Origin of the sequence: Citrobacter sp. MGH110 (genome assembly GCF_001037515.1) — a bacterium.
Taxonomy (GTDB): domain Bacteria; phylum Pseudomonadota; class Gammaproteobacteria; order Enterobacterales; family Enterobacteriaceae; genus Citrobacter; species Citrobacter portucalensis.
In genome coordinates, this window is the sequence record NZ_KQ089833.1 from 1 (window position 1) to 57,671 (window position 57,671).

Below are 57,671 nucleotides of genomic sequence, written 5' to 3' on the forward strand. Positions count from 1 at the left end.
GGTTCTTTAAGGTAAGGAGGTGATCCAACCGCAGGTTCCCCTACGGTTACCTTGTTACGACTTCACCCCAGTCATGAATCACAAAGTGGTAAGCGCCCTCCCGAAGGTTAAGCTACCTACTTCTTTTGCAACCCACTCCCATGGTGTGACGGGCGGTGTGTACAAGGCCCGGGAACGTATTCACCGTGGCATTCTGATCCACGATTACTAGCGATTCCGACTTCATGGAGTCGAGTTGCAGACTCCAATCCGGACTACGACATACTTTATGAGGTCCGCTTGCTCTCGCGAGGTCGCTTCTCTTTGTATATGCCATTGTAGCACGTGTGTAGCCCTACTCGTAAGGGCCATGATGACTTGACGTCATCCCCACCTTCCTCCAGTTTATCACTGGCAGTCTCCTTTGAGTTCCCGACCGAATCGCTGGCAACAAAGGATAAGGGTTGCGCTCGTTGCGGGACTTAACCCAACATTTCACAACACGAGCTGACGACAGCCATGCAGCACCTGTCTCAGAGTTCCCGAAGGCACCAAAGCATCTCTGCTAAGTTCTCTGGATGTCAAGAGTAGGTAAGGTTCTTCGCGTTGCATCGAATTAAACCACATGCTCCACCGCTTGTGCGGGCCCCCGTCAATTCATTTGAGTTTTAACCTTGCGGCCGTACTCCCCAGGCGGTCGACTTAACGCGTTAGCTCCGGAAGCCACGCCTCAAGGGCACAACCTCCAAGTCGACATCGTTTACGGCGTGGACTACCAGGGTATCTAATCCTGTTTGCTCCCCACGCTTTCGCACCTGAGCGTCAGTCTTTGTCCAGGGGGCCGCCTTCGCCACCGGTATTCCTCCAGATCTCTACGCATTTCACCGCTACACCTGGAATTCTACCCCCCTCTACAAGACTCTAGCCTGCCAGTTTCGGATGCAGTTCCCAGGTTGAGCCCGGGGATTTCACATCCGACTTGACAGACCGCCTGCGTGCGCTTTACGCCCAGTAATTCCGATTAACGCTTGCACCCTCCGTATTACCGCGGCTGCTGGCACGGAGTTAGCCGGTGCTTCTTCTGCGAGTAACGTCAATTGCTGCGGTTATTAACCACAACACCTTCCTCCTCGCTGAAAGTACTTTACAACCCGAAGGCCTTCTTCATACACGCGGCATGGCTGCATCAGGCTTGCGCCCATTGTGCAATATTCCCCACTGCTGCCTCCCGTAGGAGTCTGGACCGTGTCTCAGTTCCAGTGTGGCTGGTCATCCTCTCAGACCAGCTAGGGATCGTCGCCTAGGTGAGCCGTTACCCCACCTACTAGCTAATCCCATCTGGGCACATCCGATGGCAAGAGGCCCGAAGGTCCCCCTCTTTGGTCTTGCGACGTTATGCGGTATTAGCTACCGTTTCCAGTAGTTATCCCCCTCCATCGGGCAGTTTCCCAGACATTACTCACCCGTCCGCCACTCGTCACCCAAGGAGCAAGCTCCTCTGTGCTACCGTTCGACTTGCATGTGTTAGGCCTGCCGCCAGCGTTCAATCTGAGCCATGATCAAACTCTTCAATTTAAAAGTTTGATGCTCAATGAATTAAACTTCGTAATGAATTACGTGTTCACTCGTTGAGACTTGGTATTCATTTTTCGTCTTGCGACGTTAAGAATCCGTATCTTCGAGTGCCCACACAGATTGTCTGATAAATTGTTAAAGAGCAGTTGCGACGCGCTTTAGCGCTCTGTCGCGAGGTCCCGTATATTACGTTTTCCTCATTCAGAGTCAAGCATTTATTTTTGCTTTTCTCTACGAGATTCTCAGTGGAACCCCGCTGACCCGGCGGCTTGTAATCCGTTGTTCCGTGTCAGTGGAGGCGCATTATAGGGAGTTATTTCAGGCTGACAAGGGGAAATTTAAAATAATCTTCCGAGTGCGTATTTTTTCATCAAAACCACCTAAACTGACAGTTTTTCGAGCGTTTTAAAGCCATAGCGCTGTAGCACAGGCAATAATTGTTCAGCTTCTGTCGTCATTGCCATACAAAATGCAACGTTCTCATCGGTTGATTTCGCATCTGGTGCTTCATGCTCTAACAACCAGGCCGTGCGGCGCGCTATCGCGGCACCAGAATCCACCAGTCTCGTCCCCTCGGGAAGGACCTGTAAAAGCTCTTCCTGTAATAGAGGGAAATGAGTGCAACCGAGCACTACTGTGTCAGGTGGTTCAGACATCCGCAGCCACGGACGCAGAATACGCCGCAGCTCTTCCAGAGAAACTGTTTCACCGTGCAGCTTCGCTTCCGCAAGTTCCACCAGCTCAGCAGAACCCAACATTGCAATTTGGCATTCGTTAGCGAATCGCGCAATCAGCTCATGGGTATACGACCGCTTCACTGTTGCACGTGTAGCCAGTAGCCCCACAACACCGTTCGCCGTGAGTCGCGCTGCCGGTTTAATCGCAGGCACCACGCCCACAACCGGGAAAGCAAATTTCTCACGTAACGCAGGGAGCGACACCGTGCTTGCTGTATTACACGCGATGACCGCAAGAGAGAGGGGATAGCGCTGCTGGACCGCAGTCACTATCTCAACAACACGCTCGACGATAAACTCCTCGCTCTTCTCTCCATAAGGAAAGGCGACGTTGTCGAAAGCGTAGATATAGTGGAGATCCGGCAGAAGGCGCCGGATCTCGTCATAGACCGACAACCCACCGACGCCGGAATCAAATACCAGCACGGTGGGACGGGGATCAGAAGGTGTAGCTGCCAGACAAGGTGTATTCCCGTCCTGCAGTTGCGTAGCCATAAACTGTCTCGTAATCTTTATCGAACAGGTTGGCGATTTTACCACGAACTGTCAGCTGTGAGGTGATTGGATATGACACTCCGATATCCCACAAGCTGACGCCGCCTAATTTAACATCACGATTATTGTCGTAATCATTATCGTAACGTTCACCTATATATTGATAAGCAACGTTCCACCCCAAGTCCTGAACCTGCCCAGTTAACTCATACTTAACCTGCTGTTTTGCTCGGCGATAGAGTACCTTATTCGTATCATCATCCCGCGGGTCAACATACTGTAGCGTCAGGTGATGATCTACCGGGCCAGTCGTAACATTCCCAGTCCATTCCAGCCCTTTAATCGTGGCTGACTTAACGTTGACGTACTGGTTATTCTTGTAATCGATCAGGTTTTGAATTTCATAATGATATGCAGAAAGACGCCAATCAAGCGGCCCTGTCAATCCATCAATCCCTGCTTCCCACTGTTTAGATTCTTCCGGTTTCAAATTCGGGTTGGCTGCAATACCCGGCCCATAGGAAGAGGCAAAACGCGTAGCCCCGTATTGCTGACCAAGTGAAGGAGCCAGGAAACCTGTGCCATAAGAGAGCGTTGCACGGTAGCCATCAACAAACTCCCAGCCTGCAGCAGTCTGCCAGGTGCCATGCCAGCCGAATTGTTCATCATGATCTTCACGGCCTGAGGCTTCCAGCGTGACGCTATCAATTTGTTGTTGCCCAGTTAGATAAAGTCCGGTCGTATCACGTTTATAAGCGTCCGATTTCGTGGTACTACTGGAAGTCAGCTTTTCTTGTTTCCAGTCGACACCACCGCTAATCGCTCCATGCCCAACCTCAACGTTATTTCCCCACTGAATATAGCGCTGTTCCATATTATCCAGCGTAGCATCCCCCGCATAACGACCGAGTTGATTGCTATAGTTGTAATCTTTGAGATGCTGGTAGTTAGCAATCAGTTGGGCGGAATAGATACCTGAGCTGTAACGAAGGCCGGAATCCCAGGACTGAGTGTAATTCTGAGCTTCGTCATTACCGCCAGCATAGCCATAAGAGCCCTGATCGTAATCGCTATTCGCCGTGTAGCCGTAACCACGGAAGAAACCGGAGAAGTTATCGTTAAACTTGTGCTGCAAGCCGCCCCAGAACAGTTTGTTGCGATAACCATCGCGATCGCTGTCACCGCTGTAAGGGGAATCAGGTTGAATGTTAAAACCTTTGGTCGTCTGGTAAGCGCCAGCCGCCGTCACCATCGTGTCACCAAATCGTTTATTTATCGTGCCGTCGTAGGTCTGATAACCATCAGTCCCCATACCTGCGTTGATCTGTGATTTCTCTTCATTACTCATCGTAATGATGTTCATCACACCACCGATCGCACCAGATCCGTACACAGCTGAACGCGGCCCGCGAATATATTCAACACGTTGCACCAACGATACCGGAATCTGACCAATATCAATCGCATTACCGATGCCTGCACGCGCCATCGGCACGCCATCAATCAATACCAGGACATGCCGGGACTCAGTACCGCGAACATACAGCGAGGAGCTTTTCCCCATACCGCCGCTTTGCGAAATATCTACGCCCGGCAATCGGCGCATGACATCATTGAGATCTTTTGACTGCCAGCGCTGAATATCTTCACGCGTCACCACATCAGTGGGGGCAAGGACAGTATTAACAGGCTGCTGAAAACGGTTGGCAGTAACGACGAGAGTATCTGGGCTAGTATCCTGTGCCCAACCAGAAAATGCCGTGACGGAAAGTGCCGTGCACAGCAACGATTTTTTAATCATTGTAAAGCATCCACAATATAAGAAGGATGCCGCAGGTCCCACCGATAGTACGCGATGATGAAAGCCAGATGCGACGTTAGCCGGCAGGTCTTCGGGCTTGGAGGCAACTTAAAGAGACGATAACTTCCCACGGCATGCCGCAGTGTCTGCACCAGGTGCGCTCATCCCCTACCTTCCTTACCGCTGCGCGTCAGCTCCAGATTCACACTGGATTCCCTTTTAACTCACAGGACCGGAAAACGGATGCTACAGTTTGTTACAACCCACTGTCCAGACTGCGTATCACAATATCGGAAATCATCAATGACTGGACATCTGATGAGCAATCCCTACAATCCCCGCGTACTTTTATTTTTCAGGACGCATCATGACCCCCGAACACCTTCCGACAGAACAGTACGACGCACAGTTAACTGAAAAAGTGGTGCGTCTGCAGAGCTTAATGACGCCATTTTATGCACAGGCTCCGGAAGTGTTTCGCTCACCGGTCAGCCACTACCGTATGCGCGCGGAATTCCGTTTGTGGCATGACGGTGATGATCTGTACCACATCATGTTCGACAGCCAGACCAAAAACCGTATCCGTGTCGACAGCTTCCCGGCAGCCAGTGAGCTTATCAACACGCTAATGACGGCAATGATCGAAGGCGTTCGCAACAACCACGTACTGCGTCACAAACTGTTTCAGATTGATTACCTCACAACCCTGAGCGGTCAGGCGGTGGTATCGATGCTGTACCATAAAAAGCTGGATGATGAATGGCGTCAGGAAGCTGAAGCGCTGCGGGATGCGCTACGGGCGAAAAACCTGAATGTGCATCTGATTGGCCGGGCAACCAAAACCAAAATCGAGCTGGATCAGGACTACATTGACGAACGCCTACCGGTTGCGGGTAAAGAGATTATCTATCGCCAGGTTGAGAACAGCTTCACCCAGCCGAACGCCGCCATGAATATTCAGATGCTGGAGTGGGCGATTGATGTTACCAGGGGCTCAAAAGGCGATCTGCTGGAGCTGTATTGCGGCAATGGCAATTTCTCGTTAGCCCTGGCACAAAACTTCAACCGCGTACTGGCAACGGAAATCGCCAAGCCGTCCGTTACTGCTGCACAGTACAACATTGCGGCTAACCAGATTGAAAACGTACAAATAATCCGCATGGCGGCCGAAGAGTTTACTCAGGCGATGAACGGCGTTCGCGAGTTCAACCGTTTGCAGGGAATCGATCTGAAGAGTTACCAGTGTGAAACTATCTTCGTTGATCCACCGCGCAGCGGTCTGGACAGCGAAACGGAGAAAATGGTGCAGGCGTATCCGCGCATTCTGTACATCTCCTGCAATCCGGAGACGCTGTGTAAAAACCTGGAAACGTTAAGCCAGACGCACAATGTTTCACGTCTGGCGCTATTCGATCAGTTCCCGTATACGCACCATATGGAGTGCGGCGTACTGTTAACCAAGAAGTAAGACAGAACGTAGGCTGGATAAGCACTACCTGTTCAGATTGCCGGATAGCGGCTTTGCCTTATCCGGCCTACCGCTACAACTGTTACTCCGCAATTTCCTGTTTACGGTTACGGACTTTAAAGCCGATCCAGAACACCAGAATCACAGACAGTACCGCCGGGAAGAAGTTAGAGCCGATATCCGGATATTCAGCGCGTACCACGGTGCTGTACAACAGAACGCCGAGGATAAAGCAGGCGGCAGCCAGGCCCGGCAATCCCACAGGCATGGTGCGGTTCTGATAGCGTTGATGCAGACAATACACCGTCAGCACCAGCGAAATGATCGGGAATACTGAAAATGGCACAATGGAGCTAAACAGCGCCGCAAATGTACCATTGATCGATAAGCCAGCAACCAGCGCCAGCAGCAGCGTACCTTTATCTTGACCTGACTGTTTCATTGCTTGTCCTTCTCGTTACTCGGAGTGGTGCGTCATCTTCTCTTGTTCACGGCGGTACCAATAAAATGCGCCTTTCGCGATCATGCGTAGTTGCAATACCAGCCGCTCTTCCAGCTGTCGGCGCTGTTCAGCGCCAACATCCAGTGCTTCTGCCCCGGCGCTGAACACAATGGTTACCATGGCTTCGGCTTGCGCTTCAGTAAACGCACGAGGCATATGGTTTTCGAGTTCCAGATAGTCCGCAAGTTCCGCAATGAAGTGCTGAATTTCACGAGCGACCGCTGCACGAAACGCTGCGGATGTCCCCGAACGCTCGCGCAATAATAAACGGAAGGCGTTGGGATTGTTGCCGATGAACTCCATAAATGTTGAGACCGAGGTGCGGATCACACTCCCGCCCTTCGCGATACGCTGGCGCGCCTGGCGCATCAACTGACGCAGCATCAGACCGCTCTCGTCCACCATCGTCAGGCCGAGTTCATCCACATCGCGGAAATGGCGATAAAACGAGGTTGGCGCAATGCCCGCTTCACGAGCGACTTCGCGTAAACTGAGGCTGGCAAAACTACGCTCAGCGCTGAGTTGACTAAATGCGGCTTCTACCAGCGAACGCCGGGTTTTCTCTTTTTGTTGCGCTCTAACGCCCATCACGATGTCTGAATCCTTCCACATACCTTGCTGGCACTATACCAGAGATTAGGCGGTTGGCATGGCTTTGTGAATGATTGTTTACGCGCAGTTTGTGCTTCGACTTCGCAAAAAAGCACAACGATAATTGGGTTATCTCAACAACGATGTTACTATTCTGTTGCTTTTATGTATAAGAACAGGTAAGCCTGACCATGTCACATTCTTACGATTACGATGCAATAGTAATAGGTTCCGGTCCCGGCGGCGAAGGCGCGGCAATGGGTCTGGTTAAGCAAGGAGCGCGCGTCGCGGTAATTGAGCGCTATCATAACGTCGGCGGAGGTTGTACCCACTGGGGCACCATCCCGTCGAAAGCTCTCCGCCACGCCGTCAGCCGCATTATTGAATTCAATCAGAACCCACTGTACAGCGACCACTCCCGACTCCTTCGTTCTTCTTTCGCCGATATTCTCAACCACGCTGATAACGTTATTAATCAGCAAACGCGTATGCGGCAAGGATTTTACGAGCGCAACCACTGCGAAATTTTGCAGGGAAATGCTCGTTTTGTTGATGAACACACGATCGCCCTGGAATGTCACGACGGTACGGTGGAAACGCTGACTGCGGATAAGTTTGTTATTGCCTGCGGTTCGCGTCCTTATCGCCCTGTTGATGTCGACTTTTCGCATCCCCGGGTTTACGACAGTGACTCTATCCTGAGCCTGCACCACGAACCCCGTCATGTGCTGATTTATGGCGCAGGGGTCATTGGCTGTGAATATGCGTCGATCTTCCGTGGAATGGACGTCAAAGTTGATTTAATCAACACCCGCGATCGTCTGCTGGCATTCCTCGATCAGGAGATGTCCGACTCGCTCTCTTACCACTTCTGGAACAACGGTGTGGTCATTCGCCACAACGAAGAGTATGAGAAGATTGAAGGTTGCGATGACGGGGTCATCATGCACCTGAAGTCCGGTAAGAAACTGAAGGCCGACTGCCTGCTGTACGCCAATGGCCGTACCGGTAATACCGATTCGCTGGCGCTGGAAAACATTGGTCTGAAAACCGACAGCCGCGGGCAGCTCAAAGTGAATAGTATGTACCAGACGGCGCTGCCGCATGTGTACGCCGTAGGGGATGTGATTGGTTATCCGAGCCTGGCATCGGCGGCCTACGACCAGGGACGCATTGCCGCCCAGGCATTAGTAAAAGGCGAAGCCACTGCGCATCTGATCGAAGATATCCCAACCGGGATTTATACCATTCCGGAAATCAGCTCCGTTGGTAAAACAGAACAGCAGCTCACGGCAATGAAAGTTCCCTACGAAGTTGGCCGCGCCCAGTTTAAGCATCTGGCACGTGCGCAAATCGTGGGTATGAGTGTCGGAACGCTGAAGATCCTGTTCCATCGCGAAACCAAAGAGATTTTGGGGATCCACTGCTTTGGGGAGCGCGCGGCCGAAATTATTCACATCGGACAAGCGATAATGGAGCAAAAAGGTGGTGGTAACACTATCGAGTACTTCGTTAACACCACCTTTAACTACCCAACCATGGCAGAAGCCTATCGGGTAGCGGCGCTAAATGGCTTAAACCGCCTGTTTTAACGCACTGTCGAAATGGCCATCCATTGATCCACGGATGGCCTCTGCCAGCTGTTCATAACGGCTGCGCAGCGGCGAACCAGGACGGTACACCAGACCAATCGTACGACGCGGTTCGGGTTTAATGCATGGCAGATAAACGACACCATCACGCTTACGCTCCGGTGGAACGGCCAGCGCAGGCAGTAAGGTAATACCACTGCCTGCCGCCACCATGTTACGCAGCGTTTCCAGACTGGTTGCCCGAAAATGGGTATCTTCATCAGCACCCGCTTCAAAGCAGAAACCCATCGCCTGATCGCGCAGACAGTGGCCATCTTCCAGCATCAGCAGTTTTTCACCCGCCAGATCGGACATCGGTACACAGTCACGGTTTGCCCATGGGTGATCTTCATAGATCGCCAGCATCATAGGCTCATCAAATAACGGTACTTCGATGAACGCCTCACTCTCTTTGACCAGCGCCAGAATGACGCAGTCGAGCTTGCCGCTATCCAGTTGCGCCAACAGCTGATGTGTCTGCGCTTCATGGAGATACATCTCCAGTTTTGGGAAGGTCTGGTGCAACATCGGAATAATATGCGGCAGCAGGTATGGCCCCACCGTTGGGATCAAACCAATATGCAGCGGGCCAGACATTGTCTCGCCTTGTTGGCTTGCCATCTCCTTGAGCACTTTGACCTCGCGCAGCACGGTGCGCGCCTGATCCACCAGCAGCAAACCGGCCTGGGTGAACAGCACCTTGCGACTCGTACGCTCCAGCAACATGACGCCAAGCTCATCTTCCAGCTTGCGGATCTGCCCGCTCAGCGTGGGTTGGCTAACGTGACAGGAGTCTGCCGCTCGTCGGAAGTGACGATGTTCGGCTAGCGCCACCAGGTATTCAAGATCACGAATATTCATTATTCATCCTCCATCGCCACGATAGTTCGTAGCGATAGGTAGCATAGCAACGAACGATTATCCCTATCAAGCTTTCTGTTTAATAATGCACCACAGAAACGGAACGGTACCCCTTTAACCCTTGAAGCTACTGTCCGTTTGAGAGTTTCTCTCATACTCGAAATAACTAAAGCCAACGTGAACTTTTGCGGACCTTGAGTCCGCATTTTTTTGCATAAAAAAAGCCCGGCGTCGCAAAGCTCGGCCGGGTTATGGTTTGGTAGGCCTGATAAGCGTAGCGCCATCAGGCAGAACGGCGCACAGTGCCGGATGGCGGCTTCGCCTTATCCGACCTACAGGCGTGCCTTCGCGTAGTCGATCGCCTGCGCAACCTGCTGCGGCGACACGCCACCTTTCGCTGCACGTTTATCCAGACACGATTGCAACGAGAGGATCGGGTAAACGTCATCGCCAATCACCTGGCTGAACTTTTGTAAGTCGGCAAGCGACAGCGCTTCCAGCGGTTTGCCCTGACGAATCGCCTCGACCACCGTTTCCCCCACAATATGGTGCGCTTCGCGGAACGGGACGCCTTTCGCCACCAGATAATCCGCCAGCTCAGTGGCGTTAGCATAACCCTGCTGCGCCGCTTCCTGGCAACGCGGACGTTTCACCTGGATTCCATCCAGCACCAGCGCGGCCATATGCAGACAGTCCAGCCAGGTGTCGAGCGCGTCGAACAGCCCTTCTTTGTCTTCCTGCATATCTTTGTTGTATGCCAGTGGAAGGCCTTTTAAAGTCATCATCATGCCGGTCAGCGCACCCTGCACGCGACCGCATTTGCCACGGATCAGCTCCAGCGCATCCGGGTTTTTCTTCTGCGGCATCAGAGATGAACCGGAAGTCACACGGTCGGAGAGTTCAACAAAGCCCGCTTCGCCGGTGTTAAAGAAAATCAGATCTTCAGCAAAACGCGACAGGTGTACCATGCCGATAGAGGCGTCGGAGAGTAACTCCAGCACGTGGTCACGGTCAGAAACGCTGTCCAGGCTGTTGCGCGTTGCCGAGGCAAAGCCCAACCAAGCCGCCAACTGCTCGCGATCGATTTCATACGCCGTACCCGCCAGCGCGCCGCAGCCTAACGGACTGACGTCCAGGCGTTTGAGCGCATCCTGCAAACGGCTCTCGTCACGCGCCAACATTTCAACATAGGCCAGACACCAGTGAGCAAACGTCACCGGCTGCGCACGTTGCAGGTGGGTGTAACCCGGCATGACGGCGTCCTGGTTATTCTCCGCCGTCACCACCAGCGCAGTTTGCAACTGACGATTGGCCGACAGTAATTCGATAACCGTATCTTTGCACCACAGCTTGAGATCGGTCGCGACCTGGTCATTACGGCTACGCCCGGTATGCAGTTTTTTACCAAGCTGGCCGACTTTATCAATCAGCTTACCTTCCACCCAACTGTGAATATCTTCGGCATCGCTTTGCAAAATCTGCTGAGGATTCGCGCGAACCTCTTCCAGCAGGTTATTCAGCGCCTCTTCCAACTGCAGCTGTTCATCGGCAGTCAGTACACCTACCGTTACCAACGCTTTGGACCAGGCCACAGAGCCAACAATATCCTGTTCTGCCAGGCGGTAGTCAAAACGCAACGAGTCGTTGAACTGTTTGAACCGCTGATCTGCTGCCTGTGTAAAACGCCCACCCCAAAGTGCCATAACGAATTTCCTTAATATGATATTTTTGCCCGGTGGCGCTGCGCTTACCGAGCCTACAAAACCCACGTAGACCGGATAAGGCGAAGCCGCCATCCGGCACATTAATAGTTAAGCCAGAATACGCGTACCAATTGGCGTGCCGTTAAACAGCGCCGGAAGTTGCTCTGCATGACGCCAGGAGGCGATATCCACCGGACGGCCCAGCGTACGCGCGGCATCCAGCGCTGCATTCACCTTCACGATCATGCCATCGGTAATAATGCCCTGTTCAATCAGCTGTTCCGCTTTCGCCGCGGTCATTTCGGCAATGCGCTGGCCTTTGCCATCCAGAATACCGCTCACATCAGAGAGCAGGATCAGATCCGCACCCAGTGTTGCCGCCAGCGCCGTTGCAGCCTGATCGGCATTCACGTTCATCAGCAGACCATCATCAGTGACACCAATAGAGCTCACTACCGGCAGAAAACCGCTTTCCAGCAGCGTGTTAATCAGCTTAGGCGAACCCGGCTGCGCCAGTCCAACATGACCCAGTTCTTTATCGAGCGGCGTCACTTTTACGCTGTCGCCATCGCCAAGATACAGACCAACAGACGCGATGTGATGCTTTTTCGCCCAGGCCAGCAAGGTTTTATTCGCCGTTCCCGCCAGGGCACCGGTAATAATTTCAATTTGATCGGCAGGCGTGACGCGCAGACCATTTTTCTTTTTCACCGGCAGATTCAGCTGCTTCATCAGCTCGTCGACCACGCAGCCGCCACCGTGCACAATGACCAGCGGACGCTGGTGCGACTCACGATAATTCACCAGTGCGGTAAACAAGCGCTCCAGCGCCTCTTCACTATCCAGTAAAACGCCGCCCAGCTTGATAATTAATGGATTCATTGTTGCACCCTTAAATAAGAGACTGCGTTTGGGCAAAGCCAAAACGAATATTTGCGCACTGCATCGCCTGTGACGCCGCGCCTTTCAATAAGTTGTCTTCCGTCGCCACAACGATCAAATGCTCACCCTGCACAGCAAACCCGATATCACAGAATGGTAATCCAACCACATTCTTCAACGCTGGAACCCCTTTGTCATACAGACGCACCAACGGTTTATCGCCATACGCCTGTTGCAGCGTCTGAGCCACCTGAGCATGAGTTACGCCCGCTTTAAGGCGGCAAGTGATAGTTTCCAGAATTCCGCGCGGGAAGTTGCCCAGATGTGGGGTGAAAATCACTTCAGCCCCCAAATGAGTGGCGATTTCCGGCTGGTGACGATGGGTAAACACGCCATACGGTTGCAGGCTTACTTCGCAAAAACTATTAGAGATAGCCGCTTTACGGCCCGCGCCGCTCACGCCGCTGGTCGCATTAATTACCGGCCACTGGCTGAGATCCAACAGCCCGGCATCAATCAGTGGTTTCAGCGAAAGCTGCGCCGCCGTCGGGTAACAACCCGGCACAGCAATCAGATTCGCTTCTTTCAGCTGGTCTTCGTTCCATTCCGCCAGCCCGTAAACTGCCTGCTCCAGCAGATCGGGATGCTGATGGGTAAAACCATAATATTTTTCATAGAACGCGCCGTCATTTACGCGAAACGCGCCAGAGAGGTCAAACACCACGCAACCGGCCTGCAAAAACTGCGGAGCCAGGTCATGACTTACCTCATGAGCCGTTGCGAGGAACACAACATCCACCCCTGCGCTAAACTCGCTGATATCTGACATTGGCTGCAACGGTAAATCGACAATGCCTTTCAACTGCGGATGCAAATCGGAGATTAATTTTCCTGCATCATTGCTTTGCGCTGAGACGGTCAAAGCGGTTATGGTCATATCAGGATGGCGATTTACATAGGTCACAAGCTCTGCGCCGGCATAGCCACTGGCGCCCACAATCAGCGTATTCAACATCGGGGCTGCTCACCTTCTTAGATTCTGTTGCCAGGTATAAGCCTTTATCACCTCACCTTACACTTGGTGGGTTTTATTACGCTCAACGTTAATGTATTTTTATTCACAAATACTGCATGAATATTGATACTATCATGACCCGAGGTGTGTCAACAATGAAAAACAATTTACCGCCATTTATCGAGATTTACCGCGCTCTGATTGCCACGCCATCGATTAGCGCTACCGAAGAAGCGCTCGATCAAAGCAATGCAGGTTTAATCACTCTGTTGGCGGGCTGGTTTAAAGATTTAGGCTTCAATGTGGAGGTCCAGCCGGTTCCCGATACGCGAAATAAATTCAATATGCTGGCGAGCATTGGACAGGGCGCTGGTGGTCTGTTGTTGGCGGGCCATACCGATACCGTACCCTTTGACGACGGACGCTGGACGCGCGATCCGTTCACCCTGACCGAGCATGACAATAAGCTCTATGGTTTGGGTACGGCGGACATGAAAGGCTTCTTCGCCTTTATCCTCGACGCGTTGCGTGATGTCGACGTCACGAAGCTGAAAAAGCCCCTCTACATTCTGGCCACTGCTGACGAAGAGACCAGCATGGCGGGAGCTCGCTACTTTTCTGAAACCACTGCTCTGCGCCCAGACTGCGCGATTATTGGCGAACCCACTTCACTGCAACCGGTTCGCGCACACAAAGGTCATATCTCTAATGCGATACGCATTCTGGGACAATCGGGTCATTCAAGCGATCCGGCACGTGGCGTTAATGCGATTGAACTGATGCATGATGCCATCGGCCATATCATGCATCTGCGCGATGACCTGAAAGCGCGCTATCACCATGATGCCTTTACCGTTCCGTATCCAACGTTAAATTTGGGCCACATCCACGGCGGCGACGCCGCCAACCGAATCTGCGCCTGCTGCGAACTGCATATGGATATTCGCCCGCTACCGGGTATGACGCTAAACGATCTCAATGGGTTACTTAACGAAGCGCTGGCCCCTGTCAGCGAACGCTGGCCGGGTCGCCTGACCATATCGGAACTGCATCCACCGATTCCAGGCTATGAGTGTCCACCTGACCATCAACTGGTAGAGGTGGTTGAGAAACTGCTGGGCGCACAGACTGAAGTGGTGAACTACTGCACCGAAGCGCCATTTATCCAGACGCTTTGCCCGACGCTGGTATTGGGTCCAGGTTCTATTAATCAGGCGCATCAGCCGGATGAATATCTGGAAACACGCTTTATTAAGCCAACTCGCGAATTAATCACCCAGGTTGTGCATCATTTCTGCTGGCATTAACTGCTTATCACCCCGCTAATCCTTTAGTGGTAAGCGGGGTGATTTTTTAACATTTCCATAAGCAACGCTTATTTGATTGGATGTGAATTAAATAACGTAAATTCACGGCATTTATTCGTTTGCTGAACCGATTTCGCAGCAATTGACGTCACGTGTTTTACGTGGCTTTATAAAAGACGGCTAAAAAGTTAAGTCCGCAAGATTTCGCGTGATAGTCAGGCGTGAAAGATACAGGACATATTCAAAATAGATGGGGTGTCTGGGTTAATATGAACGAACAATATTCCGCGTTGCGTAGTAATGTCAGTATGCTCGGCAAAGTGCTGGGAGAGACCATCAAGGATGCGCTGGGAGAGAACATTCTTGATCGCGTAGAAACAATTCGTAAGCTGTCCAAATCATCTCGCGCTGGCAATGAAGTTAATCGCCAGGAATTGCTCACCACACTGCAAAATCTGTCTAACGACGAGCTGCTGCCGGTTGCCCGCGCATTTAGCCAGTTCCTGAACCTGGCCAACACCGCCGAGCAATACCACAGCATTTCGCCAAAAGGCGAAGCAGCCAGCAACCCGGAAGTGATTGCTCGCACTCTGCGTAAACTGAAAGAGCAGCCCAACCTCAATGACGCCACCATCAAGAAAGCCGTAGAATCACTCTCTCTGGAGCTGGTACTCACCGCCCACCCGACCGAGATCACTCGTCGTACGCTGATCCATAAAATGGGTGAAGTGAATGCCTGCCTCAAGCAGCTTGATAACAAAGACCTCGTCGATTATGAACGCAACCAACTGATGCGCCGTCTGCGTCAGCTCATTGCCCAGTCCTGGCATACGGATGAGATCCGCAAGCTGCGCCCAAGCCCGGTTGATGAAGCCAAATGGGGTTTCGCGGTAGTTGAAAACAGCCTGTGGGAAGGTGTACCGAACTACCTGCGCGAGCTGAATGAACAACTGGAAGAGCATCTGGGTTATAAGCTGCCGGTTGATTTTGTCCCGGTTCGATTTACTTCCTGGATGGGCGGTGACCGTGATGGTAACCCGAACGTAACGGCAGATATCACCCGTCACGTGCTGCTGCTCAGCCGCTGGAAAGCAACAGATCTGTTCCTGAAAGACATCCAGTTTCTGATTTCTGAGCTTTCAATGGTGGATGCCACGCCGGAGCTGATGGCGCTGGTAGGCGAAGAAGGCGCAGCTGAACCTTATCGCTATCTGATGAAAACCTTGCGTTCTCGTCTGATGGCAACTCAGGCCTGGCTTGAAGCCCGTCTGAAAGGCGAGAAATTGCCGAAACCTGCGGGACTGCTCACCCAAAACGAACAGCTTTGGGACCCGCTATACGCGTGCTACCAGTCTCTGCAGGCCTGTGGCATGGGTATTATCGCCAATGGCGAATTGCTCGACACCCTTAGGCGCGTGAAGTGTTTCGGTGTGCCGCTGGTGCGTATTGATATTCGTCAGGAAAGCACCCGTCATACTGAAGCCCTGGGCGAACTGACCCGTTATCTGGGCATTGGCGACTACGAAAACTGGTCGGAAGCGGATAAACAGGCTTTCCTGATCCGCGAACTGAATTCCAAGCGTCCGCTCCTGCCGCGTAACTGGGAACCGAGCAACGACACCCGTGAAGTGCTCGACACCTGTCGGGTCATTGCCGAAGCCCCATATGGCTCCATTGCCGCCTATGTTATCTCGATGGCGAAAACTCCGTCGGATGTGCTGGCCGTGCATCTGCTGCTGAAAGAAGCCGGAATTGGTTTTGCTATGCCGGTCGCTCCGCTATTTGAAACGCTGGACGACCTCAACAATGCCGATGACGTCATGTCTCAACTTTTAAATATCGACTGGTACCGCGGCTTTATTCAGGGCAAACAGATGGTCATGATTGGCTATTCTGATTCCGCAAAAGACGCGGGCGTGATGGCGGCCTCCTGGGCGCAATACCAGGCTCAGGACGCGCTAATCAAAACCTGCGAAAAAGCCGGTATCGAACTGACGCTGTTCCACGGTCGCGGTGGTTCCATTGGTCGCGGCGGCGCGCCTGCACATGCGGCGCTACTCTCTCAACCGCCGGGCAGCCTGAAAGGCGGTCTGCGCGTGACAGAACAAGGGGAGATGATCCGCTTTAAGTACGGCCTGCCGGAAGTGACCATCAGCAGCCTGTCGCTGTATACCGGAGCAATTCTGGAGGCCAACCTGTTACCACCGCCAGAACCGAAAGATAGCTGGCGTCATATCATGGATGAGCTTTCCGATATTTCCTGCGAGCTCTATCGTGGATATGTGCGTGAAAACAAAGACTTCGTCCCTTATTTCCGCTCAGCGACACCGGAGCAGGAACTGGGTAAACTCCCGCTCGGTTCACGTCCGGCAAAACGCCGTCCGACCGGCGGGGTAGAGTCTCTGCGCGCCATTCCGTGGATCTTCGCCTGGACGCAGAACCGCCTGATGCTCCCGGCCTGGTTGGGTGCAGGTACCGCGCTGCAAAAAGTGGTTGAAGACGGCAAGCAAAGCGAACTGGAAGCCATGTGCCGCGACTGGCCATTCTTCTCCACACGCCTTGGCATGCTGGAAATGGTTTTCGCGAAAGCAGACCTGTGGCTGGCAGAGTATTACGATCAGCGCCTGGTCAAAAAAGATCTGTGGCCGCTGGGTGCAGAGCTACGCCAACGCCTGGCAGCAGATATCGATGTCGTACTGGCGATTGCCAACGACTCGCATTTGATGGCCGACCTGCCGTGGATTGCCGAGTCCATTCAGTTAAGGAATGTTTATACTGACCCACTGAACGTCTTACAGGCAGAGCTGTTACACCGCTCACGCCAGGCAGAAGAACAGGGCAATGCACCGGACCCACGCGTGGAACAAGCATTGATGGTCACAATCGCTGGTGTCGCCGCTGGTATGCGTAATACTGGCTAACGTCCCTCCCCCCGTCGCCTTCGTGCTATTGTACGAAGGCGACAGCAAAAACCACTGTTACAACCACTTCATTTTCAATATATTTCCCCTCGAACATATTCACCACGTGAATATAACAACGGCAAAACACGATCCTAAGATCGTGATGCTTCAGTTCCTCTTAATGTTTAGGTGCTAATCTTGGCGCTACAATTAAAGACAGGCTCATACTATGCAATCCTTACAACTCCAGTCTAAACCCGTATTTAGCTGGAAAGCCCTGGGTTGGGCGCTCCTCTATTTTTGGTTCTTTTCTTCGTTACTGCAGGCCGTTATCTATTTTAGCGGCTACAGCGGATCTACCGGTTTACGCGACTCCTTGCTGTTTAGCTCGCTGTGGTTGATTCCGGTATTCTTATTTCCAAACCGTATCCGCATTATTGCTGCCGTGATAGGCGTGGTGTTATGGGCGGCCTCGCTGGCTGCTCTGAGCTATTACGTCATCTACGGGCAAGAGTTCTCGCAAAGCGTTCTGTACGTAATGTTTGAAACCAATGCGAACGAAGCCAGCGAATATCTGAGCCAATATTTCAGCCTGAAGATTGTCTTAATTGCGCTGGCCTATACAGCTGTGGCAATTCTGCTATGGACACGTCTGCGTCCTGTGCATATTCCATCACCCTGGCGCTATCTGGTGTCGTTTGCACTGTTATACGGATTGATTCTGCATCCGATGACAGTGAACACGTTTATCAAACATAAGCCGTTTGAAAAAACGTTGGATGGTCTCGCCTCACGCATGGAGCCTGCCGCACCGTGGCAGTTCATCTCCGGGTATTATCAGTATCGTCAGCAGTTAACCGCGCTGAACAGCCTGCTGAATGAGAACAATGCCCTGCCGCCATTGGCCAACTTTAAAGACAGCTCAGGTGACGCGCCGCGTACGCTGGTACTGGTGATTGGCGAGTCAACGCAACGTGGCCGCATGAGCCTGTACGGTTACCCACGCGAAACAACGCCTGAACTGGATGCGCTGCATAAATCCGATCCTAACTTCACCGTGTTCAATAATGTCGTGACCTCACGTCCGTACACCATTGAAATCCTGCAGCAGGCGCTGACCTTTGCCAACGAGAAGAACCCAGATCTGTATCTGACTCAGCCGTCCCTGATGAACATGATGAAACAGGCAGGTTATAAAACCTTCTGGATCACCAATCAGCAGACGATGACCGCCCGCAACACCATGCTGACGGTGTTCTCTAAGCAGACGGATAAACAGTTCTATATGAACCAGCAGCGTACCCAAAGTGCGCGCGAATATGACAGCAACGTGCTGGCGCCATTTAAAGAAGTACTGGCTGACCCTGCACCGAAAAAGTTCATCATCGTTCACCTGCTGGGTACGCATATTAAGTACAAATTCCGATACCCGGATGGTCAGGGTAAGTTCGACAATAATATCGACAATGTGCCCGCTGGCCTGAGTAACGATGAGCTGGAAGCTTACAACGATTACGACAGCGCGAATGTCTACAATGACCATATCATTGCCAGTCTGATCAAAGACTATAAAGCGACCGATCCGAACGGCTTCCTGCTGTACTTCTCCGATCATGGGGAAGAGGTATACGATACGCCGCCGCATAAAACGCAGGGTCGTAATGAAGACAACCCAACGCGTCATATGTATACGGTGCCGTTCCTGCTGTGGACCTCGGAAAAATGGCAGGCTGCACACCCGCGTGACTTCTCACAGGATGTGAATCGTAAATACAGCAGCTCAGAGCTTATCCACACCTGGTCTGATTTAGCGGGCTTCACCTATGATGGTTTCGATCCAACTCGTGCCATTACCAGCCCGCAGTTCAAAGAGACGACCCGCTGGATTGGCAACCCGTACAAAAAGAATGCCCTGATTGATTACGATACCCTTCCTTACGGCGATCAAATCGGTAATCAGTAACAGTCTGCCGGATGCGCTACGCTTATCCGGCCTACAGCTCGCAAAGACTTGTAGGCCGGATAAGGCATTAGCCGCCATCCGGCAATAATCACTTGAGGGCGATTGTTTTCAACGTTACTGTTTCCCTGTCTGCTGCCTGCAAGGGATTAACATGTATCACGACATCAGCCACCTGCTCTCTCGCCTGATCAACGGCCCCACACCGCTGCGGCAGATTTACTTTGCCAGCACCAGTAGCTCAACGCCGGAACTGGCGTATCAGGTCGATTTTCCCCGACTGGAGATTGTACTGGAAGGTGAATTCACCGATAACGGTGTTGCTGGTGCATCCGCGACGTTACAGCCTTGCGATGCCTTGTTCGTTCCGGCTGGTGGCTGGAACTTTCCACAGTGGCTCACACCGGTGACCACACTCAGTATCTTATTTGGCAAACAGCAACTGGGTTTTAGCATCGTTCAGTGGGACGGTAAGCAATATCAAAACCTTACCCGCCAGCACGTCGCGCGGCGTGGACCGCGTATTGGCTCATTCCTGCTGCAAACGCTCAATGAAATGCAGATGCAGCCGCAGGAGCAGCAAACCGCCAGGCTAATCGTTGCAAGCTTACTGAGCCACTGCCGCGATCTGCTCGGCAGCCAGATCCAAACCGCATCACGCAGCCAGGCGCTTTTCGAAGCCATTCGCAACTATATTGACGAACGCTACGCTTCACCGCTCACCCGAGAATCCGTCGCGCAGGCGTTCTACATCTCACCCAATTATCTTTCCCACCTTTTTCAAAAAACGGGCGCTATCGGTTTTAACGAATACCTGAACCACACGCGACTAGAACACGCAAAAACGCTGTTGAAGGGTTACGAATTGAAGATTAAAGAGGTGGCGCACATTTGTGGGTTTGTTGACAGCAACTACTTCTGCCGCCTGTTTCGCAAAAATACCGAACGTTCACCATCAGAATACCGTCGGCAGTACCACAGCCAATTGACGGAGAAAGAAGCTAATCCAGAGTAAGATGTGTGTGCTGTGGTGCTGAAAGCAGCTTTCGCACGGCGCTCATCACCCGCTGCGGCTCACGCAGAAATGCGCTAATGCCCGACTGAACGTATCGGCTCTGCGTAAAACGCTCCGCTCCTGCCAGTTCAATATCAGTAATGAGCAACACCACATCAGCGCGGTTAATATCCTCTTCCGTCAGGCGATTTTCAGTTCCCAATGCCCCTTGAGTTTCGATCTTGATGCTCCATTTTTCCTGCTGGCAGAGTTTCTCCAGCCGCTCAGCTGCCATATAGGTATGGGCTACGCCGCTTACGCACGCGGTGACAGCAACCAGATATCGTACAGGTGCGATGGTCATACTATCCTCCTACTGTTACCTGAAATCCGGCGCATTCTGCCATCTTACGTATAATATCCACCTCTTGCGCTGTCGGTACGGGCACTTCTTTCATCAACCAGGGCAAACCGAGCAGGCTGTATTTGGGCTCGCCATATTGATGAAACGGTAGCAGGTGTACCTGTTTTATGCCTAGTGATGACAACATCGTCAACACATGCTGCGTGTTATCTGAATTCATCGTAAAGCCCGGAATCAGCGGCAGGCGAGGTATGACATTAACCCCTTCCTTCACCAATAGCCGTAAATTCGCCAGTACACGCGGTAGGTTCATGTTGATAACCTCACGAGCCAGATCTCCATCCATTATTTTGAGGTCGAACAACACCTCATCACACTCTTTTGCCAGCGATAACAAGCGACCGGCCGGCGCATCGCCAGCCGTTTCAATTGCACAGCGCACATCCCAGCGCCGCAGACGTTGCAGGAACCGTGTGGCAAAGGGCGCTTGCATCAGCACTTCACCGCCGGAAAGCGTTACCCCCCCACCAGAAGAGCGAAAGAAAATATCATCTTTCATCACTTCACGTTCCAGATCGTCCAGCGTGATATCACGACCAATACGTTCAAATGCCCCAGAGGGACACTCGTCGGCATCACGCAGACAGGGTGTACAGTGCAGACATTTACTCTCCCGCCGTACCGTTTCAATACGTGGTGAGAGTGATTCCGGGTTAGCACACCAAGGGCAGGTATGCGGACAGCCTTTAAAAAAGACGACCGTACGAATACCCTGCCCATCATTCAGTGAGTAACGCTGAATGTTGAATATACGCGCGACGTCCTCGCCTCGTGGGTCAATTACCTCACAGTTGATGCGCGGTGCGGCGAATGATGTCATCCTGGATCTCCTTCGACAACTCGACAAAGAAGGCGCTGTAACCCGCCACACGCACCACCAGCCCGGTGAAATCCTGCGGGCGCTGCTGCGCTTCGCGCAATGTGTCGGCATTCACCACGTTAAACTGGATATGCTGGAGTTTGAGCTGGGTAAATGCCCGCAGAAAATCCGCCAGCTTGCGTAAACCGGCCTCACCTTCCAGTGTGGCTGGCGTAAACTTCACGTTCAGCAACGTCCCATTGGAAAGCAGTGTGTTATCCAGCTTGCTGACCGACTTCAATACCGCCGTCGGTCCTTGCATATCCTGTCCCAGCATCGGCGACAGCCCCCCATCTGCCAGTTGCTCCCCGGCGAAGCGGCCATCCGGTGTTGCCCCAACGACCGAACCCAGCGGCACGTGCGCAGAGACGGTATACGAACCCGGCGTAAATTGCCCGCCGCGCGGATTCTGGTATTTTTCTACCTCTTTGCAGTAATGACGTAGCAGTTCGGCGCTGATGTTATCTACATCATCGATATCGTTGCCGTATTTTTCGAAGCGATTGATCAGCCTGGCGCGAACTTTCTCGCCTTCCGGGGTAGCAAAGTTATCTTTTAGCACCGACAAAAGTTCATCAAAAGATAAGCGCTGTTGTTCGAATACCAGCCCATTGAGTGCATGCAGCGAATCGCTCAGGTTTGCAATACCGATCCCCTGTACGCCGGAGAAGTTATAACGCGCGCCGCCGTCGGTAATATCGCACCCTTTATCCAGACAGTCGCTAATAAACGAGGAGAGCAGCGGCACCGGTGCCCAGTCGCGGTGACCGATATCGCAGATATTACTGCCCTCCACCATCAACGTGATGTAGTGGCTGATTTTGGCACGAATATGCGCCAGGAGATCGTCGTACGTCAGAGTGCGGTTGCCTTCGTTCTCATGCAGACAAATTTCCATCACTTTCAGCAGATTAAACATAGCGATATCGTGCAAACCGTATGTTCTGCCTGGAATAGACAGCTCGACACAGCCTACTACCGCGTAATCCCGCGCATCTTCCAGCGAAACACCGCGATTCAGAAACGCGGGCACCACCACTTCATCGTTAAAGATTTGCGGGATGCCGGTACCAAGACGGATAGTCTGTGCTGTTTTCATCAGGAACGGTGTATCGATCAACGCATTCGTGCGCACACCGAGGTTTGGTTGTGGTAGCTGTACGTTCTGATACGCATCAAGACAGAGGAAAGACAATACATTTACCGCACTACGACCATTCTCCGTCAATCCCCCCAGTAGCGCGGTGTAGCCTGTTGGGAAGCCAGCGAAATAGCGCGCGCTGCTGGTGGATCGCAGCAGTACGATGTCATTACATTTCACCCACAGGGATTCGAGGATCTCTTGTAAGAATGCCGGGTCTTCCCCCTGCGTCAGCGAGGCCTGATAAAACGGCAGCATATACTGGTCGAAGCGTCCGAGTGAAAGAGAACTGGCGTTGGATTCATATTGCAAAATAATGTTCATGTACCAGAACAGCTGACATGCCTGCCAGAAAGTTTGCGGCTTGCTTTGGGCGTTATGCCGAGAGTTTTCAGCAATCGTCAGTAATTCCTGGCGTCGCTGCGCATCCGGGCAGCTTTCCGCCATCTTCTCTGCCAACATAGCGTAACGCAGAATATGTTTTTGCGAAGCCTCAAGCAGTAGCAGCGCAGCCTGATAAAAGTGATTCTCCGGCTGCTGCAGACAATGCGCTCGCATCTGCGCTACCAGTTCGCCAAGCCCATGATTCAACAGGCGTGGATAATCAATAATGATATGTCCCTGACCTTTGTCAGTCTGGTTAATGCTAAAAATCTGGGTGCTGACGGCGGCTTTAACCTCATCGGTCATCTGACCGTTGATGAAATCTTTCATCGACCGCTTTTCCCAGTACGGATACAGCACATCGCGATAGAGATGTTTATCCTCTTCGCTGATGTCAAAACGGTCCTGCGGACGGGTTGGAAACTGCTCCAGCTCTTTAAGCAGCCAGTAAGGATCCATTTCCGGTGACATAATGCCCGCACGCGGTTTAACAGTACGGTTTCCGGCAATCAGTTCCTCATCACGAATCGAAATCTCAACGTGCTCAAGAATATATGCGGTGGCTTTCGCCCGACGCAGAATAACCGGCTCTCCCTCCGTCTGCTGGTGGCTGGCGGTATATAACAGTGCACGTTCAAGCGAAATTTCACGGTTGTTCTGAAACAGAGCGGTTTTTAAACGTTGGATACGGTTCGTCATGAGGAACTCCTGCGGGAATAGTTGCCTGATGGCGCTACGCTTATCAGGCCTACGCATCTGTAGGCCGGATAAGGCGAAGCCGCCATCCGGCAAACAAACGGTTAAGCGGTTTGCGCAAGGTGCGCGCCAATCTTGTTCATGATGGCGTCGGCACGTTTCACTGCATCGCTGATGTTGACGCGAACGATAGTTTTGCCCGCAAAACGTTCTTCAAATTTAATACCAATGTCCTTGGTCAGAATGACCATGTCGGCTTCCGCCACATCCGCCGCGGTCAGTTCGTTTTCCAGACCGATCGAACCCTGAGTCTCAACCTTTACTTGCCAACCTTTAGCTTTAGCGGCGCTTTCCAGCGCTTCGGCTGCCATATAGGTGTGGGCAACGCCAGAAGGACATGCGGTTACTGCGATAATCTTGGTCATGACTCATTCCTCACTTAATTCATTTCAAAATCTAAATCCAGGTCATCTTCTTTCGGATCGACCTGAGACACTTTTTTCCGCGCCAGACTTTTCAGTACGTTAACGCACACGGCGGTCACTACAGCACCAATGGCAACCGCCGCGATATAACCCAGTTTTCCTTCCACTACAGGCAGAACAATCAGCCCGCCCCAGCCGGCATAACACTGCGCACCAAACAGGGCGGCGGTTACCGTGCCACAGGCGGAACCCACCATAATCGATGGAATGACACGCAGCGGATCGGCTGCTGCAAACGGAATCGCGCCTTCAGTTACGCCAACGCAGCCCATTACCAGCGCAGCTTTACCGGCTTCGCGTTCTTCAGAAGAGAAATTCTTACGACCAATCAGCGTCGCTAAACCTAAACCCAGCGGCGGTACGCAGATCCCTACTGCGGCGATTGCCACGACGGTATAAACCCCCTGCGCCACGCAAATCAGCATGAAGGCGTAGGCAACTTTGTTAATTGGCCCTCCCATATCGAAGGCCAACATCAGTCCCATAATTACCGCCAGCAGCACAATGCTGCCCTGCTGCATACCCTGCAGCCACTCGGTCAGGCTAGTAGTTAACGCGCCAACAGGCTCCCCCAGCCCCCACATCATGATACCTGCGGTGATAAAAGTGCCGACGATGGGAATAACGAAGATAGGCATTACCGAACGCAACACCTTATGTACGGGGATCTTCTTCAGATAATGGACAACGATACCGCCAATAATCCCAGCAATTAATGCGCCAAAGAAACCTGCACCGAAGCTGTTTCCCACCCATGCGCCAATCGCACAAGGGGCCAGAGCAGAACGTTCAGCGATGGAATAGCCGATATAAGCAGCAAGAAATGGCACCATCAAAGTCAACCCGGCGACGCCAATATCAAACAGCTTTTTAAGATTAGGATCGGTCGCAGCATCCGGTACCGCGCCTTTGCCATACAGCATGACGGAGACAGCCAGCAAAATACCGCCCGCTACTACGAAGGGGATCATATGCGAAACACCGGTCATCAGGTGCTGACGAGTATTTTTCAGGATTTGTACCAACTCTTTCATAAGTCGCTCCCGGGCTGCCTAAAGCCCATATCCATAAACTTGTTGCGGAAAACAATAGGCAATCTGACGCGACGCAAACAGTGGATAAAAAGGCCATTTGCTGGACTTTTGTAATATCAGTACAAAAATGCGATCCGCCTCATAACTTGCAGTTTCTCGGAATTTATAGTGGATACGCTGACTTGTGAGGGATGTCTCACTTTGATAGTTACATTACATTTATCCAGTTTTTGGCAGATTTGTCACATGGCAGGCTCAGGCGTTGCCCTTTTATCCTGTAGCGAGAAATCGTTATGGGAGATGAGGCTATGGCCCTGATTGTGGAATTTACCTGTGAGCTACCCAATGGCGTACATGCACGCCCGGCAAGCCACATAGAAACGCAGTGCAACACCTTTACCTCACACATTGAGTGGCACAACCTGCGTACCGAACGTAAGGGCAACGCTAAGAGCGCACTATCGTTGATTGGCACCGATACTCTGGCGGGTGATAGCTGCCAGTTGCTGATTTCCGGTACAGATGAACAGGCAGCCCACCAGCATCTGAGCCAATGGTTACGAAATGAATTTCCGCACTGCGATGCACCGCTAGCGGAAGCCAAAAACAACGAGCTGGAGCCACTTCCGGCATCGCTCACCCATTTAAATCCACAGCTTTTTCGCGCTCGCACCGTCTGCAGCGGCAGCGCAGGGGGCGTTCTGAGTCTGCTTTCTTCGCTGGATCTTAACGCGCTCAGTAACCTTCCATCCGCTCAAGATATTGAAACCGAGCAAGCGGCACTGGATAACGGTTTAACGCTGTTGATGAAAAATATTGAGTTTCGATTACTCGACAGCGACGGCGCTACCAGTGCGATTCTGGAAGCACACCGCTCGCTGGCAAGCGACCTCTCACTGCGCCAGCACCTGCTCGCTGGCGTATCACGCGGGTTAAGCTGCGCCCAGGCGGTTGTCGAAAGTGCCGGACATTTTTGTGATGAATTCGCCCGTTCAAGCAGCAGTTATTTACAGGAGCGAGCACTGGATGTACGCGATGTTTGCTTCCAGCTTCTGCAGCAAATTTATGGGGAACAGCGCTTCCCAGCGCCGGGAAAACTGACCCAGCCGACGGTTTGCATGGCGGATGAGCTAACACCGAGCCAGTTCCTCGAACTGGACAAAACATTGCTGAAAGGCTTGCTGTTAAAAAGCGGTGGTACTACGTCACACACGGTGATTCTCGCCCGGTCATTCAACATCCCTACGCTGGTTGGCGTAGATATTGAATCTTTGATGCCATGGCTACAGCAAACGGTTTATATCGATGGTAACGCAGGAGCAGTCGTCGTTGCCCCTGATGAATCCATCGTACGTTATTATCAGCAAGAAGCCCGTATCCAGGATGCCATTCGGGAACAGCAACGTATCTGGCTGACCCAGGAGGCACGCACGGCTGATGGCATCCGTATGGAAGTCGCCGCCAACATCGCCCACTCCGTGGAAGCACAAGCAGCCTTTAGTAACGGTGCGGAAGCGGTTGGCCTGTTCCGTACGGAAATGCTGTATATGGACCGTACCTGCGCCCCGGATGAGAACGAGCTATACAACATTTTCTGCCAGGCGCTGGAACCCGCAAAGGGACGCAGCATTATTGTACGCACCATGGATATCGGCGGTGATAAACCCGTTGATTATCTGAATATTCCTGCTGAGACCAACCCATTTCTCGGTTATCGCGCGGTGCGTATTTATGAAGAATATGCCACGTTGTTTACTACGCAACTGCGATCGATCCTGCGCGCCTCAGCGCACGGTAGCCTGAAAATCATGATCCCAATGATCTCCTCGATGGAAGAGATCCTGTGGGTCAAAGAGAAACTGGCTGAAGCCAAGCAGCAACTGCGAAGTGAACACATTCCGTTTGATGAGAAGATCCAGCTCGGTATTATGCTGGAGGTTCCGTCTGTGATGTTCATCATTGACCAATGCTGTGAAGAGATTGATTTCTTTAGTATTGGCAGCAATGACCTGACGCAATACCTGCTGGCGGTCGACCGTGACAACGCCAAAGTTACCCGCCACTACAACAGCCTGAATCCGGCCTTCCTGCGCGCGCTGGATTACGCCGTGCAGGCAGTACATCGGCAGGGGAAATGGATTGGCCTGTGCGGCGAACTGGGTGCCAAAGGCTCGGTGCTGCCATTGCTGGTGGGACTGGGTCTGGACGAGATCAGTATGAGCGCTCCCTCCATTCCCGCCGCCAAAGCGCGGATGGCGCAACTCGACAGCCGTGCCTGCCGTCAATTGCTGAATCAAGCGATGGCTTGTCGAACCTCGCTGGAGGTCGAACATCTGCTGGCCCAGTTCCGCATGACCCAACAGGATACGCCTCTGGTTACCGCCGAATGCATCACACTGGACAGCGACTGGCGCAGTAAAGAAGAGGTCATCAAAGGGATGACCGACAACCTCCTGCTGGCAGGCCGTTGTCGCTATCCACGTAAACTGGAAGCAGACCTGTGGGCACGCGAAGCCGTCTTCTCTACCGGATTAGGTTTTAGCTTCGCCATTCCACACAGCAAATCCGAACATATTGAGCAGTCCACCATCAGCGTAGCTCGCCTGCAAGCGCCGGTACGTTGGGGTGATGATGATGCACAGTTCATTATTATGCTGACGCTCAACAAACATGCCGCTGGCGATCAGCATATGCGTATTTTCTCGCGTCTGGCGCGCCGCATTATGCATGAAGAATTCCGTAACGCGCTGGTTAGCGCCGCCTCAGCCGACGCTATCGCCAGCCTGTTGCAACATGAACTTGAACTTTAAAGAGGATGTTTTTGTATGGAACTTTACCTTGATACCGCCAACGTCGCGGAAGTTGAACGTCTGGCACGCATCTTCCCTATCGCGGGTGTTACCACCAACCCAAGCATTGTGGCGGCAAGCAAAGAATCCATCTGGGATGTACTGCCACGCCTGCAAAACGCCATCGGCGAAGAGGGTATTTTATTTGCCCAAACCATGAGCCGCGAGGCGCAGGGCATGGTGGAAGAAGCCAAACGCCTGAGCAATGCAGTGCCCGGTCTGGTAGTGAAAATTCCGGTGACATCCGAAGGTCTGGCCGCGATTAAGATGCTGAAAAAAGAGGGTATCACCACGCTGGGAACCGCCGTTTACAGTGCTTCTCAGGGGCTACTGGCTGCGCTGGCAGGAGCCAAATATATCGCGCCTTACGTTAACCGTATCGACGCACAGGGCGGCGATGGGATTCGCACAGTACAAGAACTGCAAACGTTACTGGAGCTGCATGCGCCAAACAGCATGGTACTGGCAGCCAGCTTTAAAACCCCGCGTCAGGCGCTGGATTGCTTACTGGCAGGATGTGAAGCTATCACCCTGCCATTAGACGTAGCGCAACAAATGCTCAATACCCCTGCGGTAGAGTCAGCAATAGAGAAGTTTGAGCAGGACTGGAACAACGCATTTGGTCACATCAACCTGTGAGGGAAATAAAGTATGGATCGCATTATTCAATCACCTGGTAAGTACATCCAGGGTGCCGATGTTATTACCCGTCTTGGCAGCTACCTCAAACCACTGGCAGAACGCTGGCTGGTCGTTGGGGACAAGTTTGTCTTAGGCTTTGCCCAGGGCGCACTGGAAAAAAGCTTCCAGGATGCCGGACTGGCGCTGGAAATTGCACCGTTTGGCGGCGAATGTTCACAAAACGAAATCGACCGTCTGCGCGGCGTAGCGGAAAAAGCGCAGTGTGGCGCAGTACTTGGTATTGGCGGCGGTAAAACGCTGGATACCGCCAAAGCGCTGGCGCACTTTATGGGCGTGCCTGTCGCCATTGCCCCAACCATCGCCTCTACCGATGCGCCGTGCAGCGCGCTGTCCGTCATTTACACCGATGCCGGTGAATTCGATCGCTATCTGCTGCTGCCCAACAACCCGGACAGGGTCATTGTGGATACCAAAATTGTCGCGGGCGCACCGGCGCGTCTGTTAGCTGCGGGTATTGGCGATGCGCTGGCAACCTGGTTCGAAGCGCGTGCCTGTTCACGCAGCGGCGCAACCACCATGGCGGGCGGTCAGTGTACTCAGGCGGCGCTGGCGCTGGCAGAGCTGTGCTTTAATACACTGATCGAAGAAGGCGAAAAAGCGATGCTGGCAGCCGAGCAGCACGTGGTGACACCAGCACTGGAACGTGTTATTGAAGCCAACACCTATCTGAGTGGCGTCGGTTTTGAAAGCGGTGGTCTGGCAGCGGCTCACGCCATTCATAACGGTCTGACCGCAATCCCGGATGCGCATCACTACTATCACGGCGAGAAAGTGGCGTTTGGTACGCTGACGCAGCTGGTGCTGGAAAACGCACCGGTCGATGAAATTGAAACCGTTGCCGCGTTGTGCCATTCCGTTGGCCTGCCGATTACCCTGGCGCAACTGGACATCAAACAGGATATCCCGGCGAAAATGCGCATTGTGGCTGAGGCCGCCTGTGCCGAAGGCGAAACCATTCACAACATGCCTGGCGGCGCAACGCCGGACCAGGTGTATGCCGCCCTGCTGGTGGCTGATCAGTACGGTCAACGTTACCTGCAAGAGTGGGAATAACCTGCAAACAGAAAATCCCCGCAATCGCGGGGATTTTTTTATTCATACTATGCCGGATACACACAAGCGACATCCGGCATTAGCTGTTACAGCAGATCGAAACGATCCAGGTTCATCACTTTCACCCATGCGGCAACGAAATCTCTCACGAACTTCTCGTGAGCATCGCTGCAGGCATAAACTTCAGCCACTGCGCGCAGTACGGAGTTAGAACCGAACACCAGATCGGCGCGGGTTGCCGTGTATTTTACTTCGCCGCTCAGACGGTCACGACCTTCAAACAGCTCTTTTGACTCATCAACCGCCTTCCACTCATGGCGCATATCCAGCAGATTGACGAAGAAGTCAGTGCTGAGCACGCCAGGACGATCGGTAAAGACACCGTGCTGGCTGCCGTCGAAGTTGGTGCCCAGTACGCGCATACCGCCCACCAGCACGGTCATTTCCGGTGCGGTCAGCGTCAGCTGCTGTGCTTTATCAATCAGCAGCGACTCGGTGGTCGATACGTCAGGACGGGAGCGGTAGTTACGGAAACCATCGGCAATCGGCTCAAGCAGTTCAAACATCTCAATATCCGTTTGGTCCTGACGCGCATCCACGCGGCCCGGCGCAAAAGGTACTTTAATGCTGACACCCGCAGCGCTAGCCGCCTGCTCTATACCGACAACACCGGCCAGCACGATAATATCGGCTAACGAAGCGGTATGGGCTGACTTATAAATGCCTTCCAGCACAGGCAGTACGCGTGCCGCGGTAGCATTCACATCCCAGCCACGCTGTGGGTCCAGCGCCAGACGCGCACCGTTAGCGCCGCCACGTTTATCCCCACCGCGGAACGTTGATGCCGAAGCCCACGCTACCGATACCAGTTCGCCCACGGACAACCCGGAAGCGGCAATGGTCGCCTTCAGTTTCAGGATATCTTCTTCGCTTGGGTTAAAGAACGCATGCGGCAGCGGGTCTTGCCAAATCAGATCTTCTTTTGGCACTTCCGGTCCGATGTAACGTGCTTTTGGCCCCATATCACGGTGCGTCAGCTTAAACCATGCGCGGGCAAATGCTTCGTTGAAGGCCTGCGGATCGTTCAGGAAACGACGGGAGATCTTCTCGAACTCCGGATCGAAACGCAGCGTCAGGTCGGTAACCAACATTGTTGGCTTACGTTTTTTCGACGGATCGAACGGATCGGGGATAATTTCCGGTGCGTCAACCGCTTCAAATTGAATCGCACCTGCCGGACTGCGGGTTTGTACCCATTCATATTTGAACAGGTTCTCGAAGAAATAGTTGCTCCATTGGGTCGGCGTCTGCGTCCAGACCACTTCCAGACCGGAAGTAATTGCGTCTGCACCCGCGCCGCTGCCGTAGCTGCTGGCCCAGCCCAGGCCCTGCGCTTCAATTGGTGCGGATTCTGGATCGGCGCCTACGTGCGAAGCCGGTGCAGCACCGTGAGTTTTGCCCAACGTATGACCGCCGCCAATCAGCGCTACGGTTTCTTCGTCGTTCATGCCCATGTTACCGAAGGTCGCGCGAATAGCCGCTGCCGCAGAGAGCGGTTCGCCGCTATGGTCCGGCCCTTCCGGGTTCACATAGATAAGGCCCATTTCGGTTGCGCCCAGCGGCGCTTTTGCCAGTTCTTCCGGATGACGGTGGGTCAGCCAGGCTTTTTCATCACCCCAGTTTACGTCGAGATCCGGTTCCCAGACGTCTTCACGACCGGCACCGAAGCCGAAGGTACGGAAGCCTGAGTTTTCCAGCGCCACGTTACCCGCAAGGATAAACAGGTCGGCCCAGGAAATTTTCTGGCCATATTTCTGCTTGATTGGCCAAAGCAGACGACGCGCTTTATCCAGGCTGACGTTGTCCGGCCAGGAGTTCAGTGGTGCAAAACGCTGCTGTCCGCGACCCGCGCCACCGCGTCCATCGATGGAGCGATAGGTCCCTGCACCGTGCCATGCCATGCGGATAAATAATCCGGCATAGGTTCCCCAGTCAGCGGGCCACCACGGTTGAGATTCGGACAGAAGGGCTCTGAGATCCCCTTTCAGGGCAGAATAGTCGAGTTTGCTAAACTCTTTTCGGTAGTCGAAGTCCTCACCCAGCGGGTTAGAACGGTTGGAATGTTGGTTTAAAAGATCTACACGGAGTTGATTGGGCCACCAGTCGCGGTTGTTCGTTCCTGCTCCCGCACTCTGATCGTGACCGCCCTGATGAAAAGGACACTTACCGGCAGTTGATGCGTTTTGGCTATCGTCGGACATGCTCATCTATATGCTCCCTTTACAGTGTTCTGACTACGATATACACCACCAGAGATAAGATATAGTCGAAAAAACCCACAGATTCGATAGCTAATTCCTTTTATATTTAAAGTTACAGAGATGTAGATCAAAATGATCAATAAAAAGCCCTCCGTAGAGGGCTGGGGCATCTGTTTAATTCGGTCTTACACCCAGTGTGTGACAAATAGCGTAGCTCATCTCGGCACGGTTAAGGGTATAGAAGTGAAAATCTTTCACCCCTTCGCGACTGAGGATTTTCACCATGTCCATAGCGATGTTTGCACCTACCAGCTTGCGGGTTTCCGCATCATCATCCAGACCATCAAACATGGTCGACATCCAGGAAGGGATACGAACATTGGTCATATCGGCAAATTTTTTCGCCTGTTTAAAGTTGGAGACTGGCAGGATACCCGGAATAATTTCCACATCGATTCCCGCAGACACACAGCGATCGCGAAAGCGTAGATAGCTTTCTACATCGAAGAAGAACTGAGTGATCGCACGGTTCGCACCGGCATCAACCTTACGCTTCAGGTTCAGCAAATCGGCCTGAGCGCTCTTCGCTTCTGGGTGTACTTCCGGATAAGCCGCAACGGAGATATCAAAGTCCGCAACGTCTTTCAGCAGAGTCACCAGGTCAGAGGCATACATATCCGGTTTACCGCTTCCCGGCGGCAAGTCACCGCGCAGAGCAACAATATGACGAATACCGTTATTCCAGTAGTCCTGAGCAATGGTCCGCAGCTCATCGCGGGTAGCATCAATACAGGTCAGGTGCGGAGCCGCTTCAAGACCAGTGCGATCCTTAATACCTTTAATAATGCTGTGCGTACGGTCGCGCTCACCAGAGTTTGCACCATAGGTGACTGAAACAAACTTCGGCTTCAGGCTGCTCAGGCGATCGATGGAGTTCCACAGGGTTTGCTCCATTTCACTGGTGCGCGGCGGGAAAAACTCAAACGAAACGTTAATCTGACCCTGTACTTCCGCCAGGCTCTGATTCAGGGCTTCCCGCTGGTTGGCGTGAAAAAAGCTCATACCTTACCTCATCAATCTTTTGTCGTTATATGTTGTGTTGTGAACTGCTATACGTTTAGACGTCTAGATGTAAAAATGACGGAAAAGCATGCTGGCGTCAACACAAAAATCATCGTTAAAGGTGAGGAATACTCAGCCAACGTGAAAAAAATTCACATCAGCCTGAAATGATGGGGAATTGTGGCATGACCGTCTGCCAGCCGTTAACGAGAGCGGTGACAGACTCGCCTCTGGCCAGAGCGCGGGTAAGACGCAATACGGGTAGGTTTAACGCAGGATGAGAGCGTTGAAGTGATTATGCAGATGGCTGTTGACGTATTTTATCCGGCCTGGGTCACAAACGAACCGTCGGCCGGATCATCCGGCAACAAAAACTACAGCAGCTGCGCCAGACGGTTGATGTCTGACTGAATAGCGCCGGCGGTGACGTCACGACCTGCGCCCGGTCCACGGATCACCAGCGGGTTATCGCGATACCAGCGGCTTTCAATGGCGAATACGTTATCGCACGGCAACAGCGCCGCCAGCGGGTGTTCAGGACGAACCGCTTCAACACCAACGCGCGCTTTACCGTTAGCATCAAAACGCGCCACATAGCGTAGCACCAGCCCCATTTCACGCGCCGCTTCCAGACGCTGCACCATCTGCTCGTTAAGCTCATCACCATTCTCAAAGAAATGGTCAATAGAGCCTTCTTCACAGTGCGCAGGCACCAGCGATTCCACGCGAACCTGGTCCGGTTCGATGTCGTAACCTGCTTCACGCGCCAGAATCACCAGCTTACGCATCACATCTTTGCCGGAAAGATCTACGCGCGGATCGGGTTCAGTCAGCCCCTGTTGCCACGCCTGATCCACCAGATCGGTGAACGGGACCGTGCCATCAAATTGCAGGAACAACCACGACAACGTACCGGAGAAGATCCCGCTGATCGACAGAATGGTATCTCCGCTATCAATCAGATCGCGCACGGTATGATTGATCGGCAAGCCTGCGCCTACGGTAGCGTTATACAGCCAGTGGCGACCGGTTTTTTCAAAAGCATCATGAATTTGGCGATAATTATGACTGCTGCTTGCCCCCGCCAGTTTGTTGGCGCTGATAACGTGGAAACCATGGCTGGCAAAATCCAGATACTGATCCGCAAGTTGCTCGCTGGCAGTTACGTCCAGCACCACTAAATCATCATACGGGTGAGCACGCATCCACAGGAATAGAGACTCTTCATCCTGCTCTACTGCCTCGTCATCAAAGAAAGCTAACGCGCGGCTGGCATCCAGCCCTTCGTAATTCAGCAGGCTACGACGGCTATCAACCACACCCGCCAGCACAAACTCTAATCCGGTGCGCGCCGAGAGCGTGCTCTGCTCGCGAGCGAACAGCTCCAGCCAGCGTGAGCCGATGTTGCCTTTGCCGAAAAGCACCAGACCAATGCGTTTTTCCGCGCGGAAAATAGACTGATGCAGACCCTGAATCAGGCTCTCTGTTGGCCCAGTACGCAGTACCGCGACCAGGCTGATACCCTCTTCCGATTGCCAGGTGAATTCAACCGGCTGACCTTTCAACTGTTGCCAAAAACGGTGGCAATGCAGCGGATTACGGGTGACGCCCGCCCCGACCATCGCCACCAGCGCCAGCCCCTGGCGCAGACGCAGCTCGCCTGGCAGACCAGCTTCATCAAGAATTTTCAGTGCGCCGTCAGCAACTTCGGAGGTATAGCAAAATTGCAGCAGTTGGCGGTCAGGATGCACACCCACTGCCAGCGGACGCACCTGGGTACGTTTTAAAACCTGATCAATCTCTTTATAAGCCAGCTTAAAGTCCTGACCAGTCGGAACCAAAAACTCAATCAGGCAGACGTCATCATGACTGGTCACAATACGCGCCCCGGTACCGGAGGCCAGTACGCGTTCAATGCGCGTTGAACCCTGCTCCGGCGTATAGCTACAACGCAGTTGGAGATCGATATCGCTACCGGAAACCGGCTGTAAGGTACGGGCATGGAGAACCGGTGCCGCCAGACGCGCCAGCTCGCTGGCTTCATCCAGACGCAGCAGCGGCAGCAAACAGGCGTCTTTTACTTTACGCGGGTCCGCGCTGTAAACCCCGGCGACATCGCTCCAGATAGTTACGCGAGAAACGCCCGCCAGCGCGCCAACCTGCGTCGCCGAGTAGTCGGAGCCGTTACGCCCCAGCAGGACCGTTTCACCGCAATTACTGCGGCTAATAAAGCCGGTAACCACCAGCCGTTTACCCGGATGCTGCGCCAGCAGTTGCTGTAGCAGTGGGTAAGAAAGACCTTCATCTACCTGCGGCTGGGCACCGCGTTCAGCACGTAAAAAATCGCGCGCATCCAGCCAGGCTGACTCCAGCCCCTGTTGGTTAAGGACCGCAGACATCAAACGCGCGGACCATACCTCACCATGCCCAACAACCTCAGCATAGACGGCATCGTTCACGCCACTGTCGAGTAATCCAGCCAGACGCTCCAGATCGTGAATAAACGCGCCAATCAGTCCATCCGCTATATCAGGCGGTAACAAACCGCTTATAAGCTCGCTCTGATAGCGACGTAACGCCTGTTGAACCTGATGCGCAGAAAGGCGATCGGTCTGGCTTAATTTCAGCCAGCTAATCAACTGGTTAGTGGTACTGCCTGCGGCTGAAACAACCATCATGTCATCAGGCTGCGAGTATTCCGCCATAATGCCTGCGACACGCAGATAACATTTCACGTCTGCCAGACTACTACCACCAAATTTGTGCAGTTGACGACCCTTCGCCCCTGCCTGCGCAATCACACTCATGTTTACCCCTTGTTTGCAGCCCGGAAGCCATTTTCCAGGTCGGCAATTAAATCTTCGCCATCTTCAATACCGGTGGAGATACGCAGCAGCGTTTCGGAAATTCCGGCAGCAGCACGCGCTTCTGGCGCCATGCCCGCGTGTGTCATGGTTGCGGCGTGGGAGATCAGACTTTCAACGCCCCCTAACGATTCCGCCAGCGTAAACAATGACAACCCGCCGAGGAAGCGGCGCAGCGTTTGCTCATCACCATCCAGTTCAAAACTTAACATCGCGCCAAAGCCTTTTTGCTGACGTGCAGCAATCTCATGGCCCTGATTATCCGGCAATGACGGGTGATACAATTTTTTCACCAGCGGCTGAGTTTGCAGATAATCGACTATCGCCTGAGCATTACGTTGCGCCACCTCCATACGAGGAGACAGAGTACGCAGGCCGCGCAACAGCAGATAACTATCAAACGCGCCGCCGGTCACACCAATATTATTCGCCCACCATGCCAGTTCAGTGACCGTTTCCGGATCTTTCGCTATCACAACACCAGCCACCACGTCTGAGTGACCGTTTAAATATTTCGTGCATGAATGCAACACCAGATCGGCGCCCAATGCCAGTGGATTTTGCAGTGCCGGGCTTAAAAAAGTGTTGTCGACCACGCTGACCGCGCCAGCTTCACGCGCCAGCTGGCAGATTTTCGCAATATCCACCACGCGCAGCAGCGGGTTGCTTGGGCTTTCTACCAGCACCAGCTTCGGTTTTTCCGCCAATGCGGCCTGCAATGCCTGCTCATCTCCTTGATCGACAAACAGGACCCGGTAACAGCCACGCTTTGCCAGACTGTCAAACAGTCGGTAGCTCCCGCCGTAGCAGTCATGCGGTGCGACCAGCAGATCGCCTGGCTTGAGGAAGACCGTGGTCACCAGATGAATCGCCGACATGCCAGTATTGGTCAGCACAGCACCTGCACCGCCTTCCAGTTCCGCCAGCGCACGCTGAACAACATCGCGCGTTGGGTTGCCGCGACGCGAATAGTCATGGGCGCGAGGTTCATTAAATCCGGTAAAGTTATAGGTGCTGGAGAGGTGAATCGGCGGGACAACGCAACCGTACTGTTCGTCGTCATTTAACCCGCTACGCACTGCGATGGTGGCCTGTTTACGCGTCATATTGAGGAGATCCTGGCTGAGTCGGTGAAAAGTCAGACACCAGAGTAATCATAGTTACGATAGCCGTCAATACATCTGGACATCTAAACTTCTTTGCGTATAGATTGAGCAAACTGGAAATAGCCGTTAAAATTATATGCATTAGCGTACATCTGCGTCGGCTTACTTCGTGTCAGGGCCACGCCACTACGATAAACTACGCGCAATTATGGTCCGGGCTCAGGTTCTGGCCTCAATATTAATGACGAAGAGGATTAGGTATCTCATGGCTGAATGGAGCGGCGAATATATCAGCCCATACGCTGAGCACGGTAAGAAGAGTGAGCAAGTCAAAAAAATTACGGTTTCCATTCCTCTGAAGGTGTTAAAAATCCTTACCGATGAACGCACGCGTCGTCAGGTGAACAACCTGCGCCACGCCACCAACAGCGAACTGCTGTGTGAAGCGTTTCTGCATGCTTTTACTGGGCAACCCTTACCCAACGATGACGACCTGCGTAAAGAACGCAGTGATGAAATCCCGGAAGAAGCAAAGGTAATCATGCGTGAACTGGGTATCAACCCGGAAACGTGGGAATACTGATAGTTAGAACAGCAATGGGCGTGTAGAGGCGGGAATGCTCCCGCCTTTTCTCACAGTGTTACTTACTAATACCATTGAGTTTATTCAATGTTTCTTCCATTTTGAGCGTTTCCGTACGGTTCAATGGATAGAAATAAATCAGGATGACCGCCGCCAAAAACAGGCATAGCGCCGGCAAGAGATTCGCCATCGTATAAATATTTTCCTGCACAATGCTGGTTTGCACTGCACCACCTGTTGACGATGATTGATAGCCAATGATAGCCAACATAAAGCCACCAATCGCCCCTGCGCATGCCTGACCAACCTTGCGCGCAAAGAAGTTCACACCATAAACCGTGCCATCCTCGCGATCGCCAGTGACATACTGATGGTAGTCACAAACATCAGTCATAAACGCCCAAATCATCAGGTTGAATAACCCTGCACCCAGCGTCGCCAGGAACAAGAAAACCAGATAGACCTTTGCATCCGTAATGTGGACAAAGTACATAATCACATACATGACCACGGCAAAAAGCAACGCGCCTACGCTGGCTTCTTTTTTACCAAACCGCTTCGTGAGCCAGGATGCCGATGGCGCCAGCAAAACCAGGGAACCAAAGGTAAACAGCAACGCGACTGACATCGCCTCTTTATTGTGGAAATAGTCATTAAACAGGTAAGTCATGTTGGTACCGGACAACCCCTGATTAATTACAATCAGCAAATCCACAACCACTAAAACAATCAGCGCCTTATTGCGTGCCAGTCCCTTCAGCAACACCGAAACGGGCATGCTCTCTTTTCTCTCCACGCGCACGCGCTCCGTCGTTAAATGACAGGTCAAGGATAAAAAGATCAAGCCCAGCACTGCGCAACCAATGGAAATCCAGAAGAAGTGTTGCCCGGAAATCACCTGGCTTCCATCCACCAGGGTGGTGTACATCAGGATTGGAATGAAAAAGCCAGTTGCCCCACCGCCAATTGCTGACCCAACGCTACGCCAGGTTGAAAGCGATACACGATCATCAGGATTCGAGCTAATCGCCGCAGACATAGCACCGTACGGAATACTCACGGTAGATAACAGCGAACCGTAAATGAAATAGGAGCAGCAGATGTAGATGATTTTCGCCGTATAAGAAAAATCATTCACAAACGGCAGGAACAGGACAACCGCAATGATGCAAAATGGATACTTCATGCGACGCACCCACGGGTTGAAACGTCCATGTACCGTCAGTTTAGAGGTATCGCATAAGCGCCCTACACCAACATCAACGAACGCATCAAAGAGTTTGGTCACAAAATAGAGTGAGCCAACAATAACGCCGGAAATACCGAGGACGTTAGTGTAATAAATCATTAAAAAACTATTAACTAAGCCAAGAATAAAACAGGTTCCGAGGTCACCACATAAATAACCAATTTTATCTCTAATTCCGAAAGGCCTGACGGCAGTGGTTTCATTATTTCCGATAATAGTTCCATCATTAGACATGATGTCAACTCCTTAGACATATTATTCACACAAACTATGCTTATCGACGTAATCAGCCGATACGAAAACTATTACCGATTAGAAGTTATAACCAAGACCGACACGATAACGGGTCTGACGATCGTCTGTCGTTGTTGTGTTATAACCCGAGGAAACGTTGCCAACCTCAACAAATGGAACCCAGGAGCCTAATTTGTACGCCACGCGGAAGTTATATTCATAATCATCTTTCCGGTTGTTATATAAATCTTCGCTATCGGCAATTTTATAAATACCATTTAGCTCAAACATCCAGTCATTGACGTTATAACCAAGCCAGGCTTCCGGACGATAGACCATGCGGTCATCTTTGCCGTCAGTGTTTCTGCGCATGTACTCCTGACGATAGCGGAACGCGGTCCACCAGTTGTCGTTGATGTTGTACTGCACGCGGATATAAGGCTTATAAATCGCGATATTATCGCCCGTTTCGATCGCAATGCCGGGCTGCCAGACAAGACCCTGCCAGGTGAACTGATAGCTTGCGGTATACTCGTTGCCGTTACTTTCCATATTATTCCACGCATCATTTGACTGCGTGTTTTCGGAACGAGAAATGGCTTCTACTGCCACACCAAAACCCGTGGCAAAACGGTGAGACATATACACACGATCGTAATTACGTCCATCGTCATAATATTCATGTCGGTAATCAACATAACCCGCCTGTGCGGCCGCAGAGAATAATGGAATCAGTAATAACGCAGATTTAAATTTCATGACAATCCCTCTTCACACTCAACAACGGAAATAATCCATCTCGTTTGTCCATAAAATGGGAAAACAAAAAGGCTTTTAGATTAATTTTATATTTCCACGAAAGTGTATTTTAGAAAGAAAGCAGAAACCTTTGGTATTTTGCCAGGAGCTGGTAAAAGTGGCAAAAGACAGAAGATAAAAAGGACGCAGATCACCAGTTGCAATATTTTATCGAATAAATAAAACACCGTTTTATTTATTGAATAAAATAGATTATTCAATACATCAATATATATTTCAGTTCTGAAGCGCAGAAACAAAAAAAGCGCCATAAGGCGCTTTTTTCTGACAGCTGAAACTTACTTGCTGCCTGGGATGCTGAAACGCTTGTTGAAGCGATCAACACGGCCACCGGTAGCAACATCACGCTGCTTGCCAGTATAGAACGGGTGGCACTGACCGCACACGTCCAGGTTCAGATCGTGACCGACGGTAGAGCGGATTTTCATGACGTTACCGCAAGAGCAGTTTGCAGTAATTTCTTCGTATTTCGGGTGAATATCTTTTTTCATGGGAAAACCTCGGTTTAAGGCCGCGTCGCTCTTCCAGCCCTAACGCCAGACACCACGCGATGTTAATTATTCCCCGTCACCTTTCACGCTGCATCAACAGCCTGAAACTCTCGGGTAATGGTCATTGTTTGACGCAATCAATTTGCATCAAAGGCGGCGAATCATACAGAAATTAACCTGCTCATGCAAACTGATCCGCATTCTACCCTCCACTAATGTGTATACTAACCCGCCAGATTTCAAGTCAGGATGATTCAATGCCCGTTGCGCACGTTGCCTTACCTGTTCCGCTACCTCGCACCTTTGACTACCTCCTGCCGGAAGGCTTGAGTGCCAAAGCCGGGTGTCGTGTACGCGTGCCCTTTGGCAAGCAGCAGGAGCGCGTGGGTATCGTCCTTTCCGTCAGCGAGCACAGTGAACTGCCGCGGAGCGAATTGAAAGCCGTTCTCGAAGTGCTGGACAGCGAACCGGTCTACTCGACCTCTGTCTGGCGTCTGCTGTTGTGGGCGGCTGATTATTATCATCATCCCATCGGTGACGTACTGTTTCACGCTCTGCCAATTTTACTGCGCCAGGGACGCCCGGCGACAAACGCGCCCATGTGGTACTGGTTTGCCACTGAAGAAGGCCAGGTAATTGACCTCAACAGCCTGAAGCGTTCTCCCAAGCAGCAACAGGCGCTGGCTGCGCTACGCCAGGGGAAAATCTGGCGCGACCAGGTGGCTGAACTGGAATTTAATGATGCCGCATTACAGGCACTGCGGAAAAAAGGGCTGTGCGATCTGGCGAGCGAAACACCAGGCTTTAGCGACTGGCGTACGCACTACGCGGTTTCTGGTGAGCGTCTGCGGCTGAACACCGAGCAGGCCACCGCCGTCGGGGCGATTCACAGCGCCTCAGACAGTTTTAGCGCCTGGCTATTAGCGGGCGTAACGGGATCAGGCAAAACAGAGGTCTATCTTAGCGTTCTGGAAAACGTCCTTGCCCAGGGCAAGCAGGCTCTGGTGATGGTGCCGGAGATTGGCCTGACGCCGCAAACTATTGCCCGTTTTCGCGAACGTTTTAATGCGCCGGTCGAAGTCCTGCACTCCGGTTTAAACGACAGTGAACGTCTTTCAGCCTGGCTGAAAGCAAAAAATGGCGAGGCGGCGATAGTTATCGGCACGCGTTCTTCGCTGTTTACGCCGTTTAAAAATCTCGGCGTGATTGTCATCGACGAAGAACACGACAGCTCTTATAAACAGCAGGAAGGCTGGCGCTATCATGCGCGCGACCTCGCGGTTTACCGCGCCCATAGCGAGCAAATTCCGATTATTCTCGGCTCAGCCACCCCGGCACTGGAAACGCTGTGTAACGTGCGGCAGAACAAATACCGCATGCTGCGCCTGACGCGCCGCGCCGGAAATGCGCGCCCAGCCACTCAGCACGTGCTGGATCTCAAAGGTCAGCAGGTGCAGGCCGGACTCGCCCCTGCGCTGATCGCCCGTATGCGTCAGCACCTGCAGGCGGATAACCAGGTGATCCTGTTTTTGAACCGTCGTGGTTTTGCGCCTGCGCTGCTGTGCCACGACTGTGGTTGGATTGCCGAATGTCCGCGTTGCGATCATTACTACACGCTACATCAGGCGCAGCACCACCTGCGTTGCCACCACTGCGACAGCCAGCGCCCAATACCGCGTCAGTGCCCCTCCTGCGGTTCGACGCATATGGTTCCGGTAGGACTCGGCACCGAACAGCTTGAGCAGGCTCTGGCACCTTTTTTCCCCGGTGTGCCAATTTCACGTATAGACCGCGACACCACCAGCCGTAAAGGGTCGCTGGAGCAGCATCTGGCGGAAGTGCATCGCGGCGGCGCACGAATTCTTATAGGCACGCAAATGCTGGCCAAAGGCCACCACTTCCCGGACGTCACTCTGGTGGCGCTGCTGGACGTTGACGGCGCGCTATTCTCCGCAGATTTCCGGTCAGCAGAACGCTTCGCCCAGCTCTATACGCAGGTCTCTGGCCGTGCCGGACGCGCCGGGAAGCAAGGCGAAGTGGTGCTGCAAACGCACCATCCTGAACATCCGCTGCTGCAAACCTTGCTGTATAAAGGCTATGACGCGTTTGCCGAACAGGCGCTGGCCGAGCGACAAACGCTCCAGCTTCCACCGTGGACCAGCCATGTGATCGTGCGGGCAGAAGATCATAACAACCAGCATGCACCAATGTTCTTGCAGCAACTACGGAATCTCATTCAAGCCAGCCCGTTGGCCGATGACAAACTCTGGGTGCTCGGCCCGGTTCCCGCACTGGCGCCCAAACGCGGTGGTCGTTATCGTTGGCAAATATTGTTGCAACATCCATCACGAATTCGTCTGCAACATATCGTCAGCGGCACGCTGGCACTGATCAATACGCTACCCGATGCACGCAAGGTTAAATGGGTGCTGGATGTCGATCCCATCGAGGGATAACCCCTCACGATGCGAGGCGGATCGTAAAATTAAAGATCCATCACACTTTTTATGAAAATTCTGTAACCGCTTCCATTCACTATCTGATAAAAATGTTTCAGATGAAGGTTATCCAGGGACGAGTCTGTGCCAGCAGCTCTCTGGCGAGGAGAAAGAGTGAAACCGAATAAGCAGGTTGCCGCCGCTACAATGAAAGATGTTGCTCTGAAGGCGAAAGTCTCAACGGCAACCGTATCCCGCGCATTAATGAACCCGGACAAAGTCTCGCAGTCAACCCGTAACAAGGTTGAGCAGGCAGCACTGGAAGTGGGATATCTACCCCAATCAATGGGACGTAACGTTAAGCGTAATGAGTCACGTACCATTCTGGTGATTGTGCCGGATATCTGCGATCCGTTTTTTAGCGAAGTGATTCGTGGCATCGAAGTGACTGCCGCAGAACAGGGATACCTGGTGCTTATTGGCGACTGCGCGCACCAGAACCAGCAGGAAAAGACGTTTCTTAACCTCATTATCACCAAGCAGATCGATGGCATGGTACTGCTCAGCTCGCGCCTGCCGTTTGATGCCAGCGTGGAAGAACAGCGCAATTTACCGCCGATGGTCATGTCGAACGAGTTCGCGCCAGAGCTGGAACTCCCTACCGTGCACATTGATAACCTCACCGCCGCCTTTAATGCGATGAATTATCTGCTGGAACTGGGGCATAAACGCATTGGCTGTATCGCCGGACCCGAAGATATGCCGCTGTGTCATTACCGCCTGCAAGGCTACGTTCAGGCATTACGTCGCAGCGGAATTACGGTCGATCCGCATTTCATCGCGCGCGGTGACTTTACCTATGAAGCGGGAGCCAATGCGTTGAAGCAGCTCCTTGAACTACCGCAGCCGCCGACCGCTGTCTTTTGTCACAGCGACGTCATGGCGCTGGGCGCACTCTCTTACGCCAAACGTCAGGGTCTGAAAGTCCCTGATGATTTATCCATTATTGGCTTTGATAACATTTCGCTCACGGAATTTTGTGATCCACCCCTGACAACCGTCGCACAGCCGCGTTTCGATATCGGACGTGAAGCTATGCTGTTACTGCTCGATCAATTACAAGGGCAGAGCGTCAGCAGTGGCTCACGTTTACTGGACTGCGAGCTTATTATTCGGGGTACTACCCGGGCACTGACGTAAAGTAAAGTGCTTTCGGACTCCCCTGTCTGGTCAAAGGCCCGCCGCTTAAGTAACATGGCGGGCTGACGAACGAATAAATACAGCGAAACGATAGTGGCACAACGAGATTATGTACGTCGCGGCCAACCGGCACCTTCGCGGCGCAAGAAGAGCACACCACGGAAAAAACAACGCAATACGCCTGCGGTATCTCCCGCAATGGTTGCTATTGCTGCAGCCGTACTCGTGACCTTTATCGGTGGTCTGTACTTCATTACGCATCACAAGAAAGAAGAGTCCGAAACGCTGCAAAACCAGAAAGTCACCGGTAATGGCATTCCGCCAAAACCGGAAGAGCGCTGGCGATACATCAAAGAGCTGGAAAGCCGTCAGCCTGGCGTACGTGCGCCTACCGAACCGTCTGCGGGCGGCGAGGTGCTGAATGCCGATCAGCTAACCAATGAGCAGCGCCAGCTATTGGCGCAAATGCAGGCTGATATGCGTCAACAGCCGACGCAGCTCAACGAAGTACCGTGGAACGAGCAAACGCCTGAACAACGCCAGCAAACGCTGCAGCGTCAGCGTCAGGTGCAACAGCAGCAGTGGAATAACGCACAGCAGCAGGCTCAGCAGCCGCGTCCACGGGCAACAGAACAGCCGTATCAGCAGCAGCAAACGCGTACAGCACAAGCCGCGCCGGTACAGCAGCCGAAACCGCAGCCAAAACCGGCGGCGCAACAGCCGTATCAGGATCTGCTGCAAACGCCAGCGCATACCACCGCTGCTCAGCCAAAACCGCAGCCGGCCGCGCCGATAACGAATGAAACGCAGCCGCCAAAACAGACTGCTGAGAAAAAAGATGAACGCCGCTGGATGGTTCAGTGCGGATCATTTAAAGGCGCTGAGCAGGCAGAAACTGTGCGTGCGCAGCTGGCCTTTGAAGGCTTTAACTCCCGTATTACCACCAATAACGGCTGGAATCGTGTGGTCATTGGTCCGGTCAAAGGCAAAGAGAATGCCGACAACACCATCAGCCGCCTGAAGGTTGCTGGTCACACAAACTGCATTCGACTCTCTACTGGGGGTTGAAACCCCCAAAATCCCCCCCATCTATACTTGCATTACGCCCCGTACACTGTGCGGGGCCTGTACATTGCATTTGTAACCAAGGGGTCTGCTCGTGACAACAATAGTAAGCGTACGCCGTAACGGCCATGTGGTAATCGCCGGTGATGGTCAGGCCACACTGGGTAACACCGTAATGAAAGGCAACGTGAAGAAAGTCCGCCGTCTGTACAACGATAAAGTCATCGCGGGCTTTGCGGGCGGTACTGCGGATGCATTCACGCTGTTTGAACTGTTTGAACGCAAGCTGGAAATGCACCAGGGTCACCTGGTGAAAGCTGCCGTTGAACTGGCAAAAGACTGGCGTACCGACCGTATGCTGCGCAAACTCGAAGCGCTGCTGGCCGTCGCAGATGAAACTGCATCGCTCATCATCACCGGTAACGGCGACGTCATCCAGCCAGAAAACGATCTGATTGCTATCGGCTCCGGCGGTCCCTACGCCCAGGCTGCTGCACGCGCTCTGCTGGAAAACACCGAGCTTGGCGCACGCGAGATTGCTGAGAAAGCGTTGGATATTGCAGGGGATATCTGCATTTATACCAACCACTTCCATACCATCGAAGAATTGAACTCCAAAGCGTAAGGATCCCCCATGTCTGAAATGACCCCACGCGAAATTGTCAGCGAACTGAACAAACACATCATCGGCCAGGATAACGCTAAGCGTTCCGTGGCGATCGCCCTGCGTAACCGCTGGCGTCGTATGCAGCTCAACGAAGAGTTGCGTCATGAAGTCACGCCGAAAAACATTCTGATGATTGGCCCGACCGGCGTCGGTAAAACCGAAATCGCCCGTCGTCTGGCAAAACTGGCCAACGCGCCGTTCATCAAAGTCGAAGCAACAAAATTCACCGAAGTCGGCTATGTTGGTAAAGAAGTAGATTCCATCATCCGCGATCTGACCGATGCTGCCATTAAGATGGTCCGCGTGCAGGCAATCGAGAAAAACCGCTTCCGTGCCGAAGAGATGGCGGAAGAGCGCATTCTCGACGTGCTGATCCCACCAGCTAAAAATAACTGGGGGCAGTCAGAGCAGCCGCAGGAACCTTCTGCAGCGCGTCAGGCATTCCGTAAAAAACTGCGTGAAGGCCAGCTGGATGATAAAGAGATCGAAATCGATCTCGCGGCCGCACCGATGGGCGTTGAAATTATGGCGCCTCCAGGAATGGAAGAGATGACCAGCCAGCTGCAGTCCATGTTCCAGAACCTGGGCGGTCAGAAGCAAAAACCGCGTAAGCTGAAAATCAAAGACGCGATGAAGCTGCTGATTGAAGAAGAAGCTGCCAAACTGGTGAACCCGGAAGAGCTGAAACAAGAAGCTATCGACGCCGTTGAGCAGCACGGGATCGTGTTTATCGACGAAATCGACAAAATCTGTAAGCGCGGTGAATCCTCCGGCCCGGACGTGTCCCGTGAAGGCGTACAGCGCGACCTGCTGCCGCTGGTTGAAGGCTGCACTGTCTCCACCAAGCACGGCATGGTGAAAACAGATCACATTCTGTTTATCGCTTCTGGTGCATTCCAGGTAGCCAAACCGTCCGACCTGATCCCAGAACTGCAGGGTCGTCTGCCGATTCGTGTCGAGCTGCAGGCGCTGACCACCAGCGATTTTGAGCGTATCCTTACCGAACCGAATGCCTCCATCACCGTCCAGTACAAAGCGCTGATGGCGACTGAAGGTGTGGACATCAACTTCACTGAATCCGGTATTAAACGCATTGCCGAAGCGGCCTGGCAGGTTAACGAAACCACCGAAAACATCGGTGCACGTCGTCTGCATACCGTTCTGGAACGTCTGATGGAAGATATTTCCTATGATGCGAGCGATTTGAACGGCCAAAGCATCACAATTGATGCCGAATATGTGAGCAAACATCTGGATGCGCTGGTCGCAGATGAAGATCTGAGCCGTTTTATCCTATAATCGCGTTCAATGCATTTTCATCACTGTTGATGGGGCTGATAAAGCCCCATTTTTATTGGCGCTAAATATGACTGAACAACAACAAATTAGCCGCTCACAAGCCTGGCTGGAAAGTTTACGACCTAAGACCTTACCGCTCGCCTTCGCGGCGATCATCGTCGGTACGGCATTAGCATGGTGGCAAGGATACTTCGATCCGCTGGTTGCTCTGCTGGCATTGATTACGGCAGGACTGCTGCAAATTCTGTCCAATCTCGCTAACGACTATGGCGATGCCGTCAAAGGCAGCGACAAGCCCGACCGTATTGGACCGCTGCGCGGTATGCAAAAAGGGGTCATCACCCAACAGCAGATGAAGCGCGCGCTGATCGTCACCGTGGTGCTGATCTGTCTGTCCGGGCTGGCCCTGGTTGCTGTAGCCTGTCACACGCTGGCGGACTTTGTCGGTTTCCTGGTGCTCGGCGGTCTGTCGATTATCGCCGCGATCACCTACACCGTGGGTAATCGCCCTTACGGATATATCGGCCTGGGCGATATTTCTGTGCTGGTATTCTTCGGCTGGCTCAGCGTAATGGGAAGTTGGTATCTGCAGGCGCATACATTGATTCCAGCGCTGATTCTGCCTGCCACCGCCTGCGGCCTGCTGGCAACCGCCGTGCTCAACGTCAACAACCTGCGCGATATCAACAGCGACAGAGAAAACGGCAAGAACACGCTGGTCGTGCGTTTAGGCGCTGTCAATGCCCGCCGCTACCACGCCTGTCTGCTGATGGGCACGCTGGTCTGTCTGGCACTGTTCAACCTGTTCTCACTGCAAAGCCTGTGGGGATGGCTGTTTATCCTCGCCGCTCCGCTGCTGATCAAACAGGCTCGCTATGTAATGCGCGAGATGGACCCGGCTGCAATGCGTCCGATGCTGGAACGCACCGTAAAAGCGGCATTGTTAACTAACCTGCTGTTTGTCGTTGGAATTTTCTTAAGTCAGTGGTCTCTTTAACTGACAAATATCAATTAACAATTGATGATTTTGCCAACAGTACACATAGCGCGATATACTAAAAATTCTCGCAGCAACTGAACGTTAAGCCTATGAAATACGATACATCCGAGCTTTGTGACATCTATCAGGAAGATGTCAACGTCGTGGAACCGCTGTTCTCTAACTTTGGAGGACGGTCGTCGTTTGGCGGACAAATCATCACGGTAAAATGTTTCGAGGACAACGGGTTGCTGTACGATCTGCTCGAACAAAACGGCCGTGGTCGCATTCTGCTGGTCGATGGCGGCGGTTCTGTTCGTCGTGCGCTGGTCGATGCCGAACTGGCACAGCTGGCCGTACAGAATGAATGGGAAGGTCTGGTCATCTACGGCTCAGTACGCCAGGTAGACGATCTGGAAGAACTGGATATCGGCATTCAGGCGATTGCCGCTATTCCGGTAGGTGCCTCAGGTGAAGGCATTGGAGAAAGCGATGTACGCGTCAACTTCGGTGGCGTGACGTTCTTCTCCGGCGACCACCTGTACGCCGATAACACCGGGATAATCCTCTCCGAAGACCCGCTCGATATCGAGTAAGCGAAAAAGGCACCGCAAGGTGCCTTTTTTATGCGTGTCACTGATTGCCGGATGGCGGCTTACGCCTTATCCGGCCTACAATCAGGGGCGGTTACGCGAAAGATTTCGTGTTGTAGCAAGGCGGCAAACGAAGGTATCCCCAGGAGCGTAGTAAACTACGTGACTGGGGTAACTGAGCGCGGCCAACGCAGCTACGGCGCGAAAGATAAAGCGTAATTAGACTTCTTCCATACGACCCAGCAGGGCATGCAGACGATCCTGCCAGCCGTTCTGCTGTTCTTTCAGGTTGTTGTTCTCACGCTCCAGTTCTTCACGCTGCTGCTGTGCAGTCTGAACTTCCTGCGACAGTGAGTTGTTCTTTTCTTTCAGCTCTTCGATTTCCATCTGCAACAGCGTGATGGTATCAATCGCCTGCTGTACTTTTGCTTCCAGTTTCTCAAACACTTCTAATGACATCGTCATACCTCTCCTGAATTGCAAGGCGTTGATGGATAAAAATCCTCGTCCCGATAACCGGCGACGCCTTAATAAAAACGAGCGCACTCTACTTAACACCGATTGTATGAAGCCGCGTCATCCCTGTCCAGCGGCATCCCGCGCAGATTGCGGTTTGCAACACTTTTAGTCTTTCTCCTGGTGACATTACTGTCATAACTCTTAAGTGTTAACAGATTGATCAGTGAAATGATTCAGCTCACATTATTTTTGTATAACAAATACCTCACAATGGCGCGAAAACGCTCATTTTGTTGATGCAGTACACACATTTTAATTTCGATATTTCTCGTTTTTGCGCGTTAACGATAAATTAACAGTGTGCCTACCGGCTCCGGGGATGTCAGTGACCTTCTCGCACACAATAAACATTAAACTCTCTTCAGGATCCGATTATGAGTCAAACATCAACCTTAAAAGGCCAGTGCATTGCTGAATTCCTCGGTACCGGGTTGTTGATTTTCTTCGGTGTGGGCTGTGTCGCTGCACTTAAAGTGGCTGGGGCTACTTTTGGTCAGTGGGAAATCAGTATCATCTGGGGTCTGGGGGTAGCGATGGCTATCTATCTGACCGCAGGCGTTTCTGGTGCACACCTGAATCCCGCGGTAACCATCGCACTCTGGCTGTTCGCCTGTTTTGATAAACGCAAAGTTGTTCCTTTTATTATTTCGCAAATTGCCGGCGCCTTTTGCGCAGCGGCACTGGTTTACGGGCTTTATTACAATCTTTTCCTCGATTTCGAACAAACTAACCATATCGTACGCGGCAGTACCGAGAGCCTGGGTCTGGCAGGTACTTTCTCCACCTATCCGAACCCGCATATCAATTTTGTGCAGGCCTTCGCGGTTGAAATGGTCATTACCGCTATTCTAATGGGGCTGATTCTGGCTCTGACCGACGATGGTAACGGTGTACCTCGTGGTCCGCTGGCACCACTGCTGATCGGCTTGTTGATTGCCGTTATTGGTGCTTCCATGGGTCCGCTGACAGGTTTTGCGATGAACCCGGCACGTGACTTCGGACCGAAACTCTTCGCCTGGATGGCCGGATGGGGTGAGATTGCCTTCACGGGTGGTCGCGATATCCCTTACTTCCTGGTTCCGGTGTTTGGCCCGATTACCGGCGCGATTTTGGGCGCATGGGCATATCGCAAACTGATTGGTCGTCATTTACCGTGCGATGTCTGCGCGATTGAAGAAAAAGACGTTGCGGCCAACACTCAACAAAAAGCTTCGCAGTAATGTGACTACGGGACAAAAAATTATGACTGAAAAAAAATATATCGTTGCGCTCGACCAGGGCACCACCAGCTCCCGCGCGGTCGTAATGGACCACGATGCGAATATCGTTGCCGTTTCACAGCGCGAATTCGAACAAATTTACCCGAAAGCAGGTTGGGTAGAACATGACCCGATGGAAATTTGGGCGACCCAAAGCTCCACGCTGGTAGAAGTTCTGGCGAAAGCCGATATCAGTTCCGATGAAATTGCAGCGATCGGTATTACCAACCAGCGTGAAACCACCATTGTCTGGGAACGCGAAACCGGTAAACCTATCTATAACGCGATTGTGTGGCAGTGTCGTCGTACCGCGGATATCTGCGAAAAGCTCAAGCGCGACGGTATGGAAGAGTACATCCGTAATAATACAGGTCTGGTCATTGACCCGTACTTCTCCGGCACCAAAGTGAAGTGGATCCTCGACCACGTAGAAGGCTCACGTGAGCGCGCTCGTCGCGGCGAACTGCTGTTCGGTACCGTAGATACCTGGCTTATCTGGAAAATGACGCAGGGACGTGTACACGTCACGGATTACACCAACGCCTCACGTACCATGCTGTTCAACATCCACTCCCTGGACTGGGATGACACGATGCTGGATGCGCTGGATATTCCGCGTGCAATGCTGCCGGAAGTACGTCGTTCTTCTGAAGTGTACGGCCAAACCAACATCGGTGGTAAAGGCGGCATTCGTATTCCTATCTCCGGTATCGCTGGTGACCAGCAGGCGGCGCTGTTTGGCCAGCTGTGCGTGAAGGAAGGGATGGCGAAAAATACTTACGGTACCGGCTGCTTCATGCTGATGAACACCGGCGAGAAAGCCGTTAAGTCCGAAAACGGACTGCTGACCACCATCGCCTGCGGACCGACCGGGGAAGTGAACTACGCGCTGGAAGGTGCGGTATTTATGGCTGGCGCATCTATCCAGTGGCTGCGTGATGAAATGAAACTCATCAGCGATGCGTTCGACTCCGAATATTTCGCCACCAAAGTGAAAGACACCAACGGCGTGTACGTCGTTCCGGCATTTACTGGCCTGGGCGCACCATACTGGGACCCGTATGCTCGCGGCGCCATCTTTGGTCTGACCCGTGGGGTAAACTCCAACCACATCATCCGTGCCACGCTTGAGTCTATTGCATATCAGACTCGTGATGTTCTGGAAGCAATGCAGGCTGACTCCGGTATTCGCCTGCACGCCCTGCGCGTCGATGGCGGTGCGGTCGCCAACAACTTCCTGATGCAGTTCCAGTCCGACATTCTCGGCACACGCGTTGAGCGCCCGGAAGTCCGCGAAGTCACCGCATTGGGTGCGGCATACCTGGCCGGTCTGGCAGTAGGCTTCTGGCAGAATCTGGATGAGCTGCAGGAAAAAGCGGTCATCGAGCGTGAATTCCGCCCAGGCATCGAAACCACCGAACGTAACTTCCGTTACAGCGGCTGGAAAAAAGCGGTCAAACGCGCCATGGCATGGGAAGATCACGACGAGTAATACGTCATAGCCGGATGGCAACTGTGCCTTATCCGGCAATATCTTCGTGCGGGGGCAACCCCGCACACACATCAATAATCTCGCCCCCTCCCCTGTGCTACACTTCGCGCCATTCCTTTCAGCTACGAGTTTGCAATGAGACGAGAACTTGCCATTGAATTTTCACGCGTGACCGAAGCGGCCGCGCTGGCTGGCTATAAATGGCTGGGCCGCGGCGACAAAAATACCGCTGACGGCGCGGCGGTAAACGCCATGCGTATTATGCTCAACCAGGTCAATATCGACGGCACCATCGTGATTGGCGAGGGTGAGATCGATGAAGCACCGATGCTGTTTATCGGTGAGAAAGTCGGGACCGGTCTTGGTGATGCGGTCGACATCGCCGTCGATCCTATCGAAGGCACACGCATGACGGCAATGGGTCAGGCAAACGCGCTGGCCGTACTGGCTGTTGGCGATAAAGGCTGCTTCCTGAACGCGCCAGACATGTACATGGAAAAGCTGATTGTCGGCCCAGGCGCAAAAGGGTCTATCGACCTGAACCTGTCGCTGGAAGCCAACCTGCAGAACGTTGCCGCTGCACTCAATAAGCCGCTGAGTGAACTGACCGTCACCATTCTGGCCAAGCCACGCCATGATGAAACGATCGCCGAAATGCAAAAATTGGGCGTGCGCGTCTTTGCTATTCCAGACGGTGACGTTGCTGCCTCCATTCTGACATGCATGCCAGACAGTGAAGTTGACGTGCTGTACGGCATTGGCGGCGCACCTGAAGGTGTCGTTTCTGCCGCCGTTATCCGCGCGCTGGACGGCGACATGCAAGGCCGTTTGCTGGCGCGTCATGACGTCAAAGGCGACAGCGAAGAAAACCGTCGCATTGGCGAACAGGAACTGGCTCGTTGCGCCGCCATGGGCATTGAAGCGGGCAAAGCGCTGCGCCTCGATGAAATGGCGCGTAGCGACAACGTCATTTTCTCTGCCACCGGCATCACCAAAGGCGATTTGCTGGAAGGGATTAGCCGCAAAGGCAATATCGCAACCACCGAAACGCTGCTGATCCGCGGTAAATCACGTACGATCCGCCGCATTCAGTCGATTCACTACCTCGATCGCAAAGATCCCGATGTGCAGGCGCACATCCTGTAATTGATTTGATCAATAGAGCCTTCCAGCCCATATGGGCTGGAAATCTTTCGTCCAACGAACGAAGATAAGGCAATCAAAGCAGACAGGAGAGAACCATGGCAGATTGGGTAACAGGCAAAGTCACGAAGGTACAGAACTGGACCGATGCCCTGTTTAGTTTGACCGTGCGAGCTCCGGTTCTTCCTTTCACTGCAGGTCAATTCACCAAGCTTGGCCTTGAGATCGACGGCGAGCGCGTCCAGCGTGCCTATTCTTACGTCAATGCCCCTGATAACCCCGATTTAGAGTTTTATCTGGTGACGGTTCCCGACGGCAAACTCAGCCCTCGTCTGGCAGCACTGAAGCCTGGCGATGAAGTCCAGGTGGTGAGTGAAGCTGCTGGTTTCTTCGTGCTGGATGAAGTCCCCGATTGCGACACGCTGTGGATGCTGGCAACCGGCACGGCTATCGGCCCATATTTGTCGATTCTGCAATTAGGCAAAGACCTGGATCGCTTCAAAAATCTGGTGCTGGTCCACGCCGCGCGCTATGCCGCCGATTTGAGCTATCTACCGTTGATGCAGGCCCTGGAAAAGCGCTACGAAGGTAAATTACGCATCCAGACGGTAGTCAGCCGTGAAACCGTGGCAGATTCGCTGACCGGGCGTGTACCGGCGCTAATTGAAAGCGGTGAACTGGAAAAAGCGGTCGGGCTGCCAATGGATAAAGAAACCTGTCATGTGATGCTGTGCGGAAACCCGCAGATGGTGCGCGACACGCAGCAGTTGCTGAAGGACACCCGGCAGATGACCAAACACCTGCGCCGCCGACCAGGCCATATGACCGCAGAGCACTACTGGTAAGAACGTTTCAATGCCCGGTTAACACCCGGGCATTTTGCCGGATGGCGCTTATCCGGCCTACGAGTCAGCCCTGTACTTTACGTCCTGCGTATCCTTACCATATTTATTTGCGTCCTGGGTGCCAATGAACGCCCCCAGATCGATAAGCATACCGACCAGAATCAACGTTGGAACAAAGCGGCCTACCGCCCATTGCCAGACGCCGGGTAACATCGCCCAATTTCCGGCCAGCAGCATCCACGCCAGAATCATCAACAGCGCCCACGCTCCGGAACGCCCCCGGTCATGCAGACGTTTTACCGTCACTGCCGCCGTTGGCCATAGCAGACACACCAGACAAAAAGCCGCGGTCTGAATATCGAGTAATTGTTTGCTCGCCAGCGAAAACAGAACCAGCATGCCGACGATCCATAGGCCAATCCAAATCCAGAAATCACGGCGCCCGATGCGCCCTTTAAATGAGAATAACCACTGCTGTATGGTCATGTAAGTTCCTTTATTATTACCTTCAAGAACAGTTTACCCTTTTGACAAGCTCGACGGTTACCGTTTTAATCGTGAGCAGTGAGAATGAAAGGTACGATTGATGAAGCACGGATTTACACTGTTTTTATTATTGTTTTCAGCCTTAACCGCGAGCACTGCGGCATTGGCGGAAGCGCCATCGACGGCAACCACAGCCCCCTATTTACTGGCGGGCGCGCCGACCTTTGACCTGTCGATTAGCCAGTTTCGCGAAAACTTTAATACACAGAATCCGAAGCTGATCCTGAATGAGTTCCGCGCCATCGACAGCAGTCGCGATCGGGCAAATCTCACCCGCGCGGCCAGTAAAATCAATGAAAACCTGTATGCGTCTTCCGCCCTTGAGCGCGGCACCCTGAAAATCAAAAGCATGCAGATCACCTGGTTACCAATTCAGGGACCAGAGCAAAAGGCAGCTAAAGCGAAAGCGCTGGAATACATGACTGCCGTCATCCGCACCGTCGCACCGCTACTGACGAAGGAACAGAGCCAGAAAAAACTGCAAAAACTGCTCGCCGCAGGCAAAGGTAAGCACTATTACGCCGAAACAGAAGGCGCAATTCGCTATGTCGTGGCAGATAACGGTGAAAAGGGGCTGACCTTCGCTGTTGAACCGATTAAGCTGGCTCTATCTGAAAACCTCGAAGGGTCGAATTCCCCCTAAATTATTCACGTTTCAGGAAGGCGGCGACGCAACGAACCCCCAGGAGCTTACATCAGTAAGTGGCTAGGGTGAGAGAGTACAGCCAACGCACCTACAACGTGGAGAATGACGGGGAAATGACAAAAAGCAAAGCCTTTCGGGGGATGAATCTCTATACTGTTTCACAGACCATGCTGCCCTGAGGGGCGGCCATATTCCTTAATTCGCTGACAAGCGTGGAGAAATGAAATGCGACATCCTTTAGTGATGGGTAACTGGAAACTGAACGGCAGCCGCCACATGGTAAACGAACTGGTTGCTAATCTGCGTAAAGAACTGGCTGGCGTTGCTGGCTGTGCAGTAGCGATTGCTCCGCCGGAAATGTATATCGACCTGGCGAAACACGCCGCTGCCGGTAGTCACATCATTCTGGGCGCGCAGAACGTTGACCTGAACCTGTCTGGCGCATTCACTGGTGAAACAAGTGCTGAAATGCTGAAAGACATCGGCGCGCAGTACATCATTATCGGTCACTCTGAGCGTCGTACTTACCACAAAGAATCTGACGAGCTGATCGCTAAAAAATTCGCCGTACTGAAAGAGCAGGGTCTGACTCCAGTTCTGTGCATCGGTGAAACCGAAGCAGAAAACGAAGCGGGCAAAACTGAAGAAGTTTGTGCACGTCAGATCGACGCGGTTCTGAAAACTCAGGGCGCGGCAGCATTCGAAGGCGTCGTTATCGCTTACGAACCAGTATGGGCTATCGGTACCGGTAAATCTGCAACTCCTGCTCAGGCTCAGGCTGTTCACAAATTTATTCGTGACCACATTGCTAAAGCTGACGCGAAAATCGCTGAGCAAGTAATCATCCAGTACGGCGGTTCTGTAAACGCAGCTAACGCGGCAGAACTGTTTGCTCAGCCGGACATCGACGGTGCGCTGGTAGGTGGTGCTTCTCTGAAAGCAGACGCCTTCGCCGTCATCGTTAAAGCAGCAGAAGCCGCTAAACAGGCTTAAGTTGTTAAGGCGGGAGGAGCACTCCTCCCGCTGTATTAACTACCAGTATCCCAACCAGTGCCACCAGAAGGCGCCGGTCACCCCCCAAATGGTCAGGTTGACCACACTCATCACCAGGCCCGTTTTCCACCACTCCGCCAGCGTGACATAGCCCGAACCAAAGATGATCGGCGCAGTACCCGTGCCATAGTGCGTGAGCGACATCATCAGGGAGGAGGAGAAACCGAGCATTAAACCAAGCAATGCTGGCGGCGCGCCGAGGCCTAATCCTGCGGCGAAGAACGCAGCGAACATAGCCGTAATATGCGCAGTAGTGCTGGCGAAAAAGTAGTGCGAGTAGACGTAAAGCAGAATCAACAGCAGCGTTGCAACACTCCAGTGCACGCCAAGATGGTCGATTGCGCTACCAACGCTGGTTGCCAGCCATCCCACCAACCCCAGTTTGCTGAGAAAATCCGCCATCATCACCAGCGCGGCAAACCAGACTATCGTATCCCATGCCCCGCGGCATTTAAGAATGTCATCCCAGCTCAATACGCCCGCCATCAATAGAATCGACAAACCAATTAACGCGGCGCTAGTGGGGTTTACGCTCCAGGCACTGCCCATCAGCATCGCTGGAACACCCGCCCACAGGCAGAGCAGCAAAATGAACACTGCCAGGGTGATTTTTTCTGCCAGTGATAGTGGACCCAGCGCATCCAGTTTTTGCCGCGCGAACTGCGGCGCATTTGGCGTGCGCGTGATAGCTGGCGGATAGAGCCACCAGATTACAATCGGCATGACAACCAGTGATACCAGAGCGGGAAGAAGCGCCGCAATAGCCCACATTCCCCAGGTCATGTTCAGCACGCCATCCGTCCCCTTCGTCAAAAAGCTGACGATTAACGGGTTAGGTGCGGTCGCGGTGATGAACATTGCCGAGCTGATCGGGTTAATGTTGTAGTTCACCAGCGCGAGATAACGGCCCGTTGAGCCATTCTCGGCATGGCCTGGCTGCGAGCCGAGGCTCTCCGCAATCGCCCGCATTACCGGGTGGATAATGCCGCCGCCACGCGCGGTATTGCTTGGCGTTACGGGTGCAATTAGCGTTTCCGCAAGGGTTAATGCCCACGCAATACCCAGCGTTCTTTTACCAAATAGCGCAATAAACCCGTAGCCAATACGCGCCCCCAGGCCGGTCTTTAACAGACTTTGCGACAGCATAATGGATAAACCAATCAGCCAGATTAACTGGTTCGAAAAGCCACTCAACGCATCGTTCAACGCCGCGGAGGGTTTGCCGGG

Annotated in this window: 46 protein-coding genes, 1 rRNA gene and 1 riboswitch (1 of these 48 running past the window's edge); of the genes, 23 read left to right on the forward strand and 24 right to left on the reverse strand. The window is 52.8% G+C overall.

Annotation, left to right across the window (positions count from 1 at the left end; translation table 11 throughout):
* Positions 1-12 precede the first annotated feature (12 nt).
* The 3 genes from SK38_RS22090 to btuB all read right to left on the reverse strand — a co-directional run bounded on the left by SK38_RS22090 (position 13) and on the right by btuB (position 4,587).
* Positions 13-1,554 (reverse strand): 16S ribosomal RNA (locus SK38_RS22090).
* Between the two features lie 380 nt (positions 1,555-1,934).
* On the reverse strand, positions 1,935-2,786 hold the full coding sequence (gene murI / locus SK38_RS22095) for a glutamate racemase (RefSeq protein WP_003847829.1): 852 nt from the start codon (positions 2,784-2,786) through the stop codon (positions 1,935-1,937).
* A complete protein-coding gene (gene btuB / locus SK38_RS22100) occupies positions 2,731-4,587 on the reverse strand; it encodes a TonB-dependent vitamin B12 receptor BtuB (RefSeq protein WP_032945649.1) in 1,857 nt (618 codons plus the stop codon). Before btuB ends, murI begins: the two co-directional genes overlap by 56 nt.
* 65 nt (positions 4,588-4,652) lie before the next feature.
* Positions 4,653-4,839, reverse strand: a riboswitch (cobalamin riboswitch).
* A 115-nt stretch (positions 4,840-4,954) separates the two neighbouring features.
* On the opposite strand from btuB, the gene trmA reads away from it, so the two are divergent.
* Positions 4,955-6,055, forward strand: coding sequence for a tRNA (uridine(54)-C5)-methyltransferase TrmA (trmA, locus tag SK38_RS22105; protein WP_048237068.1), 1,101 nt, complete (start codon positions 4,955-4,957; stop codon positions 6,053-6,055).
* Between the two features lie 82 nt (positions 6,056-6,137).
* Here trmA and SK38_RS22110 read toward each other — a convergent pair whose 3' ends face one another.
* The gene (locus SK38_RS22110; protein ID WP_003825114.1) at positions 6,138-6,497 is read right to left on the reverse strand and encodes a YijD family membrane protein; all 360 of its coding nucleotides are present in this window, start codon (positions 6,495-6,497) and stop codon (positions 6,138-6,140) included.
* 15 nt (positions 6,498-6,512) lie between these two features.
* A complete protein-coding gene (gene fabR, locus SK38_RS22115) occupies positions 6,513-7,148 on the reverse strand; it encodes an HTH-type transcriptional repressor FabR (RefSeq protein ID WP_003028862.1) in 636 nt (211 codons plus the stop codon).
* Positions 7,149-7,339: 191 nt separating this feature from the next.
* Between fabR and sthA the strand changes: the two genes are divergently transcribed.
* Positions 7,340-8,740 (forward strand): Si-specific NAD(P)(+) transhydrogenase, encoded by a 1,401-nt coding sequence (sthA, locus tag SK38_RS22120; protein ID WP_048237069.1) that lies wholly within the window; start codon positions 7,340-7,342, stop codon positions 8,738-8,740.
* On the opposite strand, the gene oxyR is transcribed toward sthA, so the two are convergent.
* The 4 genes from oxyR to argC all read right to left on the reverse strand — a co-directional run bounded on the left by oxyR (position 8,723) and on the right by argC (position 13,240).
* A complete protein-coding gene (gene oxyR / locus SK38_RS22125; protein WP_008787060.1) occupies positions 8,723-9,640 on the reverse strand; it encodes a DNA-binding transcriptional regulator OxyR in 918 nt (305 codons plus the stop codon). The two genes, sthA and oxyR, sit on opposite strands and share 18 nt — an antisense overlap.
* A 332-nt stretch (positions 9,641-9,972) precedes the next feature.
* Positions 9,973-11,343, reverse strand: a complete 1,371-nt coding sequence (gene argH, locus SK38_RS22130) for an argininosuccinate lyase (protein WP_048237070.1) — start codon at positions 11,341-11,343, stop codon at positions 9,973-9,975.
* Between the two features lie 108 nt (positions 11,344-11,451).
* Positions 11,452-12,225 (reverse strand): acetylglutamate kinase, encoded by a 774-nt coding sequence (gene argB, locus SK38_RS22135; RefSeq protein ID WP_048237071.1) that lies wholly within the window; start codon positions 12,223-12,225, stop codon positions 11,452-11,454.
* 10 nt (positions 12,226-12,235) lie between these two features.
* Positions 12,236-13,240 (reverse strand): N-acetyl-gamma-glutamyl-phosphate reductase, encoded by a 1,005-nt coding sequence (gene argC, locus SK38_RS22140; RefSeq protein WP_008787057.1) that lies wholly within the window; start codon positions 13,238-13,240, stop codon positions 12,236-12,238.
* A 155-nt stretch (positions 13,241-13,395) separates the two neighbouring features.
* Here argC and argE point away from each other — a divergent pair, with 155 nt between their 5' ends.
* The 4 genes from argE to SK38_RS22160 all read left to right on the forward strand — a co-directional run bounded on the left by argE (position 13,396) and on the right by SK38_RS22160 (position 20,425).
* Positions 13,396-14,547, forward strand: a complete 1,152-nt coding sequence (argE, locus tag SK38_RS22145) for an acetylornithine deacetylase (RefSeq protein WP_003825137.1) — start codon at positions 13,396-13,398, stop codon at positions 14,545-14,547.
* Between the two features lie 269 nt (positions 14,548-14,816).
* Positions 14,817-17,468, forward strand: a complete 2,652-nt coding sequence (gene ppc, locus SK38_RS22150) for a phosphoenolpyruvate carboxylase (RefSeq protein WP_048237072.1) — start codon at positions 14,817-14,819, stop codon at positions 17,466-17,468.
* Positions 17,469-17,679: 211 nt separating this feature from the next.
* Positions 17,680-19,413 (forward strand): phosphoethanolamine transferase CptA, encoded by a 1,734-nt coding sequence (locus SK38_RS22155; protein WP_048237073.1) that lies wholly within the window; start codon positions 17,680-17,682, stop codon positions 19,411-19,413.
* Positions 19,414-19,564: 151 nt separating this feature from the next.
* On the forward strand, positions 19,565-20,425 hold the full coding sequence (locus SK38_RS22160; protein ID WP_008787053.1) for a helix-turn-helix transcriptional regulator: 861 nt from the start codon (positions 19,565-19,567) through the stop codon (positions 20,423-20,425).
* Here the strand turns inward: SK38_RS22160 and SK38_RS22165 are convergent.
* The 5 genes from SK38_RS22165 to SK38_RS22185 form a co-directional block, all read right to left on the reverse strand.
* Positions 20,412-20,768: a PTS fructose-like transporter subunit IIB gene (locus tag SK38_RS22165; protein ID WP_008787052.1), complete on the reverse strand. Its 357-nt coding sequence runs from the start codon at positions 20,766-20,768 to the stop codon at positions 20,412-20,414. The genes SK38_RS22160 and SK38_RS22165 overlap by 14 nt on opposite strands.
* 1 nt (position 20,769) lies before the next feature.
* On the reverse strand, positions 20,770-21,648 hold the full coding sequence (locus tag SK38_RS22170) for a [formate-C-acetyltransferase]-activating enzyme (RefSeq protein WP_008787051.1): 879 nt from the start codon (positions 21,646-21,648) through the stop codon (positions 20,770-20,772).
* Positions 21,614-23,911 carry a formate C-acetyltransferase gene (locus SK38_RS22175; RefSeq protein WP_048237074.1) on the reverse strand — a complete coding sequence of 766 codons (2,298 nt, stop codon included), beginning with the start codon at positions 23,909-23,911 and terminating at the stop codon, positions 21,614-21,616. Before SK38_RS22175 ends, SK38_RS22170 begins: the two co-directional genes overlap by 35 nt.
* A gap of 101 nt (positions 23,912-24,012) precedes the next feature.
* Positions 24,013-24,333: a PTS fructose-like transporter subunit IIB gene (locus SK38_RS22180; RefSeq protein WP_003825151.1), complete on the reverse strand. Its 321-nt coding sequence runs from the start codon at positions 24,331-24,333 to the stop codon at positions 24,013-24,015.
* 14 nt (positions 24,334-24,347) lie between these two features.
* The gene (locus tag SK38_RS22185) at positions 24,348-25,427 is read right to left on the reverse strand and encodes a PTS fructose transporter subunit EIIC (RefSeq protein ID WP_048237075.1); all 1,080 of its coding nucleotides are present in this window, start codon (positions 25,425-25,427) and stop codon (positions 24,348-24,350) included.
* Between the two features lie 308 nt (positions 25,428-25,735).
* Between SK38_RS22185 and ptsP the strand changes: the two genes are divergently transcribed.
* From ptsP to gldA, 3 genes are read left to right on the forward strand one after another with little or no spacing between them, the layout of a single operon-like run.
* The gene (gene ptsP / locus SK38_RS22190) at positions 25,736-28,237 is read left to right on the forward strand and encodes a phosphoenolpyruvate--protein phosphotransferase (RefSeq protein ID WP_048227754.1); all 2,502 of its coding nucleotides are present in this window, start codon (positions 25,736-25,738) and stop codon (positions 28,235-28,237) included.
* A gap of 15 nt (positions 28,238-28,252) precedes the next feature.
* Positions 28,253-28,915, forward strand: a complete 663-nt coding sequence (fsa, locus tag SK38_RS22195) for a fructose-6-phosphate aldolase (protein ID WP_020996106.1) — start codon at positions 28,253-28,255, stop codon at positions 28,913-28,915.
* A 12-nt stretch (positions 28,916-28,927) separates the two neighbouring features.
* Positions 28,928-30,031 carry a bifunctional L-1,2-propanediol dehydrogenase/glycerol dehydrogenase gene (gldA, locus tag SK38_RS22200; protein ID WP_003825158.1) on the forward strand — a complete coding sequence of 368 codons (1,104 nt, stop codon included), beginning with the start codon at positions 28,928-28,930 and terminating at the stop codon, positions 30,029-30,031.
* An 86-nt stretch (positions 30,032-30,117) separates the two neighbouring features.
* On the opposite strand, the gene katG is transcribed toward gldA, so the two are convergent.
* The 4 genes from katG to metB all read right to left on the reverse strand — a co-directional run bounded on the left by katG (position 30,118) and on the right by metB (position 37,324).
* Positions 30,118-32,298, reverse strand: a complete 2,181-nt coding sequence (katG, locus tag SK38_RS22205) for a catalase/peroxidase HPI (RefSeq protein ID WP_048237076.1) — start codon at positions 32,296-32,298, stop codon at positions 30,118-30,120.
* 168 nt (positions 32,299-32,466) lie between these two features.
* Positions 32,467-33,354 (reverse strand): methylenetetrahydrofolate reductase, encoded by an 888-nt coding sequence (gene metF, locus SK38_RS22210; protein WP_003825161.1) that lies wholly within the window; start codon positions 33,352-33,354, stop codon positions 32,467-32,469.
* Between the two features lie 374 nt (positions 33,355-33,728).
* Positions 33,729-36,161, reverse strand: coding sequence for a bifunctional aspartate kinase/homoserine dehydrogenase II (locus tag SK38_RS22215; protein ID WP_032945630.1), 2,433 nt, complete (start codon positions 36,159-36,161; stop codon positions 33,729-33,731).
* 2 nt (positions 36,162-36,163) lie between these two features.
* On the reverse strand, positions 36,164-37,324 hold the full coding sequence (gene metB / locus SK38_RS22220) for a cystathionine gamma-synthase (RefSeq protein WP_003028818.1): 1,161 nt from the start codon (positions 37,322-37,324) through the stop codon (positions 36,164-36,166).
* 265 nt (positions 37,325-37,589) lie between these two features.
* Between metB and metJ the strand changes: the two genes are divergently transcribed.
* Positions 37,590-37,907 carry a met regulon transcriptional regulator MetJ gene (gene metJ / locus SK38_RS22225; RefSeq protein ID WP_003825168.1) on the forward strand — a complete coding sequence of 106 codons (318 nt, stop codon included), beginning with the start codon at positions 37,590-37,592 and terminating at the stop codon, positions 37,905-37,907.
* Positions 37,908-37,965: 58 nt separating this feature from the next.
* Here the strand turns inward: metJ and SK38_RS22230 are convergent, their stop codons facing one another.
* From SK38_RS22230 to rpmE, 3 genes are all read right to left on the reverse strand, one after another.
* Entirely contained in the window at positions 37,966-39,390 is a 1,425-nt protein-coding gene (locus SK38_RS22230; protein WP_003825170.1) for an MFS transporter, read from the reverse strand.
* A 78-nt stretch (positions 39,391-39,468) separates the two neighbouring features.
* Positions 39,469-40,149 carry an oligogalacturonate-specific porin KdgM family protein gene (locus tag SK38_RS22235; protein WP_003825173.1) on the reverse strand — a complete coding sequence of 227 codons (681 nt, stop codon included), beginning with the start codon at positions 40,147-40,149 and terminating at the stop codon, positions 39,469-39,471.
* A gap of 338 nt (positions 40,150-40,487) precedes the next feature.
* A complete protein-coding gene (rpmE, locus tag SK38_RS22245) occupies positions 40,488-40,700 on the reverse strand; it encodes a 50S ribosomal protein L31 (protein WP_008787040.1) in 213 nt (70 codons plus the stop codon).
* 257 nt (positions 40,701-40,957) lie between these two features.
* Between rpmE and priA the strand changes: the two genes are divergently transcribed.
* The 7 genes from priA (at position 40,958) to rraA (ending at position 48,944) form a co-directional block, all read left to right on the forward strand.
* A complete protein-coding gene (priA, locus tag SK38_RS22250; protein WP_048215183.1) occupies positions 40,958-43,156 on the forward strand; it encodes a primosomal protein N' in 2,199 nt (732 codons plus the stop codon).
* A gap of 156 nt (positions 43,157-43,312) precedes the next feature.
* A complete protein-coding gene (gene cytR / locus SK38_RS22255; protein WP_003825179.1) occupies positions 43,313-44,338 on the forward strand; it encodes a DNA-binding transcriptional regulator CytR in 1,026 nt (341 codons plus the stop codon).
* Positions 44,339-44,431: 93 nt separating this feature from the next.
* Positions 44,432-45,406, forward strand: a complete 975-nt coding sequence (gene ftsN, locus SK38_RS22260) for a cell division protein FtsN (RefSeq protein WP_075553081.1) — start codon at positions 44,432-44,434, stop codon at positions 45,404-45,406.
* A gap of 91 nt (positions 45,407-45,497) precedes the next feature.
* Positions 45,498-46,028 (forward strand): ATP-dependent protease subunit HslV, encoded by a 531-nt coding sequence (gene hslV, locus SK38_RS22265; protein WP_003028805.1) that lies wholly within the window; start codon positions 45,498-45,500, stop codon positions 46,026-46,028.
* Between the two features lie 9 nt (positions 46,029-46,037).
* On the forward strand, positions 46,038-47,369 hold the full coding sequence (gene hslU, locus SK38_RS22270) for an ATP-dependent protease ATPase subunit HslU (RefSeq protein WP_003028803.1): 1,332 nt from the start codon (positions 46,038-46,040) through the stop codon (positions 47,367-47,369).
* 67 nt (positions 47,370-47,436) lie between these two features.
* Positions 47,437-48,366: a 1,4-dihydroxy-2-naphthoate polyprenyltransferase gene (menA, locus tag SK38_RS22275; protein ID WP_003825185.1), complete on the forward strand. Its 930-nt coding sequence runs from the start codon at positions 47,437-47,439 to the stop codon at positions 48,364-48,366.
* Positions 48,367-48,458: 92 nt separating this feature from the next.
* Positions 48,459-48,944 carry a ribonuclease E activity regulator RraA gene (gene rraA / locus SK38_RS22280; protein WP_048237079.1) on the forward strand — a complete coding sequence of 162 codons (486 nt, stop codon included), beginning with the start codon at positions 48,459-48,461 and terminating at the stop codon, positions 48,942-48,944.
* A gap of 216 nt (positions 48,945-49,160) precedes the next feature.
* Here rraA and zapB read toward each other — a convergent pair whose 3' ends face one another.
* A complete protein-coding gene (gene zapB, locus SK38_RS22285) occupies positions 49,161-49,406 on the reverse strand; it encodes a septal ring assembly protein ZapB (protein ID WP_088732415.1) in 246 nt (81 codons plus the stop codon).
* 428 nt (positions 49,407-49,834) lie between these two features.
* Here zapB and SK38_RS22290 point away from each other — a divergent pair, with 428 nt between their 5' ends.
* The 4 genes from SK38_RS22290 to fpr all read left to right on the forward strand — a co-directional run bounded on the left by SK38_RS22290 (position 49,835) and on the right by fpr (position 54,199).
* Complete coding sequence (locus SK38_RS22290; protein ID WP_003825195.1) at positions 49,835-50,680, forward strand: MIP/aquaporin family protein; 846 nt, start codon at positions 49,835-49,837, stop codon at positions 50,678-50,680.
* A gap of 22 nt (positions 50,681-50,702) precedes the next feature.
* Positions 50,703-52,211: a glycerol kinase GlpK gene (gene glpK, locus SK38_RS22295; RefSeq protein ID WP_003028792.1), complete on the forward strand. Its 1,509-nt coding sequence runs from the start codon at positions 50,703-50,705 to the stop codon at positions 52,209-52,211.
* Positions 52,212-52,346: 135 nt separating this feature from the next.
* Entirely contained in the window at positions 52,347-53,357 is a 1,011-nt protein-coding gene (glpX, locus tag SK38_RS22300; RefSeq protein WP_008787030.1) for a class II fructose-bisphosphatase, read from the forward strand.
* 95 nt (positions 53,358-53,452) lie between these two features.
* Complete coding sequence (gene fpr, locus SK38_RS22305) at positions 53,453-54,199, forward strand: ferredoxin--NADP(+) reductase (protein ID WP_008787029.1); 747 nt, start codon at positions 53,453-53,455, stop codon at positions 54,197-54,199.
* A 57-nt stretch (positions 54,200-54,256) separates the two neighbouring features.
* On the opposite strand, the gene SK38_RS22310 is transcribed toward fpr, so the two are convergent.
* Entirely contained in the window at positions 54,257-54,685 is a 429-nt protein-coding gene (locus SK38_RS22310; protein WP_008787028.1) for a DUF805 domain-containing protein, read from the reverse strand.
* Positions 54,686-54,785: 100 nt separating this feature from the next.
* On the opposite strand from SK38_RS22310, the gene SK38_RS22315 reads away from it, so the two are divergent.
* Complete coding sequence (locus tag SK38_RS22315) at positions 54,786-55,388, forward strand: YiiQ family protein (protein WP_048237080.1); 603 nt, start codon at positions 54,786-54,788, stop codon at positions 55,386-55,388.
* A gap of 228 nt (positions 55,389-55,616) precedes the next feature.
* Positions 55,617-56,384, forward strand: a complete 768-nt coding sequence (gene tpiA, locus SK38_RS22320) for a triose-phosphate isomerase (RefSeq protein ID WP_003028783.1) — start codon at positions 55,617-55,619, stop codon at positions 56,382-56,384.
* 39 nt (positions 56,385-56,423) lie between these two features.
* On the opposite strand, the gene SK38_RS22325 is transcribed toward tpiA, so the two are convergent.
* Positions 56,424-57,671 carry the 3' portion of a DASS family sodium-coupled anion symporter gene (locus SK38_RS22325; protein ID WP_003825206.1) on the reverse strand. Its footprint extends 225 nt past the window's final position, so 1,248 of the gene's 1,473 nt are visible here — the last part of the coding sequence; its start codon lies beyond the right edge, outside the window — the gene reads right to left on this strand; the stop codon is at positions 56,424-56,426.

Excerpts from the sequence above, each read along its gene's own strand:
- murI (WP_003847829.1), bottom strand. The coding sequence starts at position 2,786 with ATGGCTACGCAACTGCAGGACGGGAATACACCTTGTCTGGCAGCTACA.
- btuB (WP_032945649.1), bottom strand. The coding sequence starts at position 4,587 with ATGATTAAAAAATCGTTGCTGTGCACGGCACTTTCCGTCACGGCATTT.
- trmA (WP_048237068.1), top strand. The coding sequence starts at position 4,955 with ATGACCCCCGAACACCTTCCGACAGAACAGTACGACGCACAGTTAACT.
- SK38_RS22110 (WP_003825114.1), bottom strand. The coding sequence starts at position 6,497 with ATGAAACAGTCAGGTCAAGATAAAGGTACGCTGCTGCTGGCGCTGGTT.
- sthA (WP_048237069.1), top strand. The coding sequence starts at position 7,340 with ATGTCACATTCTTACGATTACGATGCAATAGTAATAGGTTCCGGTCCC.
- oxyR (WP_008787060.1), bottom strand. The coding sequence starts at position 9,640 with ATGAATATTCGTGATCTTGAATACCTGGTGGCGCTAGCCGAACATCGT.
- argH (WP_048237070.1), bottom strand. The coding sequence starts at position 11,343 with ATGGCACTTTGGGGTGGGCGTTTTACACAGGCAGCAGATCAGCGGTTC.
- argB (WP_048237071.1), bottom strand. The coding sequence starts at position 12,225 with ATGAATCCATTAATTATCAAGCTGGGCGGCGTTTTACTGGATAGTGAA.
- argC (WP_008787057.1), bottom strand. The coding sequence starts at position 13,240 with ATGTTGAATACGCTGATTGTGGGCGCCAGTGGCTATGCCGGCGCAGAG.
- argE (WP_003825137.1), top strand. The coding sequence starts at position 13,396 with ATGAAAAACAATTTACCGCCATTTATCGAGATTTACCGCGCTCTGATT.
- ppc (WP_048237072.1), top strand. The coding sequence starts at position 14,817 with ATGAACGAACAATATTCCGCGTTGCGTAGTAATGTCAGTATGCTCGGC.
- SK38_RS22155 (WP_048237073.1), top strand. The coding sequence starts at position 17,680 with ATGCAATCCTTACAACTCCAGTCTAAACCCGTATTTAGCTGGAAAGCC.
- SK38_RS22160 (WP_008787053.1), top strand. The coding sequence starts at position 19,565 with ATGTATCACGACATCAGCCACCTGCTCTCTCGCCTGATCAACGGCCCC.
- SK38_RS22165 (WP_008787052.1), bottom strand. The coding sequence starts at position 20,768 with ATGACCATCGCACCTGTACGATATCTGGTTGCTGTCACCGCGTGCGTA.
- SK38_RS22170 (WP_008787051.1), bottom strand. The coding sequence starts at position 21,648 with ATGACATCATTCGCCGCACCGCGCATCAACTGTGAGGTAATTGACCCA.
- SK38_RS22175 (WP_048237074.1), bottom strand. The coding sequence starts at position 23,911 with ATGACGAACCGTATCCAACGTTTAAAAACCGCTCTGTTTCAGAACAAC.
- SK38_RS22180 (WP_003825151.1), bottom strand. The coding sequence starts at position 24,333 with ATGACCAAGATTATCGCAGTAACCGCATGTCCTTCTGGCGTTGCCCAC.
- SK38_RS22185 (WP_048237075.1), bottom strand. The coding sequence starts at position 25,427 with ATGAAAGAGTTGGTACAAATCCTGAAAAATACTCGTCAGCACCTGATG.
- ptsP (WP_048227754.1), top strand. The coding sequence starts at position 25,736 with ATGGCCCTGATTGTGGAATTTACCTGTGAGCTACCCAATGGCGTACAT.
- fsa (WP_020996106.1), top strand. The coding sequence starts at position 28,253 with ATGGAACTTTACCTTGATACCGCCAACGTCGCGGAAGTTGAACGTCTG.
- gldA (WP_003825158.1), top strand. The coding sequence starts at position 28,928 with ATGGATCGCATTATTCAATCACCTGGTAAGTACATCCAGGGTGCCGAT.
- katG (WP_048237076.1), bottom strand. The coding sequence starts at position 32,298 with ATGAGCATGTCCGACGATAGCCAAAACGCATCAACTGCCGGTAAGTGT.
- metF (WP_003825161.1), bottom strand. The coding sequence starts at position 33,354 with ATGAGCTTTTTTCACGCCAACCAGCGGGAAGCCCTGAATCAGAGCCTG.
- SK38_RS22215 (WP_032945630.1), bottom strand. The coding sequence starts at position 36,161 with ATGAGTGTGATTGCGCAGGCAGGGGCGAAGGGTCGTCAACTGCACAAA.
- metB (WP_003028818.1), bottom strand. The coding sequence starts at position 37,324 with ATGACGCGTAAACAGGCCACCATCGCAGTGCGTAGCGGGTTAAATGAC.
- metJ (WP_003825168.1), top strand. The coding sequence starts at position 37,590 with ATGGCTGAATGGAGCGGCGAATATATCAGCCCATACGCTGAGCACGGT.
- SK38_RS22230 (WP_003825170.1), bottom strand. The coding sequence starts at position 39,390 with ATGTCTAATGATGGAACTATTATCGGAAATAATGAAACCACTGCCGTC.
- SK38_RS22235 (WP_003825173.1), bottom strand. The coding sequence starts at position 40,149 with ATGAAATTTAAATCTGCGTTATTACTGATTCCATTATTCTCTGCGGCC.
- rpmE (WP_008787040.1), bottom strand. The coding sequence starts at position 40,700 with ATGAAAAAAGATATTCACCCGAAATACGAAGAAATTACTGCAAACTGC.
- priA (WP_048215183.1), top strand. The coding sequence starts at position 40,958 with ATGCCCGTTGCGCACGTTGCCTTACCTGTTCCGCTACCTCGCACCTTT.
- hslU (WP_003028803.1), top strand. The coding sequence starts at position 46,038 with ATGTCTGAAATGACCCCACGCGAAATTGTCAGCGAACTGAACAAACAC.
- menA (WP_003825185.1), top strand. The coding sequence starts at position 47,437 with ATGACTGAACAACAACAAATTAGCCGCTCACAAGCCTGGCTGGAAAGT.
- rraA (WP_048237079.1), top strand. The coding sequence starts at position 48,459 with ATGAAATACGATACATCCGAGCTTTGTGACATCTATCAGGAAGATGTC.
- zapB (WP_088732415.1), bottom strand. The coding sequence starts at position 49,406 with ATGACGATGTCATTAGAAGTGTTTGAGAAACTGGAAGCAAAAGTACAG.
- SK38_RS22290 (WP_003825195.1), top strand. The coding sequence starts at position 49,835 with ATGAGTCAAACATCAACCTTAAAAGGCCAGTGCATTGCTGAATTCCTC.
- glpK (WP_003028792.1), top strand. The coding sequence starts at position 50,703 with ATGACTGAAAAAAAATATATCGTTGCGCTCGACCAGGGCACCACCAGC.
- glpX (WP_008787030.1), top strand. The coding sequence starts at position 52,347 with ATGAGACGAGAACTTGCCATTGAATTTTCACGCGTGACCGAAGCGGCC.
- fpr (WP_008787029.1), top strand. The coding sequence starts at position 53,453 with ATGGCAGATTGGGTAACAGGCAAAGTCACGAAGGTACAGAACTGGACC.
- SK38_RS22310 (WP_008787028.1), bottom strand. The coding sequence starts at position 54,685 with ATGACCATACAGCAGTGGTTATTCTCATTTAAAGGGCGCATCGGGCGC.
- SK38_RS22315 (WP_048237080.1), top strand. The coding sequence starts at position 54,786 with ATGAAGCACGGATTTACACTGTTTTTATTATTGTTTTCAGCCTTAACC.
- tpiA (WP_003028783.1), top strand. The coding sequence starts at position 55,617 with ATGCGACATCCTTTAGTGATGGGTAACTGGAAACTGAACGGCAGCCGC.